This is a genomic window from Arthrobacter sp. FW306-1B-G06A, from assembly GCF_058781765.1.
Genome location: NZ_JBYSXB010000001.1, coordinates 124,065 through 179,671, shown reverse-complemented (window position 1 = coordinate 179,671; position 55,607 = coordinate 124,065). Strand labels below are relative to the sequence as shown.

Annotated in this window: 63 protein-coding genes (2 of these 63 cut by a window edge); 48 read left to right on the top strand and 15 right to left on the bottom strand. The window is 64.0% G+C overall.

The genetic code is table 11. The annotated features are described in order from the left end of the window. Positions 1-371, bottom strand: the 5' portion of a protein-coding gene (locus AC3WJM_RS00910; protein ID WP_284989426.1) for a PadR family transcriptional regulator. Its footprint begins 253 nt before the window's first position; the window shows 371 of its 624 coding nt (coding positions 1-371); it begins with the start codon at positions 369-371; the stop codon falls past the left edge of the window. A 206-nt stretch (positions 372-577) separates the two neighbouring features. On the opposite strand from AC3WJM_RS00910, the gene AC3WJM_RS00905 reads away from it, so the two are divergent. Then, a complete protein-coding gene (locus AC3WJM_RS00905; RefSeq protein ID WP_492271008.1) occupies positions 578-1,057 on the top strand; it encodes an SRPBCC family protein in 480 nt (159 codons plus the stop codon). A gap of 173 nt (positions 1,058-1,230) precedes the next feature. Here AC3WJM_RS00905 and AC3WJM_RS00900 read toward each other — a convergent pair whose 3' ends face one another. From AC3WJM_RS00900 to AC3WJM_RS00870, 7 genes are all read right to left on the bottom strand, one after another. Next, entirely contained in the window at positions 1,231-1,455 is a 225-nt protein-coding gene (locus tag AC3WJM_RS00900; protein WP_492271007.1) for a hypothetical protein, read from the bottom strand. 193 nt (positions 1,456-1,648) lie between these two features. Further along, positions 1,649-2,533, bottom strand: a complete 885-nt coding sequence (locus AC3WJM_RS00895) for a helix-turn-helix transcriptional regulator (RefSeq protein WP_492271006.1) — start codon at positions 2,531-2,533, stop codon at positions 1,649-1,651. A gap of 119 nt (positions 2,534-2,652) precedes the next feature. Continuing rightward, complete coding sequence (locus AC3WJM_RS00890) at positions 2,653-3,027, bottom strand: hypothetical protein (RefSeq protein ID WP_492259627.1); 375 nt, start codon at positions 3,025-3,027, stop codon at positions 2,653-2,655. Between the two features lie 153 nt (positions 3,028-3,180). Then, positions 3,181-4,179 (bottom strand): aldo/keto reductase, encoded by a 999-nt coding sequence (locus tag AC3WJM_RS00885; protein WP_492271005.1) that lies wholly within the window; start codon positions 4,177-4,179, stop codon positions 3,181-3,183. A gap of 173 nt (positions 4,180-4,352) precedes the next feature. Then, positions 4,353-5,777: a dihydroorotase gene (locus tag AC3WJM_RS00880; protein WP_492271004.1), complete on the bottom strand. Its 1,425-nt coding sequence runs from the start codon at positions 5,775-5,777 to the stop codon at positions 4,353-4,355. 16 nt (positions 5,778-5,793) lie between these two features. After that, positions 5,794-6,699: an acetamidase/formamidase family protein gene (locus AC3WJM_RS00875; RefSeq protein ID WP_492271003.1), complete on the bottom strand. Its 906-nt coding sequence runs from the start codon at positions 6,697-6,699 to the stop codon at positions 5,794-5,796. Positions 6,700-6,732: 33 nt separating this feature from the next. Further along, entirely contained in the window at positions 6,733-7,710 is a 978-nt protein-coding gene (locus AC3WJM_RS00870) for a branched-chain amino acid transaminase (RefSeq protein ID WP_307052695.1), read from the bottom strand. Positions 7,711-7,982: 272 nt separating this feature from the next. Between AC3WJM_RS00870 and AC3WJM_RS00865 the strand changes: the two genes are divergently transcribed. The 15 genes from AC3WJM_RS00865 (at position 7,983) to AC3WJM_RS00795 (ending at position 21,067) form a co-directional block, all read left to right on the top strand. Continuing rightward, positions 7,983-8,885, top strand: a complete 903-nt coding sequence (locus AC3WJM_RS00865; RefSeq protein ID WP_148667466.1) for an ABC transporter permease — start codon at positions 7,983-7,985, stop codon at positions 8,883-8,885. Continuing rightward, a complete protein-coding gene (locus AC3WJM_RS00860) occupies positions 8,882-9,772 on the top strand; it encodes an ABC transporter ATP-binding protein (RefSeq protein WP_284989434.1) in 891 nt (296 codons plus the stop codon). Before AC3WJM_RS00865 ends, AC3WJM_RS00860 begins: the two co-directional genes overlap by 4 nt. A 2-nt stretch (positions 9,773-9,774) precedes the next feature. Continuing rightward, complete coding sequence (locus tag AC3WJM_RS00855; RefSeq protein WP_284989435.1) at positions 9,775-10,587, top strand: ATP-binding cassette domain-containing protein; 813 nt, start codon at positions 9,775-9,777, stop codon at positions 10,585-10,587. Next, positions 10,584-11,645, top strand: a complete 1,062-nt coding sequence (locus AC3WJM_RS00850) for an ABC transporter permease (protein WP_059388288.1) — start codon at positions 10,584-10,586, stop codon at positions 11,643-11,645. Before AC3WJM_RS00855 ends, AC3WJM_RS00850 begins: the two co-directional genes overlap by 4 nt. Before the next feature lie 63 nt (positions 11,646-11,708). After that, on the top strand, positions 11,709-12,533 hold the full coding sequence (locus AC3WJM_RS00845; RefSeq protein ID WP_059388287.1) for an MBL fold metallo-hydrolase: 825 nt from the start codon (positions 11,709-11,711) through the stop codon (positions 12,531-12,533). Between the two features lie 10 nt (positions 12,534-12,543). Next, entirely contained in the window at positions 12,544-13,359 is an 816-nt protein-coding gene (locus AC3WJM_RS00840; protein ID WP_269994770.1) for an MBL fold metallo-hydrolase, read from the top strand. A 73-nt stretch (positions 13,360-13,432) separates the two neighbouring features. Beyond that, the gene (locus AC3WJM_RS00835) at positions 13,433-15,025 is read left to right on the top strand and encodes an ABC transporter substrate-binding protein (protein ID WP_284989437.1); all 1,593 of its coding nucleotides are present in this window, start codon (positions 13,433-13,435) and stop codon (positions 15,023-15,025) included. 105 nt (positions 15,026-15,130) lie between these two features. After that, complete coding sequence (locus AC3WJM_RS00830; protein ID WP_059388284.1) at positions 15,131-15,805, top strand: cysteine hydrolase family protein; 675 nt, start codon at positions 15,131-15,133, stop codon at positions 15,803-15,805. A 29-nt stretch (positions 15,806-15,834) separates the two neighbouring features. Beyond that, on the top strand, positions 15,835-16,575 hold the full coding sequence (locus tag AC3WJM_RS00825; protein ID WP_307052701.1) for an MBL fold metallo-hydrolase: 741 nt from the start codon (positions 15,835-15,837) through the stop codon (positions 16,573-16,575). Continuing rightward, positions 16,572-17,396 carry an MBL fold metallo-hydrolase gene (locus AC3WJM_RS00820; RefSeq protein ID WP_059388282.1) on the top strand — a complete coding sequence of 275 codons (825 nt, stop codon included), beginning with the start codon at positions 16,572-16,574 and terminating at the stop codon, positions 17,394-17,396. Before AC3WJM_RS00825 ends, AC3WJM_RS00820 begins: the two co-directional genes overlap by 4 nt. An 84-nt stretch (positions 17,397-17,480) precedes the next feature. After that, positions 17,481-18,404, top strand: a complete 924-nt coding sequence (locus AC3WJM_RS00815; RefSeq protein ID WP_492271002.1) for a polysaccharide deacetylase family protein — start codon at positions 17,481-17,483, stop codon at positions 18,402-18,404. Next, positions 18,401-18,835, top strand: coding sequence for a cupin domain-containing protein (locus tag AC3WJM_RS00810; RefSeq protein WP_492271001.1), 435 nt, complete (start codon positions 18,401-18,403; stop codon positions 18,833-18,835). The genes AC3WJM_RS00815 and AC3WJM_RS00810 overlap by 4 nt, the downstream gene beginning before the upstream one ends. Next, entirely contained in the window at positions 18,835-19,575 is a 741-nt protein-coding gene (locus AC3WJM_RS00805; protein WP_492271000.1) for an aldolase/citrate lyase family protein, read from the top strand. The genes AC3WJM_RS00810 and AC3WJM_RS00805 overlap by 1 nt, the downstream gene beginning before the upstream one ends. A 152-nt stretch (positions 19,576-19,727) precedes the next feature. Further along, entirely contained in the window at positions 19,728-20,345 is a 618-nt protein-coding gene (locus tag AC3WJM_RS00800) for a helix-turn-helix domain-containing protein (protein WP_059388278.1), read from the top strand. Between the two features lie 41 nt (positions 20,346-20,386). Beyond that, a complete protein-coding gene (locus AC3WJM_RS00795; protein WP_492270999.1) occupies positions 20,387-21,067 on the top strand; it encodes a maleate cis-trans isomerase family protein in 681 nt (226 codons plus the stop codon). Here AC3WJM_RS00795 and AC3WJM_RS00790 read toward each other — a convergent pair. After that, the gene (locus AC3WJM_RS00790; protein ID WP_284989446.1) at positions 21,057-21,977 is read right to left on the bottom strand and encodes a polysaccharide deacetylase family protein; all 921 of its coding nucleotides are present in this window, start codon (positions 21,975-21,977) and stop codon (positions 21,057-21,059) included. The two genes, AC3WJM_RS00795 and AC3WJM_RS00790, sit on opposite strands and share 11 nt — an antisense overlap. Before the next feature lie 81 nt (positions 21,978-22,058). Between AC3WJM_RS00790 and AC3WJM_RS00785 the strand changes: the two genes are divergently transcribed. From AC3WJM_RS00785 to AC3WJM_RS00750, 8 genes are all read left to right on the top strand, one after another. After that, positions 22,059-23,447 (top strand): amidohydrolase family protein, encoded by a 1,389-nt coding sequence (locus AC3WJM_RS00785; protein ID WP_492270998.1) that lies wholly within the window; start codon positions 22,059-22,061, stop codon positions 23,445-23,447. Between the two features lie 8 nt (positions 23,448-23,455). Next, complete coding sequence (locus AC3WJM_RS00780) at positions 23,456-23,632, top strand: hypothetical protein (protein WP_284989448.1); 177 nt, start codon at positions 23,456-23,458, stop codon at positions 23,630-23,632. Then, on the top strand, positions 23,625-25,007 hold the full coding sequence (locus tag AC3WJM_RS00775; RefSeq protein ID WP_492270997.1) for an amidase: 1,383 nt from the start codon (positions 23,625-23,627) through the stop codon (positions 25,005-25,007). The genes AC3WJM_RS00780 and AC3WJM_RS00775 overlap by 8 nt, the downstream gene beginning before the upstream one ends. Before the next feature lie 59 nt (positions 25,008-25,066). Next, positions 25,067-26,716 (top strand): ATP-binding protein, encoded by a 1,650-nt coding sequence (locus AC3WJM_RS00770; protein WP_492271023.1) that lies wholly within the window; start codon positions 25,067-25,069, stop codon positions 26,714-26,716. Further along, positions 26,713-27,384 carry a response regulator gene (locus AC3WJM_RS00765; RefSeq protein ID WP_059388273.1) on the top strand — a complete coding sequence of 224 codons (672 nt, stop codon included), beginning with the start codon at positions 26,713-26,715 and terminating at the stop codon, positions 27,382-27,384. The genes AC3WJM_RS00770 and AC3WJM_RS00765 overlap by 4 nt, the downstream gene beginning before the upstream one ends. A gap of 88 nt (positions 27,385-27,472) precedes the next feature. Further along, positions 27,473-28,666 carry a virginiamycin B lyase family protein gene (locus tag AC3WJM_RS00760; protein WP_492270996.1) on the top strand — a complete coding sequence of 398 codons (1,194 nt, stop codon included), beginning with the start codon at positions 27,473-27,475 and terminating at the stop codon, positions 28,664-28,666. A gap of 66 nt (positions 28,667-28,732) precedes the next feature. After that, a complete protein-coding gene (locus AC3WJM_RS00755) occupies positions 28,733-29,215 on the top strand; it encodes an SRPBCC family protein (RefSeq protein ID WP_059388271.1) in 483 nt (160 codons plus the stop codon). Beyond that, positions 29,212-29,529 (top strand): ArsR/SmtB family transcription factor, encoded by a 318-nt coding sequence (locus AC3WJM_RS00750; RefSeq protein ID WP_492270995.1) that lies wholly within the window; start codon positions 29,212-29,214, stop codon positions 29,527-29,529. The genes AC3WJM_RS00755 and AC3WJM_RS00750 overlap by 4 nt, the downstream gene beginning before the upstream one ends. Positions 29,530-29,549: 20 nt before the next feature. Here the strand turns inward: AC3WJM_RS00750 and AC3WJM_RS00745 are convergent, their stop codons facing one another. Further along, positions 29,550-29,864, bottom strand: a complete 315-nt coding sequence (locus AC3WJM_RS00745; RefSeq protein WP_441432708.1) for a hypothetical protein — start codon at positions 29,862-29,864, stop codon at positions 29,550-29,552. Positions 29,865-29,982: 118 nt separating this feature from the next. Between AC3WJM_RS00745 and AC3WJM_RS00740 the strand changes: the two genes are divergently transcribed. The 10 genes from AC3WJM_RS00740 (at position 29,983) to AC3WJM_RS00695 (ending at position 39,037) form a co-directional block, all read left to right on the top strand. Continuing rightward, on the top strand, positions 29,983-30,801 hold the full coding sequence (locus AC3WJM_RS00740; protein WP_492270994.1) for a COG4705 family protein: 819 nt from the start codon (positions 29,983-29,985) through the stop codon (positions 30,799-30,801). 172 nt (positions 30,802-30,973) lie between these two features. Further along, positions 30,974-32,134 carry an extracellular solute-binding protein gene (locus AC3WJM_RS00735; RefSeq protein WP_492270993.1) on the top strand — a complete coding sequence of 387 codons (1,161 nt, stop codon included), beginning with the start codon at positions 30,974-30,976 and terminating at the stop codon, positions 32,132-32,134. Next, positions 32,131-33,093, top strand: coding sequence for an ABC transporter permease (locus AC3WJM_RS00730; protein ID WP_253257217.1), 963 nt, complete (start codon positions 32,131-32,133; stop codon positions 33,091-33,093). Before AC3WJM_RS00735 ends, AC3WJM_RS00730 begins: the two co-directional genes overlap by 4 nt. Further along, positions 33,093-33,956, top strand: a complete 864-nt coding sequence (locus AC3WJM_RS00725; protein WP_284989462.1) for an ABC transporter permease — start codon at positions 33,093-33,095, stop codon at positions 33,954-33,956. The genes AC3WJM_RS00730 and AC3WJM_RS00725 overlap by 1 nt, the downstream gene beginning before the upstream one ends. A 32-nt stretch (positions 33,957-33,988) precedes the next feature. After that, on the top strand, positions 33,989-35,068 hold the full coding sequence (locus tag AC3WJM_RS00720; RefSeq protein WP_059388265.1) for an ABC transporter ATP-binding protein: 1,080 nt from the start codon (positions 33,989-33,991) through the stop codon (positions 35,066-35,068). Beyond that, on the top strand, positions 35,065-36,612 hold the full coding sequence (locus tag AC3WJM_RS00715; RefSeq protein ID WP_492270992.1) for an inositol monophosphatase family protein: 1,548 nt from the start codon (positions 35,065-35,067) through the stop codon (positions 36,610-36,612). The genes AC3WJM_RS00720 and AC3WJM_RS00715 overlap by 4 nt, the downstream gene beginning before the upstream one ends. Next, positions 36,593-37,441, top strand: coding sequence for a DUF6454 family protein (locus AC3WJM_RS00710; protein ID WP_492270991.1), 849 nt, complete (start codon positions 36,593-36,595; stop codon positions 37,439-37,441). The genes AC3WJM_RS00715 and AC3WJM_RS00710 overlap by 20 nt, the downstream gene beginning before the upstream one ends. Positions 37,442-37,497: 56 nt before the next feature. Continuing rightward, positions 37,498-37,674, top strand: coding sequence for a hypothetical protein (locus AC3WJM_RS00705; RefSeq protein ID WP_172465532.1), 177 nt, complete (start codon positions 37,498-37,500; stop codon positions 37,672-37,674). Between the two features lie 143 nt (positions 37,675-37,817). Beyond that, positions 37,818-38,120, top strand: coding sequence for a DUF4193 domain-containing protein (locus AC3WJM_RS00700; RefSeq protein ID WP_059388261.1), 303 nt, complete (start codon positions 37,818-37,820; stop codon positions 38,118-38,120). 371 nt (positions 38,121-38,491) lie between these two features. Further along, positions 38,492-39,037 (top strand): AMIN-like domain-containing (lipo)protein, encoded by a 546-nt coding sequence (locus tag AC3WJM_RS00695; RefSeq protein ID WP_284989467.1) that lies wholly within the window; start codon positions 38,492-38,494, stop codon positions 39,035-39,037. A 71-nt stretch (positions 39,038-39,108) separates the two neighbouring features. On the opposite strand, the gene AC3WJM_RS00690 is transcribed toward AC3WJM_RS00695, so the two are convergent. From AC3WJM_RS00690 to AC3WJM_RS00670, 5 genes are all read right to left on the bottom strand, one after another. After that, entirely contained in the window at positions 39,109-40,674 is a 1,566-nt protein-coding gene (locus AC3WJM_RS00690; protein WP_492270990.1) for an APC family permease, read from the bottom strand. 501 nt (positions 40,675-41,175) lie between these two features. Continuing rightward, the gene (locus tag AC3WJM_RS00685) at positions 41,176-41,562 is read right to left on the bottom strand and encodes a flagellar assembly protein FliW (RefSeq protein WP_492270989.1); all 387 of its coding nucleotides are present in this window, start codon (positions 41,560-41,562) and stop codon (positions 41,176-41,178) included. Further along, the gene (flgL, locus tag AC3WJM_RS00680) at positions 41,559-42,446 is read right to left on the bottom strand and encodes a flagellar hook-associated protein FlgL (RefSeq protein WP_441437426.1); all 888 of its coding nucleotides are present in this window, start codon (positions 42,444-42,446) and stop codon (positions 41,559-41,561) included. Before flgL ends, AC3WJM_RS00685 begins: the two co-directional genes overlap by 4 nt. Positions 42,447-42,449: 3 nt before the next feature. Beyond that, positions 42,450-43,889 (bottom strand): flagellar hook-associated protein FlgK, encoded by a 1,440-nt coding sequence (flgK, locus tag AC3WJM_RS00675; RefSeq protein ID WP_307052717.1) that lies wholly within the window; start codon positions 43,887-43,889, stop codon positions 42,450-42,452. A 76-nt stretch (positions 43,890-43,965) separates the two neighbouring features. Further along, positions 43,966-44,466, bottom strand: a complete 501-nt coding sequence (locus AC3WJM_RS00670; RefSeq protein ID WP_284989472.1) for a flagellar protein FlgN — start codon at positions 44,464-44,466, stop codon at positions 43,966-43,968. Between the two features lie 300 nt (positions 44,467-44,766). Here AC3WJM_RS00670 and AC3WJM_RS00665 point away from each other — a divergent pair, with 300 nt between their 5' ends. The 14 genes from AC3WJM_RS00665 to AC3WJM_RS00600 form a co-directional block, all read left to right on the top strand. Further along, a complete protein-coding gene (locus AC3WJM_RS00665; protein ID WP_284989473.1) occupies positions 44,767-45,633 on the top strand; it encodes a flagellin N-terminal helical domain-containing protein in 867 nt (288 codons plus the stop codon). Between the two features lie 117 nt (positions 45,634-45,750). After that, the gene (gene fliD / locus AC3WJM_RS00660; protein ID WP_492270988.1) at positions 45,751-47,127 is read left to right on the top strand and encodes a flagellar filament capping protein FliD; all 1,377 of its coding nucleotides are present in this window, start codon (positions 45,751-45,753) and stop codon (positions 47,125-47,127) included. A 12-nt stretch (positions 47,128-47,139) separates the two neighbouring features. After that, a complete protein-coding gene (locus tag AC3WJM_RS00655; protein WP_307052719.1) occupies positions 47,140-47,580 on the top strand; it encodes a flagellar export chaperone FliS in 441 nt (146 codons plus the stop codon). Further along, entirely contained in the window at positions 47,570-47,866 is a 297-nt protein-coding gene (locus AC3WJM_RS00650; RefSeq protein ID WP_284989476.1) for a hypothetical protein, read from the top strand. Before AC3WJM_RS00655 ends, AC3WJM_RS00650 begins: the two co-directional genes overlap by 11 nt. A 134-nt stretch (positions 47,867-48,000) precedes the next feature. After that, the gene (locus AC3WJM_RS00645) at positions 48,001-48,342 is read left to right on the top strand and encodes a flagellar basal body rod protein FlgB (protein WP_059388253.1); all 342 of its coding nucleotides are present in this window, start codon (positions 48,001-48,003) and stop codon (positions 48,340-48,342) included. Continuing rightward, a complete protein-coding gene (locus AC3WJM_RS00640) occupies positions 48,342-48,734 on the top strand; it encodes a flagellar basal body rod protein FlgC (protein ID WP_059388252.1) in 393 nt (130 codons plus the stop codon). Before AC3WJM_RS00645 ends, AC3WJM_RS00640 begins: the two co-directional genes overlap by 1 nt. Continuing rightward, on the top strand, positions 48,734-49,075 hold the full coding sequence (gene fliE / locus AC3WJM_RS00635; RefSeq protein ID WP_059388251.1) for a flagellar hook-basal body complex protein FliE: 342 nt from the start codon (positions 48,734-48,736) through the stop codon (positions 49,073-49,075). The genes AC3WJM_RS00640 and fliE overlap by 1 nt, the downstream gene beginning before the upstream one ends. After that, a complete protein-coding gene (fliF, locus tag AC3WJM_RS00630) occupies positions 49,075-50,694 on the top strand; it encodes a flagellar basal-body MS-ring/collar protein FliF (protein ID WP_492270987.1) in 1,620 nt (539 codons plus the stop codon). Before fliE ends, fliF begins: the two co-directional genes overlap by 1 nt. Next, positions 50,691-51,719 (top strand): flagellar motor switch protein FliG, encoded by a 1,029-nt coding sequence (gene fliG, locus AC3WJM_RS00625; RefSeq protein ID WP_492270986.1) that lies wholly within the window; start codon positions 50,691-50,693, stop codon positions 51,717-51,719. Before fliF ends, fliG begins: the two co-directional genes overlap by 4 nt. Continuing rightward, a complete protein-coding gene (locus AC3WJM_RS00620; protein WP_492270985.1) occupies positions 51,709-52,323 on the top strand; it encodes a FliH/SctL family protein in 615 nt (204 codons plus the stop codon). The genes fliG and AC3WJM_RS00620 overlap by 11 nt, the downstream gene beginning before the upstream one ends. Further along, positions 52,320-53,651, top strand: coding sequence for a FliI/YscN family ATPase (locus AC3WJM_RS00615; RefSeq protein ID WP_492270984.1), 1,332 nt, complete (start codon positions 52,320-52,322; stop codon positions 53,649-53,651). Before AC3WJM_RS00620 ends, AC3WJM_RS00615 begins: the two co-directional genes overlap by 4 nt. Beyond that, positions 53,648-54,073: a flagellar FliJ family protein gene (locus AC3WJM_RS00610; RefSeq protein ID WP_284989482.1), complete on the top strand. Its 426-nt coding sequence runs from the start codon at positions 53,648-53,650 to the stop codon at positions 54,071-54,073. Before AC3WJM_RS00615 ends, AC3WJM_RS00610 begins: the two co-directional genes overlap by 4 nt. 2 nt (positions 54,074-54,075) lie before the next feature. After that, positions 54,076-54,738 (top strand): C40 family peptidase, encoded by a 663-nt coding sequence (locus AC3WJM_RS00605; protein WP_306963884.1) that lies wholly within the window; start codon positions 54,076-54,078, stop codon positions 54,736-54,738. Further along, a protein-coding gene (locus tag AC3WJM_RS00600; RefSeq protein ID WP_492270983.1) for a flagellar hook-length control protein FliK crosses the window boundary here: on the top strand, positions 54,738-55,607 show its 5' portion. Its footprint extends 585 nt past the window's final position; only the first 870 of its 1,455 coding nucleotides appear in the window; its start codon is at positions 54,738-54,740; the stop codon falls past the right edge of the window. Before AC3WJM_RS00605 ends, AC3WJM_RS00600 begins: the two co-directional genes overlap by 1 nt.

Here is a 55,607-nt window from a genome sequence, read left to right as displayed (position 1 = left end):
ACGGGCGCAATGAGTTCCTCGTCAACGAGCTGCTGCAGGGTCGGATAGACGGAACCCGGGCTTGGGCGCCACGATCCCGACGTCTTCTCGGCGATTGTCTTGATGAGCCCGTATCCATTGGATGGCGCTTCAGCCAGCAGGGAGAGGATCGCGAAACGAACGTCGCCCTTGTTGGCCCGACGCGGGCCCCCGGGACCAAAGCCGGGACCAAATCCTGGTCCGAAACCCGGTCCGAAACCGCGGCCCGGCCCAAATCCGCGGCCCGGCCCGAATCCGCCGTGTCCGTGGGGACCGCGACGGCTGCGGCCGCGTCCGAAACGTTCCATATCCGGACCGCAATCTGTGTGTTTATTGTCGTGAATGCCTTTCATAACGGCATCGTCCTTTCAGTGTTTTGTGGGTTGCCCTCAGGCTCGCAGTTGTTCTGCGATACTTAACGATATATCGCTGACTGTCGTTAAACAAGAGCTGGATTTTGTTCGAACTTGGTCTGCGACGCAGGCCGGGGATACCCGATCGCTCTGCCGATTGCCCACTCGGAACTTAGGATGGTCGCTAACGAGATTGAGGACAACAGATGAGCGAACAACTGACGACCATCGAGGTCGAAGAATTCCTGCCGCATTCGCCCGCCAAGGTTTGGCGTGCGCTGACGGAACCCAGGCTGATCGCCCGCTGGTTGATGGAAAACGACTTCCAAGCGATCGTCGGGCATCAGTTCCAGATGCGCGGGATTCCCGTTCCGGCAGTTGGCTTCAGCGGTTTGGTGGCCAGCGAAGTCCTTGACGTGGAAACGGAGAAGCTACTGCGTATTTCGTGGCGGGACGCGAACTCCGGAAACAGCCTCAACAGCACCGTGACGTGGTCGATCGCCGCGGAAGACACCGGCACCCGGCTGTCGCTTGTCCACGACGGGTTCAATCCCGACGAGCCGACGCACGTGGCATCGCACCGCATCATGAGTGGCGGATGGCGAAACCATGTGCTTCCGCGGCTCGGCCAGACCCTGGCCGAAGTCGACAGCACTGAATCCGACAGCGCCGAACTCGACAGCTAAGGCAAACAATGCAATTCGTCGTTTTCTACAGCTCGGATCCTTCGGCCCTTCCTGGGCTACAGGCGGTCTACCCGCTGGCGATCCTTTCGTCCTGGAAGGACTGGCCGTGCCCGGCGAGATCCGGGAATGGAACGCAGTAATGTTCAGCCCACAGGATCCCGCCTGACGTTCGGTCAATCCGCGCAACTCACCCGCGCGGGCTCCACGAACGCCGGCACTTTAGGCTCGATTCCCCACGCCACCCGGTGGAGTGCGGTTGCGAGCCAACCCCGGAGCCGAGCCAGCCGCAGGCGCCTTGCCGGGCGTGCCGGAACAACCGGTGCCCCCGGCAAGGCACTGCGGCTGTCATTGTTCACGAGGCCAATGACCGCGCAGGCCATCATCAACGAAAAATCCATAGTCATCTTCTTCTCATCTAAAACGTGGAGCCTTGGACTGTAATCAGTAGCGGCTGGAAAAAACCCGAATACTCAAGGCGGAACCGCCGTCGTTCAGGGTCCTGTTAAAGACGCTAAGCGCTCCGGAAGACGATGTCAGCAGCTGCGCCGCTCCCTGCTTTTCCTAGGATTGACGGTCCTACCCACACCGGGCTCAGTCCGAGATCGACGCCGGCGCCGCCAGTTCGCTTGCGGTGGTGGCCGCCCAGCTCGCGAGCAGTTTCAGGCGTTCGTCGCTCGCCGACCCTGGTTCCGCCGTATAGGCAAACATCGTCCACCCGGGGTTGGCCGGCAGTTCCATTGCCTCGTAGCTGAGTTCGAGATCCCCGACCACCGGGTGGTGCATGCGCTTGATGCCGGTCCGGTGGAAGCGGACGTTGTGGGCGGCCCAGCGTGTGCGGAATTCCTCGCTCCGGGTAGCGAGCTCGCCGACCAGATCACTCAGGCCCTTGTTGTGTGGCTGCCGTCCGGCGTAACTGCGGAGGGTGGCCACAATGTCGTTCGCGCCTTGCTCCCAATCGATGTAGAAGTTGCGCGACTCGGGGTTGAGGAACACGAACCTGGCGTTGTTCACGGGCCGGACGGGATCGGCGAAAAGAGGCGAGAAAAGGGCTCGGCCGAGTGGATTCGCAGTGATGAGATCCATACGCTCGTTCCGCACCCACGTCGGGGCTCCCGTGATCGCGTCCATGAACCGCTGGAGGCTCGGGCGGATCTGCTGCGCGGGTGCGACTGCCCGACGGCGGCGGGCCGGCCCGGGCTGCGCGGCCCGGGCAAGATCGAACAAGTGGGCGGTTTCGGCGTCGTCGAGCTTGAGGGCGTGGGCAATCGATTCGAGCACTTCGTCCGAGACACCTGTGAGGTTGCCGCGTTCCAGCCGCGCGTAGTAGTCCACGCTGACTGAAGCCAAGGTTGCGACTTCTTCCCGCCGTAACCCAGGCACCCGGCGGTTGGCACCCACAATGAGATTCACTTGCTCGGGTGTCACTTTGGCGCGGCGCGAGCGCAGGAACTCACTCACATCGTTTCGACTGTCCATGGATTCAGGCTACTTCCGGCAGGGGAAGTGTGGGAGGTCCTGTCAGTACACCGTTTAAGCGCCGTGGGCGGATACGGCTGGGTGCCGTATCCGCCCACAGTGCTTGGTTGCCTTGGGGGTTAGTGACCGGGGCCGCCGGTTTCGGTTGCGGTGACCTTGAAGCTCGCATCGAGCTTGACGGTGGCGTGGGTGCCGTCCGACTTGGTGATGTGGGCTTCGTAGGCGGCGCTGCCGTCGTCTTCGGTAGTCATGTTCTCCACCGTGGCGCCGGAGTTGGCGGCAAGTACAGCGGCCTTCACCTTTGTTGCGGTGTCACCGGTGAGGTCGGTTTCGTTCCCATGGTTGCCGCCGTTCGTGGCGGGGGCGGATGGGCTGGCGGTCGAGGTGTCAGTAGTTGCGGCGTTAGCGGGCAGGGCCATGGCGGTGAGGGCTCCGCCGCCTGCGACGGCGCCAATCAAGGCGGCGCCTACGGCGATTTTCCGGACTTTGTTCACGATGTTGCTCCTTAGAGGTTCAACTCCGAGGGGTTCGAAGCTGTATCCCATCCTCGAATCCCACGCTTTGGCCCCTGTATACCTATGCTGTGCCTGGACTGTGACATTTTTGTCCGGCTCACAGCATCCGGAAGCGTGGCACCATGCGTACGCCTAGAGGTTGGTCATCCGTTCCGCGGCGTCGTTGTAGCGCCCGCCCTGCACCTGGATCCTGGAGGCGGCGTCCTCGATTTCGCCCAGTTCCGCGGCTGACAATTCGACGGCGGCGGCACCGATGTTTTCCTCCAAGCGGTGCAGCTTGCGCGTTCCGGGGATCGGGACGATCCAGGGCTTCTGTGCCAGGAGCCAGGCCAAGGCGATCTGACCGGGCGTGGCACCGTTGCGTTGTGCGATGTTCGCGAGCAACTCGACGACGGCGGCGTTGTGCTGGAGCGCATCCGGCGCGAACCGGGGGATGGTGCTGCGGATGTCGTTGCCGGCGTCGAAACTGGTGTCCGCGGTAATGGTTCCCGTCAGGAAGCCCTTGCCGAGCGGGCTGTAGGGCACAAAGCCGATGCCCAGTTCCTCGCACGCGGCCAGCACTTCTTCCTCGGGGCGGCGCCACCAGAGGGAGTATTCGCTTTGGACGGCGCTCAGGGGCTGGACGGCATGCGCCCGGCGGATGGTTCCGGCAGACGCTTCGGACATGCCGAAGTGCTTCACCTTGCCGGCCTCGATTAGTTCCTTGACCGCACCTGCCACGTCTTCGATAGGAACGTCGGGATCCACCCGGTGCTGGTAGTAGAGGTCGATTGCGTCGACGCCCAGCCGGCGCAAAGAGCCGTCCACGACCTCCTTGATCACCTCCGGGCGGCTGCTCACGCGCCCGCTCGGCTTGCGTTCTGCGGGATCGATGTCCCACCCGAACTTGGTGGCGATCACCACTTGGCCCTTGTACGGAGCGAGCGCTTCGCCCACGAGCTCCTCGTTGGCGTACGGGCCATAGATTTCGGCAGTGTCGAAGAATGTCACGCCCCGGTCCACGGCGGCACGGATCAGCGAGATCATTTCCTGCCGGTCCGGCTTGTCGCTGTATCCACCTGTCATGCTCATGCAGCCCAGTCCGACGGCGGAGACCTCCAAACCGTGGGTGCCCAGTGTGCGCTTTTCCATCGTTCGTCCTCCTGTGTCGTGAACAAGATCCAGCCTTGCCGTCAACACTAAGGACGCGTCGGTACTGTCAGGGAGTCCCTGTCAGTACCTCTCTCAGCGCGGAGCTCCCGACCGCGGCGGCGGTCCGCCGCCGTCGGGGGCCCAAGTGAGCCGCCGCAGTCGGGGGCTGCTTGTCAGCAGGCCGGCCGGTTCCGGACGTCGCTCGAGACATGCTGCTTGAGCAGCGAGCCACCGGCTTCTGCCTTCAATTCCCGGTTTTCAACCATGACCTGCCCGCGCAGGACCGTCATGCTCGGCCACGCCGCTACCTCGTAGCCGTCCCACGGGGTGTAGTCGGCTTCGTGCAGGTCCTCGGCGTGGATGGCCTTCTTCACTGTGGTGTCCAGGACCGCCAGATCGGCGTCGCTGCCCACCGCGATCACGCCCTTCTGCGGGTACAGGCCGAGGATCTTCGCCGCGTTGGCCGAGCTGATGTCAACAAAGCGGGTCAGGTCAAGACCGCGTTTGGCCACCCCTTCGGTGTACGCGACGGCCATGCGCATTTCGACGCCGGCATGACCGCCCGTGGCGTCAAGAATGGTCTTGCCGCGGGTCTTCACCTCAAGGTCGGTGCATACGCCGTCGGTTGCGAGGGTGCTGAGTGAGCCTTCGAGCAGCGATTCCCACATGGAGTCGCGGTCCGTTTCCGACTTCAAGGAAGGGTAGGTGTGATAAATTGCGCCGTTCTTCTGTTTGTAGTCTTCCGCCGTGAAGTACGCGTAGTGGGGGAGGATCTCGCCGTAGACCGCTTGGCCGCGCCCCCGTGCCTCGCGGATGGCGTCAACGCCTTCGCGGGCGCTGACGTGCATGAGGTAGATGGGCGCACCAACGTGCTCTGCGAGCGTAATGACCCGCTGGAAGGACAGCTTTTCCGAGAGGTTGTTGTGGGCGTGGTGCATGTTCTCCAGCCCGATCCTGCCTTCGCGCTGCAATTGCTTGTAGGCGTACATGACAATGTCGTCGTCCTCGGCGTGCACCGCGAGCATTGCCCCGGCCTGGGCTGTTTGTTGCATGAGCCCCCACATGTTGCCGAGGTCTGTCTTCTGCTTGGGGCGCGTCGGGGTGGTGTTGGTCATCCAGACCTTGTAGCTGCCATGGCCGGCCGCGACGGCGTCGGGGATCTGTTCGAGTACCTCGAATGGAATCTCCGGCTCCTTGAACGTGCCGTGCAAGGCGTAGTCGGTGTAGCTTGACCCGGCCCATTCGGCCGATTTGCGGGCAAAGGACTCCGAGAGCTCATCGCCGGGTTGCCAATGCGCGAAGTCCACCAGGGTGGTGGTGCCGCCATAGATGGCGCCCTCGCTCACCCGGTCGGGGCCAAAACACTTGATTCCGCTTTCGGCCGCCGTCGGGAGGACGGAATTGGTGTGGACATGCGGGTCTACGCCGCCGGGGACAACCAGTTGGCCGCGGAGATCGACCGTACGTGTCGCTTCCTCCGTGGGTCCGAGGCCGGTCTCGCGGAGGGACACAATCTTGCCTCCCGCGATGCCGACGTCCAGGGTTTTGGCGCCGGACGGGGTAACGACCAAGCCGTTGGTGAGAACGAGATCAAGCATCAGGGGGTCGCGCCTTTCAGTGTTGGTGAGGTTCAAGGGAAAACGGTGCGGAGGTGAAGTAGCGGGCGGCAAGGGAGACTTTGACCGAGGCACGGGCGTTGACGAGCTGGGACACGGAAACGTCTGCGGCCGCGCTCATTAGCATCGCTGTCTTCTCGCGGGTCCACTTCCGGTCCGCCTGCAGGAGTTCGAGCATGTCGTCGAGCGCCAGCCGCGCGGCGTCGTCGAGCGTCTCGCCGTCGCCGATCGTGATGACGGAACCCCCGGACAAGACCACCGGCCGTTTGACGGTGACCCCGGGCAAGACGTGGCAGGAGAGGACAACGCTGCCCTCGACCTCGACGGCGGTAAGGGAGCACTCCCCGTCGCCCTGTACCGCATGAAGGTCGCCGGCGTAGAGCAAGGCGTTCGCGCTCTGCACGGGCAGGATGACGGCGGAACCGGCGGTGACGTCCTTGCAGTCCATGTTGCCGCCGTGCGACCCGACGGTGCTGGAGTTGGGATTCCCATCGGCCGGGGCCACGCCGATTTTCCCGATCATGGGCCGGATGGGAATCCGGATGTCGTCGTCGAACCGGACGCTCCCGTCCACAATGTCGACCACCCGGCCGGACCGCCCCAGTCCGCCGGTGAAACCGCCGCGCCCGGGAAGTGTCACCATGGCGCCCCGGTCCGCTATCCGGATCTCGTGGACGTCTATACGGAGCGTGTCCCCGGGATTGGTGCCGCGCACTGCCACCGGCCCGGTCACGGGGATCGACAACTTCTCGTACTCCCCGGTGCTTTCGAACAGGCCGCCTGTCAGTAGGCTCCGGGCGCCAAGGGAGAACTGCTCGCCCTGGCTTACTTCGATCACGGGGGTGGCGTCGCGGTCAAAGGATCCCGACGCCGATTCATGGCTTGCGTGGAGCATGTTCAGCATGCTGCCCCTTTCGTTTGAGTCGGCGGGGTGAAGCTATGCGGTGGGGTAGACGGGCTGTGCCCACTGTTGATCGGCGGCGACCCGTCCGACGACGGCCTGCCGGTACGCGTGCTGCAGCTGGCGGGTGAGTTCACCCGCAGTACCGTCGCCGATGGGCGTGCGGTCCACGGAAGAGACGTGGTTGATTTCGGCGGCGCTGCCGCACACGAAGATTTCGTCGGCCGAGTAGAGTTCCGTGCGGTCGATCGGGCGGATGTCGACCTCGACGCCGAGGACGTTGCGTGCCAGATGCAGGACGCTGTCGCGGGTGATCCCCTCGAGGATGCTGTCCGTTGCCGGGGGAGTGCACAACCGGCCCTGGCGGACCATGAACACGTTGTAGCCGGCACCTTCGGCAACATGGCCGTCCTCGGTCAACAGAAGAGCTGCGTCGTAGCCGTTGCGCCGGGCCTCCAGCATGGCAAGGCGCCCGTTTTGGTAGTTGGCGATCGATTTGACGCGGGGCGGCATGGAGCGGTCGGACAAGCGGGCCCAACTGCTGATCTGCACGTCAAGTCCGCTGGCACCGAAATAGTTGCCCATGGGGATGGCCGCCATGAATACGGAGACAGGGCCGGTGTCCTCCGGCTTGCCGTCGCTCGAGTCGACGAATACTTGTGCGCGCATGTGGAGGTTCCCGCGTAGCTCGTTCGCCCGCACCAGGCCGAGCAATTGTTCACTCAAGACGCCGATGTCGCGCGGCCCGTCGATTTCCACCACCCGCATCGAGTCAATCAAGCGGCGCATGTGGTCGGCCACCCGGAAGGCGTAGAGCTGCTGGTCCTCATCGCTCCAGTAGGCGCGGAACCCTTCGAAGACGCCGACGCCGTACTTCAACGTGGTGCTCAGGACATGGAGCTTGGCATCCGCGTATTCCACCAGTTCACCGTCACGGAGCAGGTAGCGAACGCTGGGCTCGAATGCGGGCTCTTTGGTGTCGGTCACAGTTGCCGATTTACTCAGATTGGTCATTGTTGTCTCCAAATCGTCTTCGGAAAACAGATCAGGGCTCGGCTTCACACCAAGGTTGACATCCGTCTTCATCTTACTGTTGGTGTTGTCACCATAATGAAGACGCTTGATGGTCCTGTCAACAGTGACCATTGACACACAATCATAGACTTCAATAAAGTGATGAAACTTCGATATGCAAATTCTCGGCAGGATGTCGAGTGGCTGGAGCCCCGCATGCGCCAGTCAAAAGAAGGCTTTCACCTACACCCGTCAACCGGATCGAGTGCCAATTGAGTGAAACTACGACAGCCGAGTCCCGGACTCCAGTGAGGTCCCTGGGCGGACGTGCGTCGGGCTGGGCCAAGCAAGGCAGGGCCTGGGCGTACAAGCGATCAGGGGCGGTCCTTGCCGTCGTCGCCGCCGCCTTCATTGTGGGACTCCCGCTCGCGGCGATTTTTCTCCACCTTCCCCAAAACCCCCTCCAGCCGGACGTGGAATCCATGGCCCTGGCCCCCAACTCCGTTCATTGGTTCGGCACGGACGGCAACGGCATGGATGTGTTCTCCCGGACGATTGAATCGGCGAGGCTCGACCTTCCCATATCCCTCGCGGCGACGGCCATTGCCCTTGTCATCGGCGTTCCCTTGGGCCTCTTCGCTACCACCGGCGTGGCCGGCGAGGCGATCATGCGCGTAGTCGATGCCTTCGCCGCCCTCCCCATCATCGTGATAGCCGTGGTGTCCATCCAGCTCATGGGCGGCGGTGCCACCGATGTCATCCTCGCCATCGCCCTGGTTGCGGCTCCGCGCTTCGTACGCTTGTCCCGTGCGGCGGCGATTTCGCTCCGCTCGTCACGGTACGTCGAGGCGGCGGTGGCCATCGGATGCTCGCCCATCCGCGTGGCCTTCAACCACATCTTCAGGAACGCCTACGGTGTGATCCTCGTGCAGGCCACGCTGACCACTGCCGGCGCCCTGAGCACGATTGCCGCCTTGAACTTCCTCGGCGTCGGGGTCAAACCGCCCCAGCCAAGCTGGGGCGCGATGATCGACGACGGCGTGAGCATGCTCATCCGGGGCCAATGGTGGGCCGTGGCTTTTCCGGCGCTCGCCCTCCTCCTGGTCATCGGTTCTCTCAACATCATCGCCGGTGCCATTGAGGACAAGATGGAACGAGTGGAGCACACCCGATGAACAAGACCCTCCAAGTCCGGGAACTCGAAACCGAGTTCCACACTCCCCGGGGTGTGGTCCGGGCGCTGCATGGCGTCTCCTTTGAGGTGCAGGACAACGAGATTGTCGGGATCGTCGGTGAGTCCGGCTCGGGCAAATCGACCGTGGTCCGCTCCATCACGAAGCTGTTGATGCCGCCGGGCAAGGTGTCTGCCGGCAACGTCAACTTCGCCGGACGCAACCTCCTAGACCTGCCCGAGCGGGAAATGCGCCAAATCAGGGGCAAGGAGATCGGATTCATCGCCCAGAATCCGTTCAGCGCCTTGAACCCGGTGACCCGCATCGAAAAGCAGTTCGCCAATATCGCCAAGGCGCACGGAGTGAAGGTTGATGCCTCCGAGCGCAGCCGTGCACTACAGCTCTTGGAGTCGACGGGAGTCCGCGATCCGGAACGCGTGATGCGCGGTTACGCGCACGAACTCAGCGGCGGCATGGCCCAGCGCGTCGTCATCGCCATGGCGCTTTACCTCAACCCTCAGCTGGTGATCGCCGATGAGCCGACGACGGCGCTGGACCTCACCGTCCAGCGCCAGGTCCTGGACACCCTTCGCCGGCTGACGGTCGAGAGCGGCCGTTCGATGCTGATCGTGACCCATGACCTCGGGGTGGTGGCCTCCTACTGCAACCGCGTCCTTGTCATGTATCGCGGAAATATCGTGGAACAAGGACTCGTTGAGGACGTTTTTGTCCGTCCGCGGCATCCTTACACGATCTCCCTGCTCAACTCGGTGGTGCGTCCCGAAGATGAGACGCAATTCGTTCCAGGGGACGCCGAAGCTCCGGATACCGCGGAGCCGGAAGCGCCTAACCCCTCCACGGTCCAATTGTCCGAAGCCCGGAGGTCTTGAGAATGCCGCTCCTTGAACTCGTGGATGTCACGAAGATCTTCCGTACTCCCCATGGGGAAGCACGCGCCGTAGATGGAATCACGCTGTCCGTGGAAGCCGGCGAGACGCTCGGCGTCATCGGCGAAAGCGGTTCTGGCAAGTCGACCCTGGGCCGCTTGATCCTGAGGCTCGCCGAGCCGGATTCCGGATCCGTCGTTATCGAGGGGCAGGACGTGTTGGCCCTTGGCCGTGGCGAACTCCGCCGGAAGCGCCGCCATTGGCAGATCGTCTTCCAGGAACCCTTCGCGTCATTGAACCCGCGCCTGACGATCCGGCAGATCGTCGAGGAGCCGCTCATCGTCGCCCGGATGGGCGACCGTGCCGAGCGGCGGCTGCGCGTCCTGGCAACCTTGGAAGAGGTGGGCCTCTCGGCCGATTTCATGGACCGGCGCCCGGCGAACCTCAGCGGGGGACAGCAGCAGCGCGTGGGCATCGCACGCGCCCTGGTCACGAATCCCAGCCTGGTGGTCCTGGATGAGCCAACGTCCTCGTTGGACCTGACTATCCGCGCCTCTATCCTGCGCACCCTCGCGCGCCTCAGGGCTTCGCGCGGCCTCACGTACGTCTTCATTTCCCACGACATCGAAACGGTCCGGCACTTCTGTTCCACGGTGGCTGTCATGCACCGCGGAAAAATCGTCGAAACTGGTCCCACCCGAGATGTCTTGATGGCTCCGCAGCACCCTTATACCCAATCGCTGATTTCCGCTGCGTTGCCGGTAGTTCCCTATTCCGCCGTCGTTGGCTCTACGAATTCCCGGGGGCAGATTTCATGATCCGCTACATCATCTCAAGGCTCCTTGTTGCTGCCTTATTGCTGTGTGGCCTCATCACCCTCAGCTTTGGCCTCGTGTCCCTTCTTCCCGGCGACCCCGCGGTGGCCCTTCTGGGTGAATACGCAACCCCGGCAGACGTCGCCCGTATCCACGCGGAACTTGGCCTGGACCTGCCTTTCTGGGAACGCTACCTCGGGTACATGTCCAGGACCCTGAGCGGGGACCTTGGCCATTCCCTCTTCACGGGCAGTTCGGTGTCCAGCGAAATCCTGACCCGGCTCCCGAATACCTTGATCTATATGGTGCCGGGGCTCGCCTTGGCCCTCATCATCGGCATGGCGAGTGGAACTTTCGCGGCTTATCGCTACCGGCGTTTTGCCGATAAAGCCTTCACGTTCTGGATATCCATCCTCATGGCCATGCCGGAATTCGTGCTGGCCCTCGTGTTGCTGTTTGTCTTCTATCAACAACTGCGCATCGCGCCCGCACCGATCGGCATGCTCTCCAGTGCGCAGATCACTCCGCCGCGCGTCACGGGATCAATTCCCCTCGACGCCATAGTTGCCGGCCAATGGGGTACGTTTTCGTCAATCCTCGGCCGCGCTGTCCTTCCTATCGTGACGATGGGTTTGTTCTTTGCTGCCCCGTTTGGAAAGACGGTGCGCTCGGGACTCTTGCAGGTGCTCCAATCACCACAAATCGAGTTCGCGAGGGCCTGCGGACTGCGTCCCACCCAGGTCTTCCGATATGCCCTCAGTGACATCCGCGGGTCACTCATGACCTACTTGGTACTTCTCTTTGCCGCGTCCCTCAGCGGAGCGGCCATTGTGGAAAGTGTCTTTTCCTGGCCAGGAGTGGGTGGTTGGTCGCTCGACGGCGTACTCAAAGGCGATGTGCCCGTCATTCAAGGTTTTGTCCTCATCATGGGAACCACAAGCTTGCTCGGCTACGTCGTTCTCGACGCCTTGATCACCCTTCTGGACCCCCGTACGCGCAGCAAAGCCGTGGCAGGACGCCGTCAGAAGCGCCTGCGCGCAAACCCGGCAACCATCTCCTAAGAAGCCCTCAGCCGCCTCCGAGAAGTCTTGACAGACGTCTCCCGACTTCAATAGATTGAAGACATGTTCACTAAAGTTCATGAAGATAAAGTTATTGCCCTCGGTGGAACCATTCCGCTCGATGGCCGCGTGAGCTGGGTACCGGCCGGGGCAACCGGCTTCCAGCCGTCGAATTGCTATCTCCTCAGCGAAGGGTCCGGCCGACTGTTGGTCGACACCGGGCTCGCAGTCCACAGCCAGGAAATCCTCGATGACCTGGTTGAACTGCTCGACGACGACGGCCGGCTCTCCATGTTCTTCACGCGGAGCGAGATGGACTGCGTTTCGAACCTGGAACCCATTGCCGGGAAGTTCGACATCGAACGCCTCTTCACCGGCGGCGCCATCAACCCCTTCGATGCCTTCGATGACCTCAGCCGGCTTGCGCTCCGAGGACGCCGGCAGCAGATCGACCAGAAGGGAGAGGGCGGAGATTCCATGGCCCGCACCCCAGAGATCGAGGTGGCGCCGGGCCGTCACTTGACCATCGAGTCGCCGCTCCTGCGGCTCCTCCCGACCTTCTGGGGCTGGGACGCGAATACCGGAACCATCTTCACCTCCGACACCTTCACCCACGGCACCATGACGAGCCCGGACGGTTCCCGCATCATCGACTCGATCGCCCAGGACACCACCACGGCCAAGCAGGTCGCCGAGCACCTCTACGCGAAATACGAGTGGATCCCGCGGGCCACGTGCGAGCCGCTCCGGGAATGGCTCTCGGACAAGTTCGAGACCCTGGCCCCAGAGACCATCGCCCCTTCCCGCGGTTGCGTGATCCGCGGGCGCGAGCTCGTCCGCCGGCACCTTGATTTCATGCTCGCCGCGCTGACACCGGAAAAGGCATAGGAGAATCCCGATGGAAGAACTAGTAGAAACCATGAGCCGCGACCTTCCGCGCGAGGTAGCCGACGGCGTCACCTGGATGAGTTCGTGCCTGCCGTTCCACCTCCAGGACCGCGTTATCCACGGGCACACCTCCACGTACCTGGCACAAGGGACCGAGTCGTCCATCCTCATTGATACGGGCAACCCCTCCAGCTGGAACATCATTTCGGAAACCCTTGACGGATTGCTCGGGGACAAACCGCTGAGCTACGTCTTCCCGACGCATCCGGAGCTTCCGCACACGGGAAACCTTCCGCGCCTCGTGGAGAAGTACCCCGATATCAAGGTTGTCGGCGACATCCGGGACTACCACCTCTTCTACCCGCAGATCGTGCCCAACCTGCACGCCCGGGTTCCCGGGGACAAAGTGGATCTCGGCGGCGGGTATGAATTCGTGATCGTCGAGGCCATGATCAGGGACCTGCCAAATACCCAATGGGGCTTCGTACCGAAGTCGGGCGTGCTTTTCACGGCCGACGGTTTTTGCTACATGCACCGCCCGGAACTCGATGATGAGGATCCGGTGCACCTCCCCGGCGAATGTGGCCTGACAACAGATGAACTCTCGGCACCCATCGCGGTCGAGAACGCAGCCTTCTTTACCGGCAGCGCGTTGTACTGGGCCAGATTCGCCAACGACGCCGACCAGGTTTACGACCGGGTCGGCAAGCTGATGGATGACCTTGGGGTCAAGATCGTAGCGCCCACCCACGGCAACGTGATCACCAATATTCCGGAGGTGGCGCCCATCATCCGGGCCGGCCACAAGCACGCCTACCGTTACTAATCCACTGCCCCCATCAGCAGCGCACTACTCGTAACACGTCCTTTCCCTCTGTACAGAAATTGGAACCAGGCTTATGAAGAATTCGCGTTTATTGCTCGGCTGGGTCGCAGCAGCGGCAGCTGTGTCGCTCACCGGATGCGGGGGAGCCACTCCCACCGCGGCGGTGGCCAAGCCGGAGTCGGTCGTCATTGCGGTCGGCGCCCTCCCGGACAGCCTCACCCCCGCCCCGTGGGGCGGCAGTGCATCACACGTTGTGCTCAGCGGACTCGGTTCCCAGTTGCTGGAGTACAAGACCGGCGCAACTGATGACCAATCATGCTCGACGCCGTCTACTGCGGTGACCGGCCGGCTCGCCGAAAGTGCGGTTGCCGCCCCGGACGGCAAGGGGGTCATCGTCAAGCTGCGGAAGCTGACGAGCCAGTTTGGAAACACCCTCTCGGCCGAGGACGTGAAATGGAGCCTCGCGATCGGGATGGTGCGGCAGCCCGTCATGAAGGGGACGCTCAAGAGCAGCGGATTCAATGTGGACAACCTCGTCACGGTGATCGATGACCGCACTGTTGAACTCAACACCCTCGGCATGACGTCATACACGCTCGAGTCACTGCAGAACAATCTCTTCTACATCCACGACAGCAAGGAAGCGAAACTTCACGTCACGCCGGATGACCCCACGGCCAACAAGTGGCTCTCGAAGAACCTGGCCGATTACAGCGGGTGGAAGCTCGAGGAGTTTACTCCCGGGACGTCCCTGACGGTGACCGCGGACCCGAACTGGGGAGGCGATCGAGGCTCGGTAAAGCGGGTTGTGGTCAAGGCCGTTCCCGACACCGCGACCCGGACCCAATTGGTGAAGACCGGCGAGGCCCAGATTGCCAACGGCTTCGAATATGACCAATACAGCTCCATGACCGGTGTCAGTGGGGTAAGTGTCCTCAAGTGCACCAGCCAGACACGCGACACCATGATGTTCAACACGAAGACCGGTCCGCTGGCAGACGAGAAGGTTCGCCAGGCAGTCTCCATGGCGATCGACCGGGCCGCCCTGGCCAAGGGTGCCTACGCCGGCCTCGCGGACCCGGCGGGCTCGATCTTTCCCGCGGTGAAGGATTCGCCCACCTACAAATATGACCCCGACGGGGCCAAGAAGCTGCTGGCACAGACCCAGTACGCGAACGGATTCCCCCTGACACTCAGCTACAGCGTGAGCCGCCCGGGTCCCGTCGCGAAGAGTTCAGCCGTCCTCATCCAATCCATGCTGGCGAAGGTGGGCATCACGGTGCAGCTGTTGAACGTTGCGAGCCCGACCGACTTCTCCTCGGCGCTCATCGACGGACGCTTCCAGGCCGTCCTGTACTCCGAGCCGATCGTCATCGCAGACCCCGCGTTCTACACCTACGCGTTCTACTCCACGGGAGCTCCGAGCAACAGCACCGGATGGTCCAATCCTGAATTCGATGCCGCCCGGACCCAGCTGGCCGCCACCCCGAGCACGAACACGGACCAGCGGACGGCCCTGCTCAAGAAGATGGCCGGACTGGTGGACCAGGGCGCCCCGATCCTCTCCCTGGTGGAGGTCCGGAACCTGATCGTCAAGCAAGACACCTTGACGGGTGCGGTACCGCTCACCAACGACCAGGTCTATTTCGCCGGTCTGGGCAAGTAGCAAATCCCAAGAAGCACATGGTTCTGGCCGGCGGGGCGACCGCCGGCCAGGACTCACCCGACCCCATATCCGCTGTGACCCCGGATCCGCTTGAAGGAAGAAACCATGATTGAAATCTGCGGCAAACCCGTCCGCGACACCCTCGAGGAACTGCTCGATCCCGCCACTACTGCACTGGTTGTCATCGACATGCAGGTGGGAGCTGTTTCGCACGGTGGCGCAATAGGGGATTCCGGACATGACATGAGCATGATGCCGTCCGTTGTCGAAAAATGCGGGCGGGCCATCACCGCGGCCCGTGCCAATGGGGTGCCGGTTTTCCACATACGCGTCGAGAACCTTCCCGACGGCGCAAGCTCGCCGGCGGCCTGGCTGCGTGCCCTCTATACCGCAGCGAACGGCCGCCCCATTGACCTCGGCAAGCTCAGTGCCAAAGGCGACCCCGCGACCGAATTCTGCGAACCCTGCACGCCCGAAGACGGGGAAGTCGTGATCACCAAGCGACGCCCCAGCGCATTCATCGCCACCGAACTCGCCCTGCTGTTGCGCAGCCAGGGGATTGAGTCGGTAGCGCTCGTGGGCGTTTCCACCGGTGGCTGCGTCGAAGCGACCCTGCGCGACGCCGTGCACAACGACTTCTATGCCGTGCTGCTCGAGGATGCGGTGGGAGCCTACGACACGGTGGTGCACGACGCCGCGTTGACCGTCATGCGGGCCCGGCACGACGTCTGCACCCTCGACGAAGCCATTGCTGTCTGGGAGACAGCCAGCGCCTCCTGAACCATCCGGATCCAAGGGAAGGAGTGAAAATGGGCGGTTTGCTGAGCGGCCGGATCTACCGGCTCGGCGGGGACATCGAACTGGATGAGCGCGTGAGCTGGTGCCCGCCTGGCGTACAGCGTGCGCAAGCGGTGAACTGCTACTTGATCAAGGGGCCGTCCGGTTCAGTGCTGGTGGACACCGGGATTCGCCTTCACCAGGAAGGCATCATCGAACAGCTCGACCGGCTGCTGTCACCCGGAGAGCCACTATCCATTGTCCTCACCAGGACAGAAATGGAATGCTGCCTCAACATCCCGGCCATCGAGGAACACTTTGCGGTTGGCGCGGTCTGGTACACGGGCGGAATCACCGTGCCCCGTTCGAAGGCCGAATCCAAGCGGATTGCCGTGGATCCGGGGACGTCGATGCGCGTAGAAGTGCAGGACGGCGTCGTCGTCGAACTCGTGTCGCCGCTCCTCCGGCTCCTGCCGACCCTCTGGGTGTTCGATCCGGAATCGGGCGCGCTGCTGACCTCGGATGCGTTCACGCACGGCGGGAGTGCGAAGCCGGAGACCCGCGAGGGGCTCCGGAAATTCCGCTGGTTCACAGGGGCAGATACCGGGCCGATCGCCAGGAACGTTGCCGACATCTTCCGGGACCGCGATGTCCGCGCCGTCGGGCCCGGCTACGGGACACCCTTTGTGGGCAGGGACCTGTGCCTTGAGCAGGCACAGCAGCTGGCGCGGGCAATCGAGGAAGTGGGGATCCAGAGAGTGAGAGTCCAGTGAAGCACGATGCAGTCGAACTCCGATGGCTTGCCGACGGAACCTATTGGCTGGGTGGCTGCCTGTCGGCCAACGCCCAGGGGCAGGAAGTCCACTATCACGTCTCCTCCTACCTGGTGGTGGGCTCCAAAGCGACGCTCTTGGTGGACACGGGGGATCCGGCTCACCGCGCCCTCCTTCTCGCCCAGCTTGAATTGGTTCTCGGTGAACGTCCCCTGGATTATGTGTTCCCGACCCATCCCGAGATCCCGCACGCCGGCAACCTGCCTGCCCTGCTGGACAAGTATCCCGGGGCGCTCGTAGTGGGGGATGTCCGTGACTACCACCTGCATTTCCCCGAATACCGCTCCAGGTTCCGGACACAGGCGGCCGGAAGCCGGATCGATCTTGGCAATCGGGAGTTCCGCTTCCTTCCGGCCTTCATCCGGGACCTGGAGAACACTCTCTGGGGCCACGACGACGGCGCCCGGATGATGTTCGTTTCGGACGGCTTCTCCTTTATCCACGATGTCCCCGCAGCGCGCGGAGACGGGGAAGCAGAGGACGACGACGAACCGGTCCACCTTCCCGGCCAATGCCGCCTGTTGTCGGGCGAGATGCCGGAACCTCCCACCGTGGACCAAGCGGCGTATGGCACCGGGAGGGCGCTCTACTGGACGAAGTTCGTGGACGTCAGTGATGCCTTCGAGGCGATCGAAGCGGTACTGGACACGCTTCCCACGAAACTGATCGGGCCGGCCCACGGCAACGTGATCGACGATGTCGACGGAATGCTCAGGACGTCATTGGCCGCGCACAGAAGGGTCTATGCGGAAGGCCGCTGATTGCATAGTGAAGTTCAGTTCAATATAATGAATTCTAGAATTCGACGCTTCGATTGATAGCGACGAACGGCAAGGAGTGAGTCAATGCGAGACCTCATTGGATACGGGGAAAACCCCCCGGTCGTGACGTGGCCGAATGGTGCCAAGGTGGCCATCTCCATGGTCATCAACTACGAGGAAGGCGCGGAGAGCTCTATAGAAGCCGGTGATGAAAGCGATGAAGACGTCACGATTTTCGGTGGATGGTCTTCGGACCCGGGCCGGCGGAGCCTGATGAAGGAATCCTTCTTCGAGTACGGCAGCAGGGTAGGCATCTGGCGCTTTCTGGCTTTGCTCCGGGACTACAACGTGCCCGCGACATTCATGGCGTGCGGTGTAGCCCTGGAACGAAACCCGGAGGCCGCCCAGGCGATCGTGCGCGATGGACACGAGATTTGCGCGCACGGCTACAAATGGCGGGGGACCGTTGGAATGACTCCGGCCGAGGAACTGGCCGAAATCCGGGCCTGCGTCGCGGCGATCGAGGGAGTCTCGGGTGTCCGGCCGGTGGGTTGGTACGTCCGCGAAGGAATCACGGAGAACACCCGTGCGATCCTCAAGGACGAGGGCTTCCTCTATGACTCCAATTCCTACGCGGATGACCTGCCGTATTTTGTCTCCGCCGGGGAATCCCGCCACCTGGTGGTCCCTTACTCAGGCGACACGAACGACGCGAGGTTTTGGGGTCCCGGAAGCCTCGGGACAGCGGATGACTTCTTCAATGTACTGAAGGACAGCCTCGACTGCCTTCTGATCGAAGGGGAAACCGTGCCCAGGATGATGTCCGTGGGAGTGCACTTGCGCATCGGTGGGCGGCCCAGCGTGGCCTTGGGCGTCAGGCGCTTCCTGGAGTATGCCCGTGCCCGGAACGACGTTTGGTTCGCCACTAGGGAGGAAATTGCCCGGTGGTGGGTCGCCAACCCGCCTGCCGCCGGCCGGCTCGAAGCGGCGTACGAAGGCCGCGCGTGACGACGTCGATGCCGGGAGGACGGACTCCAGTGGCCACGGACATTTCGCGCTTGGTCCACAACGTGGATGAGCAAGGCTTCACGGCGTTGGAGAAGACGGGATTGCGCGGACAAAGGGACCAGGGGCTCGTCTCTACGCTCATCTCGCGTGACCTGAGCGGCTCCGACGACCTCTGCGTCAGTTGGGGCAGGATCCTCCCCGGGCAACATCACCTGTGCCATCACCACCCCGATGCCTCCGAGTTCTACGTGGTCATCTCGGGCGAACCTCTCGTCCATCTGGGCGACACCGAGTACCGGGCCAAGCCTGGCGATGGCATCTACATTCCCCGCGGCACCACCCACGGCATAACCAACGACGGCGACGAAGACGTCAACCTTGTTGTCGGCGTCAGCAAGCCCGCCGACTGGCAGTTCGTGGCGGACGAGTGATGGCGGCGTCGCTGGTCCGGCAGGTCGGACTCATCACGGCCGAGCCGACCCCCACGCTGTTGTCCGTGGTTGCCTACCGAAACCTGGATTTCGTGGTCCTCGACGCAGAGCAGACAACATTGACCTTGCAGCACTGCGCGGATGCGGTCCAGCGACTGTCGGGCGCCAATACCCGGGTGGCCGTCCGTGTCCCCGACCTCGACGACATGACCTTGGTGGCGTTCGCGAACACGGGCGTGGACGAGATTGTGCTCCCCAGGGTGCGGCATCCAAAGGAACTTGAAAGGGCCTATCGGGCGACGAGGTTCAGCCCTTATGGGTTCCGGCCGAAACAGGCTTCGTTCGCCTCGGCGTTTGGTGCGGACTATTCGCTGGAGCCCCGGCTGACGGTCCTTTTTGAGACGGTGGAAGCCGTCGACGCCGTCGAAGACTTCGTCGCGTTGGAGTGTTTCGACGGCGGCTGGGTTGGCCCCACGGACCTGGCCGGCGAACTGATGAAACAGGGGAGGCCCGGGGCGGTCGCTCTTGAGGAATCCGTCCAGCGCGTCGTCGACGTCCTCGGCGCTGCCGGCCAAAGCGTGGGCCTTCCTGCCGCGGACATTGCCAGTGCCGGCGATGTCCACGCCCGGGGCGCCGATCGCGCCGCGGTGTACTGGGAGCGTGAGCTCGCCTCGATGATCGCGCAGCTGGCTGATGCCGTCGCTCCGGAGACCCGGGTGACGAGGTGTGACTCCCTGTGAAAATGAACCGCGTGGTTCTTCTGCAGCGATGCCGATGCTGGCATGCTGTGACGATGAAGAAGGGCTCGACGCCGGAGGATCCAGCCAGGATCCTTCGTTTAGTTGACGAGTCTTCGATATACTGATGAGTGCTGGAACACTGAGGAGCCGTATTGGGAAGCACGGAAGTTGTTAAAGTCGACGACGATGACACTCTGCACCGCAACCTGTGGATCACCCACTTGGGGGCCATGCTCAAGGAACAGCGTGCGGGGCGATTCACAGTCGAGGAATTGGCGGACCGGGCCGGCGTCAGCGCCGGACTGATCAGCCAGATCGAGCGCGGCATCGGTAATCCGTCATTCGCCACGCTCCTTCGCCTCGCCAATTCCCTCGGTGTGCCGTTGGCGAGCATGTTTACCGACCCCAGCGAGACGCAGAACCACATGCTGGTGCGCCGGGCCGATCGCCGCCGCATCGAGATTCCTTCGCAGGGAATCGTCATGGAACTGATCGTGCCGGATGCGGACCGGAAGCTTGGCGTCATCAACATGACCATCCCCGCGCATTTCGACGGCGCGGAGGTTCCGCATTCGCACGAGGGTGAGGAGTGCGTCGTGGTCCAGACCGGCACGCTCGTGGCGAGTGTTGGCGGGCAGGAGTTCACCTTGGGCGAGGGCGACAGCCTGACCTATGATGCCACGCTGCCGCATTGGTGGAGCAACCTCACGGACACCGCGGCCGTCATGGTGGCGATCTCGACGCCGCCGTCGCTGGGCAAATCGCATTGACCAGCCGCCCGCCCGGCCCGTCGTCCCGTTTGGGAATGCTCGTGCCGTCGTCGAACTCTAACGCGGAGTCCCTGACAGCCGACATCCTGGCCGGATCGCCCGACGTCGGCGTCCACTACAGCCGCTTCCGGCTCCCGGCGGACCTCGATGACCGCATCGATGCGACGGTTCTCGGCGACGCGCCGTCACTGCTCAGCGATGCTGAGATGGATGCCATCGCGTTCCATGGAACGTCGGGATCCTGGACCGGCCTCGAAGGCGACCGGGCACTCGCCGAATCATTGACGCAGGCCACCGGCGCGCCAGCCACCACGGCGTCCCTCGCGCTCGTGGCCGCCCTGGAAGCGCTCGACGCCGGCCGGGTCGCCGTCGTTTTTCCCGGCCCCGCGGGCATCGTGGCACTCATTGAACGTGAGTACGCAGCCAGCGGCCTGGAAGTAGTCCGTTCCTCGGTGCCCGCGACGTCGATGTCCAATCCGGAGATCTCGCGGATGTCCAGCACCGAAATCGGCGCGCTCATGAAGCCCGCCTTTGGTTCCGACGTCGACGCGGTGGTCTGTATCGGGACGAACCTTCGCTCCGCCTATCTTGCGGCCGGCTTCGAATCCGAATTCGGCGTGCCCGTGGTCGACAGCGCAACAGCCACGCTGTGGCATCTCCTCCGGCTGGCCGGAACTGCGCGCCCGATCCCTGGTTGGGGCGCGCTGCTCGCTAGGGCCTAGGGCTCGTCTTCAGCAGCCAGGCCTGGATGATCTGCGATCGCGTCGCAATCCACGCTTGGTTTTTGCCCGCGTGGGACAAGAACGCATCCAGGGCGGCGGCGTAGGCAGGCCGGCCAATGAGGCGCGGGTGCAAGCCCACGTTCATGACGGACGGGCCGTGCCGGCTGTCAGTGAGCATCATGTCGAGCGTGCCGCACAAGTGGCGCGCGAACGCGGTGGCCGTGGGGAACTGCCTGAAGAGGCCCGAGTCGTTGGTGTCACCGGCGTAGGGCAGCACGGGCAACCCTGTTCCGTCCTTCCCCGCCTTGTCCATCCCGGTTCCGGAGTGCGGCAAGTCATCGTTGAAGCTATTGGACTCGTACATGAATCCAGCGGCGGCGAGAATGTCCCGCGTGCCAGGGTTGAGTCCGTCGCGGGAGTACCAGCTGGTCGGCGGAACGCCGGTGCTTCGGGCGATGGAGTCGCGGGAAGCGGTAATGAGCGCGCGCTCCTCCTCGGGAGCGAGCCCGGCGTGGGTATCCCAGTTGTAACCGTGGTCGGCAATTTCGTGGCCGTCCCTGACGAGCGCAGCAGCGATCTGCGGGTTTTGCTCAAGCGCCGTGGCGCAGCAGAAAGCCGTTGCCCTCGCGTCGTGGCGCCTCAGAATGCGCAACACGCGCCAGATGCCTGCCCGTGATCCGTATTCGAAAGCGGATTCCAGCGTGAGGTTCCGGACCGTGGGGTGGGCGGGGTGCTTGATCCAGTGGGCTCCAAGATCGTCCGCTGGGCCCCCGCGGGCGATGCTGCGCTCCGCTCCATCTTCGACATTGATCACCAGGGACACGGCAACGCGTGCATCCCCAGGCCAGCGGAACTCCGGTGGATGCTCGCCGTAGCCCACGAAATCCCGGGAGGTGGAGGGGACTGGCACTGTGGAATCTCCTCTGCGCTTTTTCTCTGTGGTTATAGTGAAGATACTTCGATATCATGAACGTAATCGATAGGGAGTCGAATGTCTACGCTCATCCACGGTGGCACCGTAGTGCCAGGCACAGGCAGTACGGTGCTCGAATCAAGAGCAGTGATCCTGCGCCGCGGTCGCGTCGCCGACGTTCTCGAGCGTTGGGATCGCGATCAAGCGTTCGACGGCGAGGTGATCGATGCGGGCGGATGCGTCGTGATGCCTGGTCTCATCAATAGCCACGTCCATGGGGTGACTCCCGGGCCGCTCATGCCCAGCGGCGCCCCCGCGCTGCCCGACGACGAGTGGCTCGCGAATCTTGACCGCCACCTTCTTGCGGGAACTACCACAGTGCTGAACCTTTGCGGTTTCTGCACCATGGACCATGTCCGGGAAGCCGACCGCCGCCATGCGGTCCAGGTCCGTGGAGCAACGACATACTTGCCCGAGGCTGAGCGGGCCGCACGAATGGCTGACGGCAGGGGACTGCCCGCCCAGTCCGGCCACCGTACGGTGGAGAGGATGCTCGAGGACGGCGCGATCGCGATCGGGGAGCTCGGCGGCGGACAAACCCTCGGCGGGGGAGGGCAGGACCTGAGCTACATCCCCCGCGCCATCGAAAAGGCGAGCGGCGTGCGCGTGCACTCGGCGCAGGCCCGGCGGATGAAGGAAGCCGTCCTTGGCCGCTTCATCGATCCCGAGGCTTGCGACATGGCCGAACTGCGCGCCGCGGCCGCCGAAGCCGGCTTGGAAGGACAGATCGGCCTCGTCGCATTGCGGAAAATCATCGCGGATTCCGTGTTGCCTTCCATCGAGCCAGCACTCAACGGCATCCGGGAGGGCGTCCAGGCCGCGGCTCGGTTCGGCGTCCCGGCGATTGTGCACAGTGCAGCCGCGACAGCCCGGGTCATGCGCGAACTCATGGACGGGACACCACGGGCCACGGCAGGCGGGTCGAAGGCGAGCGTCATTGCCTCCCACGCCAACCACCCCTCGCACACTCCCGCGGAGGCGCTTGCGCTGGCCAAGCTCGGCAGGGACCACGGTTGGCCGGCCGAAGTCTCGGTTTTCGACCTCCTGCACCGCAAACAGACCGTGACCACGCGGGAGCACTGGGATGTTCTGCTGCAGGAGCCCGGGCTGGTGGATGTCCTCGCAACGGACTACGGCCACGAGGGCCACCACGATGAATTGATCTCGGCCGTGCAGGATGTGGCCGAGCATGGCTACAGAACCTTGGCCGGAGCAGTGGCCATGGCAACATCCTCTGTGACCGGGTTGATTCCGGGGATTGCGCCGAACGGCGGGCGGATTGAAACGGGACGGGATGCCGACGTCGTCGTCGCCAGCGCCGAAGACTTCCGCGACGTACGGTTCGTCTTCGTCGGCGGCGTCTGCGTGGTGCGGGACGGTCGGCTGACTCCGGCGGCGCACCGGTGAACGGGCTCTTGACTCCAGAGCAGTCCGCGCGACTCATCGAGCTGGTTGGCGAGGCCATCCAGCGGGAGGACGCGGCCGCCGTCGAACGCTCATTCAATGACTTTCAGCGCGGCATGGCCGCGTTGAGGGCCGATTTCGACCCCCGACGTTTGCCGGAAGCCCGGGGAGGTGGCGCGAATGACTGAAGCATGGGAACTGGGAATCACGGAGGCGTCCGGGCTCCTGCGCCGCGGCGAACTTTCGGCGGCCGAACTCGTGGAATCCGTCATCGGGCGGCTCGAGGCCACCGAAGATTCAGTGCATGCGTGGGTCCACGTCGACCGGCTAGGCGCCCGAAACGCGGCCCGCGCCGCGGACAATAGCGCGGCGCGCGGAGAGTTTCTCGGACCGCTCCACGGGATTCCGCTTGGCGTGAAGGACGTCATCGACGTGCGCGGGATGCCGGCTGAAGGCGGCTCCCTGGCGCTCAGGGGCCGAGTTGCTTCCGACGACGCCGGTGTGGTGAGGCACTTGCGGCGGAACGGGGCAGTGATCCTGGGCAAGACGGTGACCCATGAGTTCGCCTTCGGACAAGGGACCCCGCCGTCGAAAAATCCCTGGGGGGCGGAGCGCTACGCCGGCGGGTCCAGCATCGGTTCGGGAGTGGCCGTGGCCGTCGGGAGCGCACCGGGCGCCCTGGGCACGGATACCGGTGGATCGGTGCGGAATCCGGCGTCGGTCAACGGGCTGGTGGGCCTCAAAGCCACGGCCGGACTGGTGGACGGTTCGGGCGTTCTCAACGTCAGCCATACCCTCGACCACATCGGTCCGATCACTCGAAGCGTGTCGGATTGTGCGGTGCTGCTCCAAGGCATGCTGGAGCCCGCGACGGCGGCACGCCTTCAGGAGATGGTGCTCCCCGAGGCGATGCCGGCCCCGACCCGGGTGGCGGTGGATCGTGGCGCTTGGGCCGAGTGGGAGGTCACGCCGGAAGTGGCTGCGGTCCTTGAGCAGGCTCTGATGGTTTTGCAAGGACTCGGGGTGGAGCTTGTTGAGGTGTCCCTCCCGGAACTGAAGATGGCCCTGCCGGCGAGCTTGGCGATTTCGCTGTCCGAATCGGTTGAACACCATCGCGAACTATTGGCCGGAAGCGCTGACAAGTATCTCCGCGGAACCCGCGTGATGATCGAAACCGGCGCCTTGGTGCCGCGAGAAGACGTCCAGTTGGCGCATCAAGTGCGCTCGTATCTTCGCGCCTCCCTGCGGACTGCCATGGACAACGCAGGAGTCCAGGCTTTGGTGTCCCCGACGCTGCCGTCCATCGCGCCGATCGAAGCTGACATGTCCCATTCGCTCACCGGCTCAACGGGGAAGGATTCCCTCTCCAGCGCGCTCATGATGCTCTCGCCGGCCAACCTCACCGGAATGCCCGGACTCAGCATCCCGTGCGGATTTGCCGGAGGACAGCCGGTGGGGATGCATTTCCTGGGACGGGAATTCGCGGAGGCAGACCTCTTGGGCATCGCGCACGTCTATGAGAAACACACCTCGTGGCATGCCAAGGTGCCGGTACGTCGCTGAGCCGTAGTAGCCGTGAACTTTGTCACATAAGCTACTAGGAGAGTAGGAAGAGGTTGGCAGTGCATCCAGAGTCGCGTGGCTTGCGATTTTTCGGCGCGCGCTGGAAGGCCCGGCCCCTTGCCTCCCAGATTCTGGTGTGGTTGCTCTGCATCCTCTTTGTGACAGTCACTCTGGGCGCGCTTCTTTACACCCAGATCAGCAACCAGACACTCGAAGACCAGTACAGGCTCCGGGCGCTGGGAATCGCCACGACGGTGGCGCAAATGCCGGAAATCGTGACGTCGCTGGGGAACGGAGATCCCACGCACTCGATTCAGGCGATCGCCAGCAAGGTCCAGTCCCAGGCACAGCCGGACTACGTCGTGGTCACTGATCGGAAAGGTGTCCGGTACTCCCACCCGAATCCAAACCTCATCGGGCAGACCCTGGAAGAACCCGTCGCCGTCCTTGACGGGCAGACCCACGTCGGAATCGACAAAGGCAGCCTCGGCGACTCAGTCAACGCCAAGGCGCCGGTGCGCGCAGCGGACGGGACCGTCGTCGGGCAGGTCTCGGTGGGAATCTTGGAGACCACGGAAAGCAGCGAACTCACCAAGCAGGTGTTGCTGATCGCCGGCTATTCAGCCGTGGTGCTCGTGATCAGTGCCATGGGTTCGGCCCTTCTCGCGCGCCGAATCAAGCGGGTCACCTTCGATCTCGAACCGGTGGAGATTGCGTCCCTCCTGCAAGAGCGCGAAGCCTTGCTGCACGGCATCCGCGAGGCGATGATCGGCTTCGACGACGACGGCCGGGTCACCGTCATCAACTCCGAGGCACGCTCCCTGCTGCATCTCGAAGAAAACGTGCTGGGAGAGAAGATCGAGGATCTTCTGCCGCCCGGACGGCTTCGTTCCCTCCTGACGGGTGAGATCAGCGGAATCGACCAGATCGTGATCACCGAGGACGCCTTGCTGGTGGTCAACCGGATGTCCGTTGCCCTGGCTGGAAGGAGCATCGGCTCGGTGGTCACATTGCGTGATCGTACCGAGGTTGAGGGCCTCGTCCGCGACCTTCGCTCGGTCGAAGGCCTGATGGAAGCCTTGCGCGCACAGGAGCATGAGTACGCCAACCGTCTCCACGTGGTGGACGGACTCTTGGAGCTTGGAGATGTGGACCAGGCGCGGAATTTCGTATCGCGGATTTCGGACACCTCGCGCTCACTTGGCGAAGGACTGCGCTCGCGGATCGAGCCGCCGGAGCTCGCGGCGCTGCTGCTCGCGAAAATCACCGTGGCTGCCGAGCAGGATGTGGAAATCTCGGTGACCGACGACTCCCAGCTGCGCCAACCGTTCCTTGAAACGCAAGCACTGCTGACGATCGTCGGGAACCTCCTGGACAACGCCGTCGAGATCCTCGCGGAGCAACCCACACCCCGTGAGGTGACCATCCAACTGGACGACTCCTCGGGCATTTTCATTTGCGTGACCGACAATGGGCCCGGTGTTCCTGCAGAATTGGTGGGCACGATCACCGCTGACGGATTCACCACGAAAGAACCGCGGCCGGGAATGCGTCGCGGGATAGGCCTTGCGCTGGTGAGCCGGATCGTTCACCGTGCGGGAGGAACCATGGATGTTTTCCCCGGACCCGGGGGACGCTTTGAAATCTGGTTACCGGAACCGCGTTTGGAATCCGAAACCCCGGTCATGACAGGAAAATCGATCGAATGATCCGCACCTTGGTGGTCGACGACGACTTCCGCGTAGCGCGCATCCACGCCAGCCGCGTGGCCAAAATCGAGGGATACGAATGCGTCGGCGAGGCACACACCGCGGCGGAGGCCAGGGAAGCCGTGCAGCGGCTCAAACCGGACCTTCTTCTGCTGGATGTCTACCTCCCCGATGAAGACGGCATCAGTTTACTTCGGTCCCTTCAGGGAGCCGGCGAAAAGCTCGACGCCGTCATGATCACCGCCGCCCGGGACCTTGAGACCGTGCGGGCCGCCATGCGCGGGGGAGCGGTGTACTATCTCGTCAAACCGTTCGGCTTCGAGCAGCTGCAAACCCAACTCGAGGCCTATCGGCGCTGGCGGCAGGAAGCGGAGTCCCGGACCGTGGCCGACCAGGCGACCGTGGACCAGCTCTTCAGCCTGCGCCGGACGGCTCCCCCTGCGAAAGCACCCCGGCGCCTGCCGCCCACCATGCAAAAAGTCCTCGACATGGTGGTTCACTCCACGGAGCCTTTGGGTGCCTCGGAGATTGCCGGCAGCGTCGGCATCAGCCGCCCGACGGCCCAGCGCTATCTCAGCGAACTGGAACGCAAAGGACTAGTTGACCTGCATTTGGCCTACGGTTCGACCGGCCGCCCGGTCAACACGTATCTGCCGCGCAAGGGGTGAGGACCGGCGGCGGGATATGCTGCAGACGCGGAGCACGCTCCGCTGAGCCGGCGTCCAGCGCCGTTGTGGGCATTTTGGGGGAAGAAGAGTGAAAATTTGGAGCCTGGCCGTCGTGGCCGCGACGGCGTTCGCCTATCTGGGCGCTGTGCCTGCGATGGCGGCACCTTCGGAAGTTCTGGACGTGAGCGGGGTGCCCGTTGGCGTGGTGGTTGGTTCCGACGGCACTGCGTATGTCGGCAACTATGGAGCGGCCGGCGGCATCAGTGTGATACCGCCCGGAGACGCTAAGCCTTCCCGGACTATCACCACGGGAGGATATACCTCCGGCCTGGCATTGGCCCCGGACGGCACCCTGTACGTCGCGGAACGGGACAGCGCCAGCAATCAGTACGACGTGGGCGTTATTCCTGCTGGCGCGAGCGGCGTGGCCCGGAGAATTCCGGTTTCCCCCGGAAGCCATCTGATCGCCGCAGGACCTGATGGGACGATCTATGTTCCGAACCACTCGGAGCACACCGTGTCGGTCATTGCACCGAACGGATCGACCGTGGGCCGGACAGTACCCGTCGGAGCAGGGCCGGTGGAGGTCGCAGTCACGAAGGACGGCACCGCGTTCGTCGCGAACCAAATCGCAGGGACGGTCTCGGTCATTCCTTACGGAGCCAGCGCCGTCTCACGGACCATTCAGGTTAGTTCGACACCCGGCAACACCGAGAACCCCCACGGGATCGCCGCCGGGCCCGACGGAACAATTTACGTCACCAACATCAGTTCCGATCGGGTAGCTGTCATCAAACCGGACACTGACACGGTCGCGTACCGTATCTTCGTCCCGGGAGGCCCCCAAGAGGCAGCCGTCGGGCAGGACGGAACCCTGTACGTGACCGCTGTCCAGGACCGCGTGCTGTCCGTCGTCCCGCCGGGCGCAACAGCTGTGGGATCCTCCATTCCCACTGATAAGAACTCCGGCCATCTGGCGGTGGCTCCGGACGGGACGCTCATCGTGACGAGCCCGGGCAAGGGTACCGGCGACGGCTCGGTATCCCGTTACGCCGCGGTTGCCGCGGGCGCAACAACCTCTGCAGCCTCGAAGCCCGCGTCTGCGGCCACCACTACCGGAACGCAATCCGACGACGGGACTGTCAGCCCCTGGAGCATCATCACTGCAATCGGCGGCGCCGCCGCGATAGTGGCAATCGCCGTCGCAGTCTTCATCGTGGCCTCGGGACGCCGCAAGAGATCCGCCCTTGGCGACGGCGGCAAGCCTCGATCTGCAACCTAGGGGTTGCTCTTTCGGAACCTTAATGCAACCCTGTAGTTGCAGTAACTGACTGAAAGGAACAGAATCATGACTATGACTGCAAACCAGGCCTCCGTCGTCGACGCCGGCGAATTCACCGTGAGGCGCACCATCACCATCGCAGCACCAATCGAGAAGGTTTGGGCCGCGATCACCGAAGCCGAGCACATCGCGCGGTGGTTTGGACAGACCGCCGTCCTCGACGACGTCGCCGTCGGCGCCGGCGGTGTCTTCTCTTTCGAAGGATACGGCGCCTTCCCGGTGCGGATCGAGGAGCTCGACCCACCCCGAATGATTGCCTACCGCTGGAGCAACGACGACGCGCGCGGCACCCAGCCCACCGAGGTCGATCCTGACCGTTCGACCGTTTTCCGCTTCACGCTTGAAGCGCTCGACGGCGGAACGCAGCTCACCGTCGTCGAGACCGGTTTCGACACGACGAGCGATCCGGCGTTCAACATGGAGAGCCACCGCCAGGGCTGGGACTCGGAACTCGACGAACTGGCCGCTTATGTCGAGGGTGGGTCGTGACCACGAGCACCCTGGTTCCAGTGTTCGCCGCACTCGGCGACGAGACGAGGTGGAGCATCCTGGCTGCCCTCGGCGAGGGCGACGCATCGGCGTCGGCCCTCGCCGGGCGGCTCCCGGTCACCCGGCAAGCGATCGCCAAGCACCTCGCCGTGCTGCAGGACGCCGGACTCGTTGAATCGCTGCGCGTCGGCCGCGAACTGCGCTACAGGGTGCTCGGCTCGCAGCTGAGCGAAACTGCGCGCAGCCTTGACCGCATCGGCGCAGAGTGGGACCGCCGCCTGGCCGCGATCAAGCGGATCGCGGAGGGGCTGTAATTCTTCGACAACGGGCGCGCCTAAGTTGAGCGTCGGTTGCGCGCTTGGTGCGCCAGTTGGATGAATCCGTAGATGAAGGCGGCCTCGATGAGCACCATCAGTCCGAGCCACAGCAACTCGCCGGTGCCGATGAAGTCGATGATTCCGACGAGGACCAGAACGGTTCCGAGGACCAGCGTGTAGACGGCGAAACCAAAGGCCACCCTTGCGCTCCGCACGCCCGTCTGGAAGCCAAAACCCAAGGGTTCTCCTCCCGGATAGCCCTGGGCGCGATCGTGTCCCGCGGGCTTGAGCCTGTCGAACTCATCCCAAGGATCCTGATCCTGATCGGCCATGGTTCCATTATCCCGCGAATGGCGCGGGGTGGCTTGGGGGCTTCGTCACCGTGTCAGGGCGAGGGCCCCACGCGTCACATTCGGGAAACGCTCGGGAAAGCCCTGAACAATGGGGGCCATGATGCCCGAAGAACTCACCGCTAGCCCGCGGGCCAAGGACACCGTAGCTGCTGGCGATCGACTGCAGAAAGCCGTCGCCCGAGCTTCCGTCTCGAAAGTACCCGAGGTGACCGTCTTGTTCTGGGTAGTGAAGATCCTCACTACCGGGATGGGCGAAACCATGTCCGATTTCCTGGTGCACAGCTTTGAGCCCGAGATCGCTCTGGGCCTCGGATTTGCGGCGTTGGTAATTTCGCTGGTCCTCCAGTTCCGCGTCCGCCGCTACATCCCTTGGGTGTACTGGACCGCCGTCGCGATGGTCAGTGTGTTTGGGACCATGGCTGCGGACGCTGTCCACGTCGGACTTGGCGTCCCCTATCTGGCGTCGACCCTCTTCTTCACCGTGGCTCTCGCTGTTGTCTTCCTGCTCTGGCACCGGAACGAGAAGACCCTTTCCATCCATAGCATCACCACCCGGCGTCGGGAGGCTTTCTACTGGGCCGCTGTGCTGACAACCTTCGCCCTCGGCACGGCTACCGGGGACCTGGCCGCCTACTCGCTGGGCCTCGGTTACCTCGCCTCGGGCATCATGTTCGCGGTTGTCATCGCTGTCCCGGCACTGGCCCACTGGCGTCGCCTGCTGGCGGCGATCCCGGCCTTCTGGTTCGCGTACATCCTGACCCGGCCATTGGGGGCGTCCTTCTCCGACTGGACCGCTGTTTCTCCTGACCGAGGGGGACTCAACTGGGGTACCGGCCCGGTCAGCCTGGCCCTGGCCGCGGCGATCGCCGTCCTGGTCACGTTCCTGACGATCGGTTGGAAGCGAGCCCGCAAGTAGGGCGATCCACTGCAAAACGTTTCGTGCTGTTGTTCGTATGTCCTGACATATTTGCGTTAATTCTTCCTCGGGTTAACCCCGGATTCATGGGCCATGACCCACTCCTTCACCTTGCCCTTGGATGGTAGTTCCTGCCCTTGGGGGACTTTTCGGTTCAAGATGAAGGAACACCATGACCAACCGCTTTCTAGCAGCGGCCGCCGTCGCCGTTGTTGCAGCCACCGCTGTGACCGGCTGCGCTCAAAGCAGCACCGCAACGGCCCAGAACAATGGCGCCAGCGCATCCCCGGACAAGACGATCACCGTTTTCATCAGCGGGGACACGAACGTCCAGAACCTGTGGGAAAAGAGCCTTGTTCCCGCCTTCCAAAAGGCCAACCCCGGCTACAACGTGAAGGTCACCCTCGATCTGCACGGCGAGCACGATTCCCAGACCCTGGCGAAACTGACCAGCGCCACGGAGCAGAACAAGGAACCTGATTTCGACCTCGTCGATGGCGGCTTCGTTTCCAAGGCTTCCGCAGCCAATCTGCTGACCTCCGTGAGTTCCCAGACCATTCCGGCATTGAACGATGTCCCGCAGGACGTCATCAAGGCCGGCGGCACCGGTGGCATCCCGTACCGCGGCTCCGCGGTGCTCCTCGCATATGACACCAAGACGGTTGCCACTCCGCCGAAGACCCTCGACGATTTGCTCGCCTGGATCAAGGCAAACCCGGGCAAGTTCACCTACAACTCGCCCAAGTCCGGTGGGTCCGGCGGTGCATTCGTTGCCACCGTTTTGGACAAGTTCGTTCCGGCCGACGCCCGCGCCAAGATGACGGTGGGCTACGAGAAGGATCTCGAGAAGTACTGGGACCAGGGCTTCGCGACGTTGAAGGACCTCAACTCGTCCGTTTTCCAGGGCGGCGTCTACCCCAACGGCAACCAGCAGACCCTTGACCTGCTCGCCAAGGGACAGATCTCCATGGCTCCGGTGTGGTCTGACCAGTTCATCACCGGCTTGACCAACGGCCAGATCCCGTCCACCGTGAAGGCCACCCAGATCAGCAACCCGTCCTTCACCGGCGGTGCCGCCTACCTCGGCATTCCCAAGTCCTCGCCCCGCCAGGAAGCGGCGCTGAAGCTTGCCAACTTCGTCCTCTCGCCGGAGGCACAGACCATGATCATCAAGGAAATGTCCGGTTTCCCGGCCATCAGCCTGGACAAACTTCCGGGTGATGTGAAAGACAAGTTCAAGGACGCAGACACCAACAACCTGCGTAAGGGCTACTTCGACCAGATGGGCAAAGACCTGAACAACCTCTGGGACCAGAAGGTTCCCGGCCAGTGACAACCACGCTTCACAAGCCGGCGGAACTGCAGCAAACAGTTCCGCCGGCTCGTACCACGCGCCCCAAGCGCCTGGGCCAGCGCGCCGTCGGGTTCTTCATGGCACTGCCGCCGATCCTGTTGATCGCGATCTTCGTCGGCTTCCCGATCATTCTCGCGTTCGGCTTCAGCATTGGCTTGACCGGCGGGTTGAACCACACCATCGCCACCATTGGCCAGAACGTGCACGAGGCGGACGCCTGGTGGGGAACGCTGGCCGCGTACCAGGAGATGTTCACCAACAAGCGTTTCCTCGGGGACCTCCTGGTCACCGTCATCGTGACGCTGGTCAGCACGGCAACGGTCATCTTCCTGGCCTTGGGCATTGGGCTCTACCTCAAGCTGAAAGGCGGTCGAATGGCCCGCCTCCTTTCCGGACTGGCGATCGTGCCGCTCTTCATCCCGGTGGTCATCGCCTCGTGGGCGATCCTGACCTTCTACTCCGGCACCGGTTTCCTCCGGAGCGTCTTTGCCCTCTTCGGGCTTGACTTCCCCGTGTGGGCCTTCACCATGGTCACGGTCATCATCGGCTCGGTCTGGACTTCCCTGCCTTTCGCGGTGCTCATGGTCTCCTCCGGACTGCAGTCCGTGCCGAACGCCATGATCGAAGCAGCCCGCGACGCCGGTGCCGGGTCCTTGCGCACGATCGTCTCGGTAATCGTTCCCATGGCCGCTGTTCCCATCATCATCGCGACGACGTTTACGGCCATTGGAATTGTTGGATCGTTCACGGTCCCGTACTTCACCGGGCCCAATTCACCGAACATGCTCGGAGTGGACATGTCCAACTACTTCTCTGCCTTCAACCAGCCACAGCAGTCCGCGGTCATGGCTTTCACTGTCTTCCTGATTGCCTCCGGAATCGCCGCGCTCTACGTGTGGGCGAACTTCCGTTCCGCCAAGGAACAGGGGAAAGTCTGATGGCTCTCCCTACCGGATCCCCGGCTGGGTCCCGCACCCGCCGGCCGCTCACGCTGGACTCGATTGTCCGCAGTGCGCTGGTGGGCCTGTTCGTGGTCCTCATGATCGTTTTCATCCTTGGCCCGCTGCTCTGGCTCGGCGTTCGTGCTTTCGCCGGCAACTGGACCTTCCCCAACCTCCTTCCCGATGACTGGACATTGCGCTGGTGGCAGGTGGTGGTCAACGACGGCGCGCTCGGAATCGCGGTGCAGAACTCCTTGTTCTTCGCCCCGCTGACGGTCCTTGTGTCTGCGATCATCTGCTTGCCCGCCGCCTACGCCTTCGCCCGCTTTGATTTTCCCGGACGCCGTTTCTTCCTGATCAGCCTGTTCGCGACCAACGCCTTCCCCAAGATGGGCTTGTTCGTCACCCTCGCTGCGCTCTTCTACGCCTTGAACCTGATGAACACGGTGCTGGGAATCCTCGTGGTGCACGTGCTGGGCACCGTGGTGTTCATGACGTGGATTCCGGCGGCAGCGTTCGCTGCCGTGCCGCGGAACCTTGAGGAAGCAGCGCGCGACGCCGGAGCCTCCACATTGCGCGTGTTCACTTCCGTGACCCTCCCCATGGCCCTGCCCGGGATTATCGTCGCGGCCGTGATGTCCTTCCTGGCGTCCTTCGACGAAGCACAAGGAACGTACTTGGTGGGTGCACCGGCCTTCATGACCATGCCCACCCAGATGTACAGCCTGGTGCTGAACTACCCCACCCAGGTGGCTGCCGTCTTCTCGATCCTGCTGGCCATTCCCTCCGTGGCCCTCATGCTCGCGGCGCACAAGCACATCCTCGGCGGCCAGCTCGCCGAAGGCTTCCAGATCAAATAGCGCACCGCGCTCAATGTTCAGACAGAGAACCCATGACAATCCATGAACCGTTGACTGAATCACCCGCCAGCCCCACGAAGCCGGGCACTCCGGCGTCGGGCGGTGGCCTGACCATCCGCGGCCTCCACAAGATCCTCGGCGGCCGCACCATCATCGACAACCTCGATCTGTCGGTAAAGGAGGGCGAGCTGGTGTCCTTGTTGGGGCCCTCCGGCTGCGGCAAGACAACGACGCTGCGCATGATCGCCGGGTTCCTGGAGCCGGACTCTGGTTCCATTGAGGTGGAAGGCCAGGAGGTCTCGCACCTCGGCGCGGAGAACCGCCCCAGCGCCATGGTGTTCCAGAACTACGCGCTGTGGCCCCACATGACCGTGGCCAAGAACGTCGGCTTCCCGCTGAAGCTCCGCAAATTGTCCAAGGCTGAGATCAAGGGCAGGGTGGAAGCCGTCCTGGAGTTGGTCAGCCTTTTGCACCACACGGATTCCAAACCGGCACGCATCTCCGGCGGCGAGCAGCAACGCGTGGCATTGGCCAGGGCACTCGTCCAGGAGCCGAAGCTCCTGCTCCTTGACGAACCCTTGAGCAACCTGGACGCGAAACTACGTGTCAAAGTGCGCGAAGACATCCGCAAGATCCAGCAGGAACTGGGCATCACCACGGTCATCGTCACGCACGACCAGGAAGAGGCGATGTCCATGTCGGACCGCATCGCCGTCATGAATGCGGGCCGGATCGAGCAATACAGCACCCCGGAAGCGCTCTATGCCCGCCCGGAAACCGAGTTTGTCGCTACCTTCATCGGAAGCATGAATCGCTTGGAAGGCTCGCTCGACGGCGGACTCATCACTGCGGGCCCGGACATTCTCGGGATCCGGCCCGAGGACGTCATCCTGGCAGACGCCCCCTTCGCAGGTGCTGTGCCGGCGACCGTCGAGAGGGTGGTCCCGCGCGGACACTTCCAGGAAGTGTACGTGCGCAGGGCCGACGCCCGGCTCCGCAGCTTTGTCAGCGGAGAGCTCATGCAGCCCGGCCAACAGACATATGCGGGGATCCGCAAGGCCATGACCTTCCGGGACGGACGCCTGGTAGGAGAGGCAGGTGCCGCACTGTGAGCAACACGATCGACACCAAAAGGACCCGGGCCGCGGCCCATCGGGGCGACTCCAGCAAGTATCTGGAGAACACCTTGCCCGCCATAGCGTCAGCCATCGACGCGGGTGCGGACCTCGTGGAAGTGGACGTCCGGGTAACGAAGGACGGGCAGGTGATCCTGCTCCACGATGCCTCGCTGCTCAGGATCTGGAGCCTCGATGCGGACGTTGCAGACGTCGACTATGACCGCATCAGGCAACTGGGCGCCGGTGAGGAACGTATTCCCCTGCTATCCGAAGTCCTTGAGCTCTTTCGCGACAGCCGGTCAACCGTGCTCATCGACATGGACGAGCCCGGCCCCGCGAAGGCGACTGCCGCCGTCGTACGCGAAAGCGGCATCGAAGTGGCCTGGTGCGGGAACCTGGACGGGATGCGGATCATCCGCGCCCTCGATAAGGATGCCCGGATCTGGCTGCCTTGGAGCAAGAGGACTGCCCCGCCGGAGGAGTTGCTGGCCGAACTGGGTCCCGAGTTCGTCAATTCCGAGCACGTGGTCCTCAGCAAGGGCATGGTGGAACAGATCCACGCCGCGGGAGCCAAAGTAGCGTGCTGGACCGTGGACAACCTGGAAACCATGCGCTGGGCATTGGGACTCGGCGTGGACTCGATCACGAGCAACCAACTGGACCTGTTGCAAAGCGCCATCGCCGAAGACCCACAGGCATGGACTTCGGCCCAGGCTCCCGGGGGACTGGCCGGAGACGAGGTCCTTGAGTCCCGGAAAGTCGCGTTGGAGCTGGCCGAATGGGCCGTCGGGTACATGCGCGACGCCGATCGCGGCCTGGTCTCAACCAAGGCGCACCCTGCCGACCTGGTCACGGAAGTCGATGTCGCCGTCGAGCGCCACGTCCGCGAAGTGATTGCGGCCCGCCTTCCCGGCCACACGGTGGTTGGCGAGGAAATGGGCGGAGTCGCCGTGCCCGGCGCACCGTGTTGGTACCTTGATCCCGTCGACGGGACCACCAATTACGTAAACCAGATTCCGTGGACGGCGTTCTCGCTTGCCTTGGCCGTGGACCGCAAGCCCGCGGTCGCCGTCGTCGCAGATCCCTGGCGTGGCGAGATTTTCGAGGGGTGGGCCGGTCACGGTGCGTGGCTCAACGGAAAGCCGCTATCGCTGGCTTCCGCGGGAGTTCCGACGTCGGCCCTGGCCGGAACCGTGGTGGCGACCGAACTCGCGGGGCACTTGCCGTGGCCCGGGATGCTGGAACTGCTCGCGGAGCTGGGCGAGCGGCACAGCATCATGCGGATCATGGGTTCAGCGACCATGACGGTGGTGGGCGTAGCTGCCGGGCGTGGTGCCGGGGCGATCATCGGGTGCTTCAGCCCGATCGACCACCTGGCGGCGACGCTCATTGTTCAGGAGGCCGGTGGCGTCGTCCTCAATTCCGAAGGCGAGATGGACACGTTCCCGGAAACCGGCGGGGTCCTTGCGGCCCGTCCGGAATACGCCGCCGAGCTTTACGAGCTGTGGAGGCAGGCCCATGCCGATGCGGGGGACTGAGCTTCTCGCCGCTCTTTCCGCACTCGACCGGCGGAGCCGCTTCAAGCTGGTTGGGGAGATCAGCCTCGACTTTCCGACGCACCACCCGCAGGGCATGGCGTTCGCCAAGGGGCTGACGTTCTTGTCCTCCGTTGAGATCCTCGATGCGCCGCGCCCCGCGGCGGATCCGGCACTACGGACTCCGGGGCGGGGGAACGGGCACGTGTTCGTCCTCGGGCCGGACGGTGGGCTGCTTCGCGATATTCCTGTAGGCGAGGACGCGGCGTATCACCCAGGGGGTATCGATTTCGACGGCGACCACGTCTGGGTTTCCGTCGCCGAGTACCGGGCCGCGAGCAGAAGCACCATCTATACGATCGATCCGGGCACCTTCGAGGTCCGCGAGCGGTTCCGGGTGGAGGACCACATCGGTTGGATCGTGCGCGATCCCGGACTGGACCTGGTGTTCGGCGGAAGCTGGGGTTCCCGGCAGCTCTACATCTGGGACACGGAAGGCCGCCTGGTGGATCAGTGGGAGAACCCTGGCCACTTCGTCGACTACCAGGATGCCCAGCTCCTCGGTCCGGGACTTCTGCTGTGCAGCGGGATTTCCCTGTTGCCGCAGGTTGATGGTGGTGTCCTTGAACTCGGAGGGCTGGCCCTGGTGGAACCGCTGCGGCAAAGAATCACGTGGGACGTGCCCATCGGCGTGTTCAGCGGCGCCGGTCACGTCATCACCCGCAACCCTGTCACCGTCACTGCGGATGAATCCGGGCTGCTGATTCACGCGGCGCCCGACGACGGCGACGACGACGGCGGCACGCGGTTACTGAGCTACAGGATCATTTAACACGGCTGTGACAGAGCGGAAACGGGTCTTGAACCGGGCCTCGATAGCGTGGCCGCATGATCGTCTCCATCATGTCCAAGGTGAGCGCCTGGATCGAAGCTGCCTACTTCTACGACGCTGCCGAGCTGGGGGCCTCCGGAGCCACTGAAACCACCCGCTACGGTTGGCTCCCGGCGCTCAGCGGTGTGGCCATTGCCGACGCCCAAGCGCGGAAAATCCGCGTCGTGGAGTAGCGAAACCCCCGGGATTCCGGGGTTCTTACGTGGCCAAATGTCTTGTTGAACACACTATTCGTTGACGGCGTGTACTATGCCCTAAACTGCTTCACTGAGGTGCCTGAAATGGCACTATGCAGCAACGAAAGTGAACCACACCAATGGCTACCGATTACGACGCCCCACGCAAGACCGAAGAAGAGTCTCCCGCCGAATCGCTCGAGGCCCTTCAGGCATCGCGCGGCTCCGGTGCCCAGACTGCTGTCATCGACATCGACGAGAACGACACAGCCGAGGGCATCGATCTTCCGGGCGCCGATCTGTCCGGCGAAGAACTAACCGTCATCGTTGTCCCGGAGCAGTCCGATGAATTTACGTGTTCATCGTGCTTCCTGGTCCGTCACCGCTCGCAGATCGCGCTGGAAAAGAACGGTCTCAAGTACTGCCGCGACTGCGAAGGCTAAACCCCGCACGCAAATCAGCCCCGCCCGACTGGAATCCAGCATCCCCAAACCAGTCGGGCGGGGCTTTTGCATGCGTAGGCCCATCGATTGCTCCGTAACTGTCGTTCTGAGCGTTCAAAACGACAGTTACGGAGCAATCGATGCCGGCAAGCGCTCCGACGTCGTTATCCGTGATAACGAACAGAGGCGCGAGACGGCGCCGAAACCCCGGAAAACCGCGGGAAGCAGACCGTTGAATTACGTCCTCGTGACCCTTCGCGAAGCCTGTTAACAGTTGGGCGCCGAAGCGGATACGAAGCTCTCTCAAGGGGCCGGACGCTCCTACGCTTGAGGTATCGGATCGCTCAAGAATTCAAGGGGAGTGGGCCCAAGTGAGAAGGTTTTACGCGTGGTTGGCAGCTTTGGTAGTGGCCGCCGGGCTTGGTCTAGTGGTTCCAGGGGAAGCGTCGGCAGCCCCGTATTGCGGGATCGCGTGGGGATCGTTGGCGAAGTCAAACCCCGCGCTGACCCAAGCGCAAGTGGTGAATGTCCGGACGGGGCAGCAACCGTGCTTTGACCGCCTGGTGATCGACCTGAATGGCGCCGTTGCCGGCTATTCTATCCGCTACGTTCCACAAGTACTCCACGATGGCTCGGGACTTCCCGTCGAGCTGAGGGGCAATGCGTTCCTGCAAGTCACGGTCAACGCCCCCGCCTATAGTTCCAGCGGCAATGCCACGTACAACCCGGCCGACAAGAACGAGCTCACGAACGTCTCGGACTACAAGACTTTCCGGCAAGTGGCCTTCGCGGGCAGCTTCGAGGGATACACGAGCCTTGGCCTGGGTGTCCGCGCCCGGCTCCCCTTCAGGGTCTTCACGCTGGCCGGTCCGGGAACGGGATCGCGGCTGGTGATCGACGTCGCGCACATGTGGTGAAGCAACTACAACAGAAGCCCTGCTCCGGGTGATGCCGGAACAGGGCTTCTGCCACGCTGAGAGTTGCTGGCTTATTCGGGAACCACGAGGGCCGGTGTGTCCTTGCGAAGGGTTTCGCCGCGGAAGAAGCCGGGACGGACGCGGGCCATGATCACCATGACCACCGCTCCGAGGGCCAGGATGCCCACGCCGATGATGAATACGAGGCCGACGCCGAAAATCTCGGAACCGCTGCCGAAGTCGGGGGACCAGCTGTCCACCGCCGTCTGGATGAAGACGAGGGTCAGAACCACGCCGCCGATCACCGGGAAAAGCAGCCGCATGAAGAAGTTGCGGACGCTGCTGAATACGCTGTGCCGGAAGTACCAAGCGCAGGCAAAGGCGGTCATTCCATAGTAGAAGCAGATCATCAAGCCCAGAGCCAGGATGGTGTCGTTGAGGACATTCTCGCTGACAACCTTCATGATCGCGTAGAACCCGCCGGAGATAGCCCCGGCCATGATGGTTGCGAATCCGGGGGAACCGAAGCGCTTGCTCACGGAGGAGAACTTCTGCGGAAGGGCGCCGTAGTGACCCATGGCGAGAAGGCTTCGGGCGGGGGAGGCCATAGTGGACTGCAGGGACGACGCTGTGCCTGCGAGTACGGCCAAAGACATGAGGATGGCCAAAGGACCCATCACAGGGGACGCCAACGCGGCGAAGATATTGGACTGGTTGTCCGGGTTGTTGAGCCCGATGCCGTCCCCACTAACGCCAGCCACCATCATGGTTGCGACGATTACGGCGACGTAGAGACCCAGCACCGCGATCGCCGTCGTGGTGCCCGCCTTGCCGGCAGTACCCTTGCCGCCCTTGGTCTCTTCGTTGACCGTCAGGCAGACGTCCCAGCCCCAGTAGACGAAGACCGCGAGGGACATGCCGGCAGCGAACTGCTCAAAGCTGCTGATCTTCGTGGGGTCGAACCAGTCCCAACTGAAGGCGATAGCCGTCGGGGTGTCGCCGGAGGAGGCATGGGTGAGGGCCATGACGATGAACACGCCCAAGACCACTACCTGGAATCCCACCATGGCGTACTGCACGAGTTTGGTAGCGTGAAGTCCCCGGTAGCTGACCCAGACAGCCAGTGCCACGAAGGCCAGGCACGTGGCGATGTTCAAGGCTTTGTTGGAGGTGAGGTCGGCAAGATCGGGGTTGCCGAAAACCTGGGCGAGAAAGAGGTAGAAGAAGTCCACCGCGACGCCTGCCAGGTTGGAAAGGACGATGATGTTCGCGGCAAGCAGCCCCCAGCCGCCCATCCATCCGATGAAGGGGCCGAAAGCCTTGGTTGCCCATGTGAAGGTGGTGCCGCTGTCCGGCGAGTCTGCGTTGAGCTCCCGGTAGGCGAACGCCACGAGGATCATCGGGATGAAGGCGACGATGAAAATCGCGGGGAGTTGCAGGCCTACCGCGTTGACCGCCGGGCCCAGTGAGCTGGTCAGGCTGTACGCGGGCGCCACGGAAGAAATACCAAGGACGACGACGGCGAGGAGCCCCAGCTGCCCCGTCTTGAGTCCTTTGCCGCTGATGCCGTGCTCGGTGCCGGCGGGATCGTGGGCCTCCACGGTTTTCCTGGCGCTTGGGCGGGTTATTTGAGTCATGTGCTTGGCTCTTTCTAGATGGGCCGAAGGTTGTTGCTGGGTGTTGCAGTGAAAGCCGTCTGCGGGGTCATCGAAGCTGATGGCGGGCGGGGGAGGTTGGGGCGCCCGGGTAGGTGGTGCAGATCATGATGGCTGTTTTCCGGTGAGACGGGAGTCACTAAATGAATGACGTTCATTTAGTATGGACGGGGAGAAGCCCTGGCGCAAGTGGTTTGACCAAACAATTTTGGTTCGGAGTGGAACTTCTGAGCGAGCGTCGGCCGGAAACGGCCCAAAAATGAGCGAGCGTCGGCCGGAAACGGCCTAAAAGTGAGCGAGCGTCGGGGGAGGCCAAGCGGGTTTAGCGATCCGCGATCCTGCGATCCTGGGATCCCCGCGGCTCAAGAAGGGACGCTCGCTCACATATGGGGCCAAAAGCGGTGACGCCCGCTCAGATCATCTGAGCGAGCGTCGGCCGGAAGGGACCCAAAAGTGAGCGAGCGTCCGGGGGAGGCGTGCTGCTTAGGCGCTCAGCTCGGCCCGGAGGGGGTATTCCTTGCTATCGAGGAGAAGCTGCGTGCAGCGTCCGGTTTCCGGGTTCAGCACGATCGGGGCCGCGAGATTTACCGTGGTCTTCTCCGGGCTCGGGTTGACCACCACCAAGGTGGTTGCCAGCTCAGCCCGGTCCAGGCCGAGATCGTCCAGTGTCGAGCGGGGGATGGCGGGCGCGTAGTCCGGAACGTACACGACGGCCTCGGCCAGGAACATCCGGATCCGCGGGCTCGCCGACTCCATCGCGTAGAGCCCGGGGGCGCCGTCGATTCCCCGCAAGGCGAAGCCGTCAGACGCTTCAAGCCCGGGCATGGGCGCGGTGAAGTTCAACGCCCGGGAAGCCTGTGCGGTGCTCATTTCAGGAAATCCATGAGCGTGGGCTGGAGCGTCTTGGCGGTGACCGCGAGGGCAACCTGGTAGTTGGTTTCCTGCAGCTTCAAGTCCATGACGACCTTTCCGATGTCTGCGTCTTCAATTCCGGAGCGCTGTGCGTCCAGCGAGGCCTTTAGTCCGTCGACGGAGTCCTGGGCGCGCATGAGCTTAGTCTGCCTGGCACCGACGTCCGCGCGTCCGTTGACAACCGACTTGATCTTGTCGCCGATCGCCGTCAAGCGCCCGCTGACATCCGCGCCGGAGCGGATATCGGCGACGACGTTGCTCACCAAAGCGAAGACGGAGCCGGCGCCGTCACCGAAGATCGCACCGCCGTCGGCGTCTACCCGCACCGTCTGCGTTGCGTCAATCCGCCGTTCCACCGTGCTGCCTGGCGTTCCGTTGAAGACCGGTGGCGTGGCATTGCTGAACGCGCCGGCTGAATCGGAACTCCCGGCGAAGACATTGCGGCCCAGGTACTGCGTGTTCGCCTGGGCCAGGAGGTCCTTGTTGAGGCCTTCGATTTCGACGGCGATCGCCTCCTTGGCGTTGCTGTTCAGGGAACCGTTGGCAGCCTGGACCGTGAGGTCACGGACCCGGTTGAGGATGTTGGTGGCCTGCCCGAGGGCGGAATCGGCGGTGGTCAGCCAGCCATTGCCGTCGTCGATGTTGTTCGAATACTGTCCGGCGGCGCTGAGCTGGCTTTTCGTGGCGAGCAGGTTCGCCGTGGCCGCGGGATCGTCGGAGGGCCTGGTGATGTTCTTGAGGTTGCTGGCCTTGTCCTGCAGCGCGGCGAGCTTGGCCTGCCCGGCCTGCAGGTTCAGTTGCGCGGCCGCGGACATCGTTTGGTTCGTTACACGGTTCAGCATGGCTTACCTTCCCACCAATCCGGTGTGGTTGATCAGGACGTCGAGGGCTTCATCCACGGCCGTCATGGCCCGGGCAGCCGCCTGGTAGGCGTGCTGGTTGCTCAGGAGGCTGATGTTCTCCTCGTCGAGGCTGACGGACGCACCGGAGGAACGCTGCCCGACGGCGGCTGTGCTCGCCGCATCGGCGAGCTGCTGATGCTGCTGTGCCGATTGGGACGTCGTGCCGATCCCTGTGACGATTCCGGACCACAAGGCATCAGGGGATCCTTGCCCGGTGCCGATTTGGGCAACGGCGTCGGCGATTTTGCCATCGAGGGCGCCGGAGCCGGGGCTGCCGGTGGCGATTCCCGCGGCGCTCGTCGGGACAACGCTGAGGGACAGGGCCGCCGGGGCGCCAGGGGTGGTTGCGAAGAAATCGAGATTTGAGGTGCCGGTGGTGGACTGCCCGGTGCGGTGCACGGCGTTGACGTCGTTCATGAGTTTGGTGGCGAAGGCGTTGTAGGAAGCGGCGGCCTCGGAGATGGCCCCTCCCGCACCTCCCGCCGTGGCGGGGGCAAGGAGGGAGACGGCGCCGGCGAGTTTTCCGCCGTCGAGGGAAACCGCCACACCGGGGCGATCGGCCCATTCCAACTGGACGGGTCCTCCCAGCGCCAATGTCGAGCCCGGTGCGCCCATGCTCGCCTGGCCGCCCAGCGTGATCTCGCGGTGCGACGTGTCCGAGACGATGGCGTTGCCGCCCACGAAGACATCCACCGTGCCGTCGGCGTTGTCCCGGGCAGTTCCGCCAGCCAAGGAAGCAATGGTTTCAACCACCTTGTTTCGGGCATCGATGATCTCGTTGGCTGAGCCGCCCGAGGCTGTGACGGAACGGATCGTCGCGTTGAAGCCGGCCACCTGGGCTGCGGCATCGTTCAGGGTTGCGACGGTACTTTGGGCTTCTCCTCGTATCCGGGTCCACTGGGAATCCAAGGCCTTGTATCCCGCCGACACCGCATTGGCAACGGTGGTGCCGGCTTGCAGCAGCACGCCGGCCGGGGCTGCTTCGCCTGGGTGGTTGGAGACTCCCTGCCACGAGGACCAGAAGGTCTGCAACGCCGTCGATATTCCGGCGGGACCGGGCTCGTTCAGCGAGCCTTCGAGTTGCTGGAGTTGGGTGGACCGATAGCCGGCGTAACCGGCCTGGGCCGCGCTGGAGCGAACCCCGGCATCGAGGAAGCTGTTGCCCAGGCGGGCGATTCCGTCCACCGACACGCCCTGACCGGCCTGGGCACCCGCCGTGAAGGGGCCTGTGCGCGCGGGTGCGCCGACGGCGGATTGCTCGATCCGCTGCCTGGTGTACCCGTCAGTGCCGGCGTTGGCGATGTTCTGTCCGGCAACGTTGATGCCCTGCTGCGCCGCGGTGAGGCCCAGGTAGGCCGTATTGAGTCCGCCGAATGTGCTCACTGCTGTGTCCTTTGGGTGATCCGGGCCTTGAGGTGATCCGGCCTTTGCATGTCCGTCTACGTTTGATGAGTTTCGGTCAGAATTGCTGGTCGAAAAGGCGGGACGGGGTTGAGTCTGCTGTCCCGCTTTGGGAACCGGTCCGCCCGTGGGAGTCGTACGTCCCGGCCGCCGGTTTCAGGTCCGCCATGGTTTCCTGGGTGGAGCGGACGGCGGCGCGAAGGAACTGCTCGTTCGAATCACGCAGCTCCTTGATGGCCGCGGTTTGCTGCTGCATCGCGTTCAGGTGCGCGGACAGGACATCAGCCCAGGCCTCTTCCGGGGCCGCTGTGACCAGCTCGCCCAGTGAAGACTCGGCAGGCAACCCCCATTGCTCTGCCACGGCCGCCACTTCCACCGCCCTTGCAAGCCCGGCCTTGGACAGGTGCCCCAGGACCTGCTCCACTTCCCGGGTGCCATGCGGCAACCAACGGGATTTGCCCGCCGTGAGGAGCAGTTGCTCTTCCTCCAGCTTGAATGTCAGCAGATCCAGTAGCTCACGTTCTCGCCACAGCAGGGCCGACAGTTCATGGATGGCCATGTCGGGTCAACTCCAGTTCCGGGTTGGTTTTTCGGGTGCGTTGCCGCGGGAAAACACTTCCCCTGTGCCTTCGCCGCGCTGAAAACAACTATCGGCTGCCGCGGCCCATGCGTTAGGCGTTGTTTATGCATGATTTATTCGCTTTGTCCAGTCAAGCGACGCGCGGCGGATCTTGAGGCCTGTGGCAAATTTTCCTGTGGCGTTTTGCTAACCAAAGGGGACCGCCGTTCCGATAACCAGAAGTGACAGGCCACGGACGGCCTGGAAGTACCAGCAGACCCAATCATGGAGGAATACATCATGGGCATGGCAATCAACACAAACCTGATGGCGAACAACGCTTACGGCAACCTCAACCGCACGCAGAACGACGTGTCCAAGTCGATGGAGAAGCTTTCCAGCGGCCTGCGCATCAACCGTGCAGCTGACGACGCAGCAGGCCTGGCAATTTCGGAAGGCCTCAAGTCCCAGGTCAGCGGCTCGGCAGTCGCCGCCCGCAACGCCCAGGACGGCATCTCGGTCATCCAGACCACTGAAGGTGCACTGACCGAAGTCCACTCGATCCTCCAGCGCATGCGTGACCTCGCTGTCCAGGGCTCGAACGACACCAACAACACCGCTTCCCGTGCGGCGATCAAGGGTGAAGGCGACTCGCTCGGCAAGGAACTGGACCGCCTCACGCAGTCCACTCAGTTCAACGGCATCGATCTGCTTAAGGGTGCGGCTGGAAACAGCGGCGCGTCCCTGAACATCCAGGTCGGCACCGGCGGCAGCGCCAACGACAAGATCGCCGTCAACCTCGGCGACGTCGCAACCGCCGTCGGAACCGGCGCTACCGGCCTCTCCGGCGCCGCGGGTGCTGCAGGCTTCAAAGTGGACACGAGCGCCAACGCCCAGCTGACCATCGCTGCCGTTGACACGGCCATCGCGGCCGTTTCCGCCCAGCGCGCCGACCTGGGTGCAACCCAGAACCGTCTGGAGCACGCCACGAAGACCCTCCAGGTCTCCGGCGAAAACCTGCAGGCAGCCGAGTCCCGCATCACGGACACGGACATGGCTTCGGAAATGGTCAAGTACACCAAGGCCAACATCATGTCCCAGGCCGGCACCGCAATGCTGGCCCAGGCCAACCAGTCCGGCCAGGGCGTTCTCTCGCTCCTGCGCTAAGACCTTCCGGTAGCTGACCGGTAATCAGCGAATGGCGGCCAGGACGGGAACACACCCCTGGCCGCCATTCGCGTCCGGACCCCGCCGACGTAACCAACACATCCGGAAGGACCAAACGTGGCAAGCTCGATCGACGGCCTCGCCAGCGGCTTGAACACCACCTCCATCATTGATTCGCTCATGGCGGTGGAAGCACAACCGCAGACACTTCTGAAGACGAAGCTTGCGTCGGACCAGACAATGATTTCGACGCTTCAATCGCTGAACTCGAAGCTGTCGTCACTGAAAGACCTCGCAAGCGGCGACTCGGCCGTGAACGCCTTGAACCTGTTTAGCGCCACCACGACTTCCCCGTCGATCACTGCGACGGCGACCACCTCCGCGACCGCGGGCTCAATCGACGTCACCGTCACCCAGCTGGCCCAGAGCCAAGTGGACGTCACCGCGGCCATGAGCAACTGGCCCACGGACGGCTCGGGTGCACCGGCACACCTGACGCTCGTCGACTCCACGGGAAAACAGACTGAGATCACGCCTGCATCTACCTCCCTTGACGACGTCGTGACGGCGATCAACGCGGCGTCCGGCCCGGCCCGGGCCGTCAAGGTCCCGGCAGGCAACGGAACCTATCGCCTTCAACTGACCGCGGCCACTTCAGGTGCGGCTGGAGCGTACAGCGTCTACCAGGGCACGGCAGCGCAAGTGAGCGCGGGCACCACCGACCTGATGGCTGACCCCTCCGCCGCCGTCGTCAAGGCCGCCCAGGATGCCAAAGCGACGCTGTATGCGGGGACTCCGGCAGCGCAGACAATCACGTCCGGAACCAACACCTTCACTGATTTGCTTCCCGGTGTGTCAGTGGCGGCCTCCGCCGTCACTGCCGGACCGGTGACCGTGAACATTGCCAGTGACTCCGCGGGGATCACCAAAAAGGCCGGGGATCTGGTGAACGCCGTCAATGACGTCCTCGGCTTCGTCTCCATTTACAGCGCCGTGACCCAGACGACCGACGCCAACGGCGCCTCCGCAGCCAGTGGCGGCATCTTCAGCGGCAACAGCGGCGTCCGCTCGGTCAACGACCAAGTCTTCTCCGCCGTGTCCATGCCCGTGAACGGGAAGTCTCCCTCCGAATACGGAATCAACGTCACCAGGGATGGAAACTTCACGTTTGACGCGGCCAAGCTCCAATCGTCCTTGGCTTCGGATCCCGCCGGGACGCAGGCAGCGCTCCAGACCATTGCATCCCGCGTGTCCGACGCAGCAACCAGCGCTACCGATCCGTTCAGTGGTTCGGTAACCGCCCTGATCAAGGGGCAACAATCCGAAGTGACCGACCTCGGGAGCCAGATCTCCGACTGGGACCAGCGTTTGGCCTCCAGGCGGCAGACCCTGCAAACGACGTACAACGCCATGGAAGTTGCCCTTGGCCAACTCAACGCCCAGCAATCATGGCTCACCGGCCAGATTGCCGGCCTCTCGAGCTCGACGAAGTAAGGAGCGTAACGCATGACCTCCACAGCCCTCCGCGCCAGCCAGCTTTCCCGGTACAACGACGACGCCGTCCTGTCGGCTCCGCCGGCCAGGCTCCTCACGATGCTTTATGACCGGCTGCTCCTGGACCTGAACCGCGCCCAGTTCGCCCAGGAGAATGCCAACTGGGGTGTCGCAAGCGAGAACCTGTTGCATGCCCAGTCGATCGTCACCGAGCTGTCCTCCACCCTGAAGACCGATGTGTGGGACGGGGCACCCGGGCTGCTGAGCATCTACCAGTACGCGATGGAAGCGATGATCGGCGCAAACATCTACCGCGACGTCAACCGGACCAAAGAATGCATTGTGCTCCTGGAACCGCTCCGGCAAGGCTGGCACGACGCCGCTTCGCAGCTGCCTGTCCGGGCGACGGTATCCGGGACGGCACGGACGAACGGCACACTCGGTGTCGGCTGACGCTGTCCAGGCATGGTCCGGAATCCTGGACCGGCTTGAAGCGGACATCGCCTTGGCCGTCTCCGGCGGCGAGCCCGAGGCATGGAATCCGCCCGCCGCGGACGAGGCCGGGCCGCTGCCTGAGGAGCTGGCGGACAAAGCACGCCGGATACTGGACGCGCAGTTGGAGTCGATGGCGATGCTCGGCAAGGTCCGCAACGACGCCCTCGCACACTTGGACGCGCTCAGCACGGTCCCGGACAGCCAAAGTTCCGCGCGCCCGCTGTTCCTGGATGTGCAGGGCTGAAGAGAAAGTGTTGAAAACAATCCCTCATCGGCTAACGGATGCCACATGCTTGCCGATGGTGGAAGTTGAGCAGGGATTGCTCGATGCACGGCCACGGATCGGCCTCTTCATACTATTCGCGAAGGTAGGCCGTCGTGTTCGAGTCAGTGACTTCCGTTGCCCTTGGTAGCGCCCTGGACGGGCTCTCATTGCGCCAGCGCACCATCGCCAACAACATCGCCAACGTCAACACACCGAACTACCACGCTAAAAGGGTCCAGTTCGAAGACGCGCTTGCGGCCTCGGTGAGCGCCGGAGACGGGCAGGCCACGGCTTCCGTCACTACGTCCCAGGAACCCACCCAGCTCAACGGCAACAACGTCAACCTGGACACCGAAACCCTCTCGAACGTAGACACCGTCCTGCGCTACCAGTTCGCCTCCCGTGCCATCGGCGAACAATTCACCGCCCTACGCACGGCCCTGAGGACCAGCTGATGACTTTCGACGCGATCGGGATTGCCGGCTCCGCCCTGACTGTCCACCGCAAATGGCTCGATGCAGTCTCGGACAACCTGGCCAACATTAATACCGCCACCCGCACCAGCGGCAAGGCGTTCCAAGCCCGCTACATCGAAGCCGCCGAGGGCAGCGATGGAACCGGCGTGTACGTCAAGAGCACTCCGCAAGGCAGTGCGACCGGCAGGCTCGTGTATCAACCGGACCATCCGCTTGCCGATGCCCAAGGCTATGTCCGTTACCCGGACATCGACCTCGCCGAACAGATGGGTGCCCTGATTGTGGCGCAACGCGGCTACCAGGCCAACGCCCAAGTGGTGGACCGGGCCCGTGAGACGTACCAGGCAGCGCTTGAGATAGGAAAATCCTGATGGCTTTGGACCCGATCGGCGCAATTCAAGGCGGCGGGGGACTTTCCGTGCAGGGCGTCACCGGCACCGGCTACCTGGGCGGCGCCGGCAACGTAACCGGAGTCGCGGGAACTTCGGACGGCAACGGCTTTGCGACGGCGCTGACTGGTGCCGTGGACAACCTCCAGTCACTGCAGTCGACGTCGAACCAGCTGGCCGTGTCCGCGGTAACGGGCAACCTTGACGATATCCACAAGGCGACAATCGCTGCCACCCGCGCCCAGATCACCATGGAGCTTGTCTCCACGGTGCGGAACAAGGGCGTTGACGCGTTCAACGAGATCATGAGGATGCAGGCCTGATGCCTCCACAGATTGCCGCCTTCTTCCGCAAGATGGGCGATGGATTCAAGGGGTTCACGGCAGGGCAGCGCACCATCGCCATCATCGGCATCGCCGTCCTGGTGCTCGGCGGAGTGGCCCTGTCAGCATGGTTGGGCAAGCCGTCCTACTCGCCGTTGTTCTCCGGTTTGAAGGACACGGATGCCAACGGGATCGTGGAGCAGCTGCGGAAGGACAATGTCCCGTACGAGCTCAGCAACGGCGGTTCCACCATCCTCGTCCCCGATGACAAGGTCAACGACGAACGGCTGAAAGCCGCCGCGGCCGGTCTTCCGGCGGCCGCGGCCACCGGCTATTCGCTGCTCGACAAGCTCGGCGTAACCTCGTCCGAATTCCAGCAATCGGTTACCTACAAACGCGCGCTCGAGGGTGAACTCGCCACCACCATCCAGGCCATGGACGGCGTGAAGACAGCCGCCGTGCAGTTGGCCCTTCCGGCCAAAACGGTGTTCGTTGACAAGGCTCCGGACGCGACGGCATCAGTGTTCGTGGAAACACAGCCGGGCATCACCCTGTCCGCCGATAAGGTCCAGGCGATCGTGCACTTGACGTCCGCCGCGATCGAAAACCTGAAGCCGACGAACGTGACCGTGGTGGATTCCCAGGGCAACGTCCTCTCCACGGTGGGAGGCGGAGCCACGGGCTCCTCCTCCAAGCAAGCCGCCGACTACCAACAGCGCACCTCCGATTCGGTGAAGGCTGTACTCGATAGGGTTGTGGGACCGGGCAACGCCACCGTCGCCGTCGCGGCCGACGTGACCGCCGAGTCCGCGCAGCAGCGCAGCGAGACGTTCTCCACCGCCAAGGATGCCGCTCCGCTCAGCGAGACCACCAAGACCGAGAAGTACACGGGAACCGGCGGCGGCGCCTCCGGTGTCCTTGGCCCGGACAACATTGCCGTGCCGGGCGGCACCAACGGCAACGGAACGTTCGATTCCAGCGACACCACCAAGAACAACGCCGTCAACAAAGTCACCGAAGACCGCACCATTCCGCAAGGCGCCGTGAAACGCCAGACCATCTCGGTGGCCATCAACCAGTCGGCGGCGGCCGGACTCAACGTCAACTCGGTCAAGGCCCTCGTTACTTCCGCGGCCGGCGTCGATCCCGCCCGCGGCGACGTGGTGACAGTCGAAGTGCTGCCCTTCAGTACCTCGGCCGCAGACGCGGCGGCCCAGGCACTGGGCGCGGCCAAATCGCAAGCCGACGCCAAGCAACAGTCGGATTTGATGAACACGCTCATTCTCGCGGGCAGCATCCTGCTGGCAGTCGTAGCGCTGATCGTGCTCGTGCTGATCCTCCTGCGGCGCCGGCAGCACCGCGAACCGGTTGACCTTGGCGAACGCCTTGATTACGAGATGCTGCCTCAAGCGGTCTCGACCCCGGCGCTCGAAGGACCGCCCGCCACCTCGGCGATCGAACTACCGCCGGTGCATCCGGTCCCGGCGTTGCCGATGCCAGGCGCTGAGGCTCTCGACGGCGAACGGCGGCGGGCACAGATTGAAGCCATGGTCGCCGAGAACCCCGCCCGGACCGCCGATTACCTGCGCGGGCTCATGGATGAAAGGCAGTCCGTATGAGGGCGGGGGAGTTGGACGTAGGCGGCTTGACCGGCGCCCAGAAGGTGGCGGTGGTGCTCATGCAGATGAGCCCTGCGAGCGCAGCGTCCGTCATGACCCAGTTCTCCGAATCCGAGGCCGAGGACATCGCCGCCGAGATCGTACGCTTGCGCCGCGTTTCCTCATCCGTGGCAGACCACGTCATGACGGAATTCCACGACCTTGCGGTCAGCGGACGCCGGACGGCCCGCGGCGGCCAGGAATTCGCCGTCGGGCTCCTGGAAGCGTCCTTCGGTGCGGACAAAGCGGCCGGCTTCATGGACCGTCTCGCCTCCACGATGGCCGGGAAGTCCTTCGAATTCCTGGAAATGATGGATTCCGGCCAGCTACTGGCCCTCATCGACGGCGAGATGCCGCAGACCATCGCCTTGATCCTGGCGCATTTGCGGCCGGGCAAGGCTTCCGCGGTCATGGCCGGCTTGGGCGACGTGCAACGCAGTGAGGTGGCCCGCTGCATAGCCACGATGGGATTGGCTTCGCCGGAGGCCGTGGGCATCGTGGCCGAGACGCTCAAGGTTCGTGCCGGAGCCGTCATGTCGCAAAGGAAGTCGAGCGAGATTGTCGGCGGCATCCAGCCACTCGTCGACATCATCAACCGTTCCGACGTCAACACCGAACGTTCCGTGCTGGAAGGCCTGGAAACCCTCGATCCGGAACTGGCCACGGAAGTGCGCGCCCGGATGCTGACCTTCGTGGACATCGTGAAATTGGAACGGCGCGACATCCAGCAGATCCTTCGTGGCGTCAATGCCGAAGTGCTCGCTGTCGCCATGAAGGGTGCCCCTGCCGTGGTTCTCGACGCCGTGCGCACCAACGTGTCCGGCCGCAACCTCGAAATCCTGGAAGCCGAAATGGCTTCCGCCGGGCCGGTGCGCGCCTCCCAGGTTGAAGAAGCCCGGGCAGAGATTGTCCGTTCCATCCGTGAGCTTGAAGCCGAAGGCGCCATCGTGGTCCGGCGCGGCGAGGAAGACGACTATGTCTACTGAGGCTGAATTCCAGAGGGTGGTTTTCCCGGACATCCAACCGGCCGCGAGGTCGCGCAAAGAGGACCGGGGATACACCCAGGGACACGCGGCGGGCTACGCGGCCGGGATCCAGGCTGCGGCCGCGGAACAGCGCCGCCTTCGCGAACAATTCGAGGCCGAACACCGCGCAATGCTCGACGCCGGGCAGCTGGCTGTGGAGCAAGCTGTCCGAGCGCTCGAGGCGGCGGCCGCAGTGTCCCGGCAGCACCGCGGTGCCGTGTTGGAGGAAGCGCAGGACGTGTTGGCGGCCAGCGCGATGGAGCTTGCGGAAGCCATTCTGGGTTACGAACTCAACGCCGGCGATAATACCGCCCGCGCCGCGTTGGCCCGGGCTCTGGCAACGGTTTCAGACGTGCAAGCGGTGACCACGGTCCGCCTCCACCCGGCGGACCTGGCCGCGCTGTCCGCCGTCGACGTCGGGAACGTGGCCGGCGTCGAACTCAAGGCCGATCCCGCCCTGGACCCGGGCGATGCGATCGCGGAATATCCGCAGGGTTGGCTCGACGCCCGGCTCAGCACCGCAGTGGACAGGGCCAAGGCAGCCCTGCTGGGGAAAGACGCATGAGCGGCATCAACTACCGGCCGCACGCAGGCCGTTTCCGCTCTGCCCTCGCCGCCGCGGCGCCGCAGCGCGTGGGTACCGTGACGTCCGTCCTCGGCCTTGGCCTGGAGGTCTCCGGACTGGACTGCGCGGTGGGGGACCTGGTGACCGTGGGCGAGGCGCCCGGGCTCGACGCCGAAGTGGTCGCCTCGGTCAGTGGCGCTGTCCGCTGCATGCCGCTGGGACGGTTGACCGGAGTGGCCGCGGGAGACCCGGCCCGTTCCAAGGGCGCTCCGATCCTGGTCCCCACCGGCCGTGGCCTCTTCGGACGGGTACTCGATGGGCTCGGGCGTCCGATCGATGGCAAAGGCCCGATGCCCGCGAGTCCTATGGTCCCTTTGGACAACGAAGCCCCGTCGGCCATGCACCGTGCCCGGGTGGACACTCCGCTCCAGACCGGCGTCCGCGTCCTGGACACCATGGCCACTCTTGGCCGAGGCCAGCGCATGGGGCTGTTCGCGGGCTCGGGGGTCGGCAAGTCCTCGCTGTTGTCCATGATCGCCCGCGGAACGGATGCCGAAGTGTCCGTCATTGCCTTGGTGGGGGAGCGCGGACGTGAAGTTCGCGAGTTCCTGGAAGACGACCTCGGCCCCGAAGGCCTGGCCCGTTCCGTGGTGGTCGTTGCCACGTCCGACGAGCCTGCCCTGATGCGCCTGCGCGCCGCCGTCACTGCCACCCGGATTGCCGAATCCTTCCGCGAAGCCGGCAAGGACGTCGTCCTCATGATGGATTCACTGACCCGCGTGGCCATGGCCCAGCGCGAAATCGGCCTCTCCGCCGGTGAGCCCCCCGCTACCCGCGGCTACCCGCCGTCGACCTTCTCCGTTCTGGCCCGGCTCCTGGAACGCGCCGGCACCGCCGAAACCGGATCCGTGACCGGTATCTACACAGTGCTGGTGGACGGCGACGACCACAACGAACCGATCGCCGACGCCGCCCGCTCGATCCTCGACGGACACGTGGTCCTGGACCGGAAGCTCGCCGTCACGGGGCACTTTCCCTCGGTGGACGTCCTTGGCTCGGTGTCCCGCGTGGCCTCCAAGGTCAACTCGGCCGATCGCACGGCGCTCGCGGCATCCCTTCGCAGGGTCCTCGCCGCGCGGCGCAGCGCCCAGGACCTGATCGACGTCGGCGCCTACCACCCTGGCAGCAATCCCTTGGTTGACGCGGCCCTGGACCACGAAGCTGCCATCAACGGGTTCCTGCAGCAAAGCATGGACGAATCCACCCCGTACAGCGAGTCCTGGCCGGAACTCTTCCGCCTCTCAGCAAGCCTCGAAGGAGCCGCGTGAACCGTCAATTCTCCCTGGCCGGGTTGTTGCGTTTGCGCCAGACGCAGCAGGATGCCGCCGCCAGTGGACTGGCCCGTGCCAACTCCCGGTCTGCGTCCCTGCGATCCCGCCGAGCCACCGCCCGGGAGGAACTGGCAGAGTCCGCCGGAGGCGCCGGAAGCTCCGCGTCTCTCCTGGCCATCGCGGCCGCCCGGGCGTCCGCGCAAAGCATGTTGGCCGAGCTTGACGCCTTGTCCGCCAGCGCCGAGGCTGAAGCCGCCGCGGCCCGCGCGGAATATACCGAAGCCAAGCGCCGCGCAGTAGGACTCGAGAAGCTCGAAACCCGGCACGGCGCCGCATTTGAGGCTTCGGCGCTGCGCGCTGAGCAAGGCGTGCTGGACGAGATCGCGTCCTCCGCGTGGCACCGGAAGGCCACCTCGTGAGCATGACCGAGGCCATCGGGCGCATTCAGAGCATCGAGTCGATGTTGCAGCAACTCAGCCAAGGCATCCGCCCTCAGGCAACTGCCGCGAGCACCACCGCTTCCACTGCCGCGGGCGCGGCCACTTCCACCGACTCGGCGTCCTTCGCGCAAGCGCTGAGCTCCGCCGTCGGGGGATCGGCGACGCCGGACGTGAGCCAGCTCTCTTCTTCCTTGGGGCTCGGCGGCAGTGCCGCCCTCTCCGGCATCGCGGGCGCGCTTTCGAGTGCCGGTACAGGCACGGCCACCGGCGCTGTCACGGGCGATGCCGTGGTGGCCGACGCCAAGAAATACGTCGGTGTGCCCTACGTCTGGGGCGGCACCAACCCGGCGGTGGGCATGGATTGCTCAGGCTTCGTGCAGCGCGTCTTCAAGGACCTCGGCGTTGATCTGCCGCGCGTCGTCAGCGACCAGATGCGGCAAGGCACTCCCGTGGCATCCTTGGCCCAAGCCAAGCCCGGCGACCTGTTGGTGAGTTTCGGCGGCGAACACATTTCCATCTACCTCGGCAACGGCAAAGCGATCGACGCGCCCGTCCCCGGCCAGACCATCCAGATCCGCGATGCGTGGGAACAGCAGTCCAATCTGACTGCGATCCGCCGGATTGTCCCCGCGGGAGGCTCGTGATGCCGTTGCCACTCTCTGTTGCGGCAGTTCCGCGTCAGGCTGTTCCCGGCTCTTCGCCCGTGCAGCAGTCCGGCGGGGCTGCCGGGTTTGATGCCGTGATGAACGGCGTGCTGGCGTCCGACGCGAAGACCTCGCTCGGGACCGCACAACAGACCCCCGACGGCGGCGCCCAGGAAGAGCCTGCCGGCGACGGTTCCGGGCCGGTCGCCCGAGCCGCCAAACCGGAAGCGTCGAAGGTCGCCAAGGACAGGGTTGATGCTGTGGGTGTGGTTGAGGCGGCTGGCGTGGCGGGTGCTGTTGTGGTGGGTGCTGTTGCGGCCGCCGTGGTGGGTGCTGTTGATGCGGCCGCCGCCGCTGTTGCTGGTGGACTCGCGGCCGGGACCGCTGCTCCGCAGGCGGGCGGCACTGGCGTTACTGTGTCGGCCAAAGACAGTGCCGTTGACAGTACGGTCCCGGCCAAAGCCATTGCAGGCACGTCGGCAGCGGCAAGACTGCCAGTCAGGATGCCCGCGGGCAACGCTCAGGCGACGCCGGCTGGAACGGAGGTGGGCGCATCTGTGCCGGCTGCGCTGCCGCTCGGGAGCCTTGGTCAGAGCCCAGCCCAGCCTGGTCCGATCCCGGCCAGCCCGTTGCCGGCCAGCCCGTTGCCGGCCGCTGCACCTGCCAGCCAGATGCCCGGCGCCCTGCCCAGTAGCCCGCCGCCAACCGTCGCGCTACCCGCCGGCCCGCTCCGCGGTAACTCGCTGCCCATCAACCCGCTGACCGCCGGCCTCGCGACCGGGGTCACCGCGACCGCAGCCCAAGCAGGCGAGCCGGGCACCGCCGTCGTACTTCCCGTCGGGAAAGCCGGGACGCAGCGGGACTCGCCA

Coding starts and splice junctions, on each gene's coding strand:
- AC3WJM_RS00655 (WP_307052719.1), top strand. CDS start 47,140: ATGACCTCCACAGCCCTCCGCGCCAGCCAGCTTTCCCGGTACAACGAC.
- AC3WJM_RS00735 (WP_492270993.1), top strand. CDS start 30,974: ATGACCAACCGCTTTCTAGCAGCGGCCGCCGTCGCCGTTGTTGCAGCC.
- AC3WJM_RS00605 (WP_306963884.1), top strand. CDS start 54,076: ATGACCGAGGCCATCGGGCGCATTCAGAGCATCGAGTCGATGTTGCAG.
- AC3WJM_RS00840 (WP_269994770.1), top strand. CDS start 12,544: ATGGAAGAACTAGTAGAAACCATGAGCCGCGACCTTCCGCGCGAGGTA.
- AC3WJM_RS00885 (WP_492271005.1), bottom strand. CDS start 4,179: ATGGAAAAGCGCACACTGGGCACCCACGGTTTGGAGGTCTCCGCCGTC.
- AC3WJM_RS00640 (WP_059388252.1), top strand. CDS start 48,342: ATGACTTTCGACGCGATCGGGATTGCCGGCTCCGCCCTGACTGTCCAC.
- AC3WJM_RS00875 (WP_492271003.1), bottom strand. CDS start 6,699: ATGCTGAACATGCTCCACGCAAGCCATGAATCGGCGTCGGGATCCTTT.
- AC3WJM_RS00765 (WP_059388273.1), top strand. CDS start 26,713: ATGATCCGCACCTTGGTGGTCGACGACGACTTCCGCGTAGCGCGCATC.
- AC3WJM_RS00845 (WP_059388287.1), top strand. CDS start 11,709: ATGTTCACTAAAGTTCATGAAGATAAAGTTATTGCCCTCGGTGGAACC.
- fliE (WP_059388251.1), top strand. CDS start 48,734: ATGGCTTTGGACCCGATCGGCGCAATTCAAGGCGGCGGGGGACTTTCC.
- AC3WJM_RS00725 (WP_284989462.1), top strand. CDS start 33,093: ATGGCTCTCCCTACCGGATCCCCGGCTGGGTCCCGCACCCGCCGGCCG.
- AC3WJM_RS00870 (WP_307052695.1), bottom strand. CDS start 7,710: ATGACCAATCTGAGTAAATCGGCAACTGTGACCGACACCAAAGAGCCC.
- AC3WJM_RS00785 (WP_492270998.1), top strand. CDS start 22,059: ATGTCTACGCTCATCCACGGTGGCACCGTAGTGCCAGGCACAGGCAGT.
- AC3WJM_RS00755 (WP_059388271.1), top strand. CDS start 28,733: ATGACTATGACTGCAAACCAGGCCTCCGTCGTCGACGCCGGCGAATTC.
- AC3WJM_RS00880 (WP_492271004.1), bottom strand. CDS start 5,777: ATGCTTGATCTCGTTCTCACCAACGGCTTGGTCGTTACCCCGTCCGGC.
- AC3WJM_RS00850 (WP_059388288.1), top strand. CDS start 10,584: ATGATCCGCTACATCATCTCAAGGCTCCTTGTTGCTGCCTTATTGCTG.
- AC3WJM_RS00665 (WP_284989473.1), top strand. CDS start 44,767: ATGGGCATGGCAATCAACACAAACCTGATGGCGAACAACGCTTACGGC.
- AC3WJM_RS00895 (WP_492271006.1), bottom strand. CDS start 2,533: ATGGACAGTCGAAACGATGTGAGTGAGTTCCTGCGCTCGCGCCGCGCC.
- AC3WJM_RS00815 (WP_492271002.1), top strand. CDS start 17,481: ATGCGAGACCTCATTGGATACGGGGAAAACCCCCCGGTCGTGACGTGG.
- AC3WJM_RS00620 (WP_492270985.1), top strand. CDS start 51,709: ATGTCTACTGAGGCTGAATTCCAGAGGGTGGTTTTCCCGGACATCCAA.
- AC3WJM_RS00685 (WP_492270989.1), bottom strand. CDS start 41,562: ATGAGCACCGCACAGGCTTCCCGGGCGTTGAACTTCACCGCGCCCATG.
- fliG (WP_492270986.1), top strand. CDS start 50,691: ATGAGGGCGGGGGAGTTGGACGTAGGCGGCTTGACCGGCGCCCAGAAG.
- AC3WJM_RS00825 (WP_307052701.1), top strand. CDS start 15,835: ATGGGCGGTTTGCTGAGCGGCCGGATCTACCGGCTCGGCGGGGACATC.
- AC3WJM_RS00745 (WP_441432708.1), bottom strand. CDS start 29,864: ATGGCCGATCAGGATCAGGATCCTTGGGATGAGTTCGACAGGCTCAAG.
- AC3WJM_RS00775 (WP_492270997.1), top strand. CDS start 23,625: ATGACTGAAGCATGGGAACTGGGAATCACGGAGGCGTCCGGGCTCCTG.
- AC3WJM_RS00700 (WP_059388261.1), top strand. CDS start 37,818: ATGGCTACCGATTACGACGCCCCACGCAAGACCGAAGAAGAGTCTCCC.
- AC3WJM_RS00830 (WP_059388284.1), top strand. CDS start 15,131: ATGATTGAAATCTGCGGCAAACCCGTCCGCGACACCCTCGAGGAACTG.
- AC3WJM_RS00710 (WP_492270991.1), top strand. CDS start 36,593: ATGCCGATGCGGGGGACTGAGCTTCTCGCCGCTCTTTCCGCACTCGAC.
- AC3WJM_RS00670 (WP_284989472.1), bottom strand. CDS start 44,466: ATGGCCATCCATGAACTGTCGGCCCTGCTGTGGCGAGAACGTGAGCTA.
- AC3WJM_RS00905 (WP_492271008.1), top strand. CDS start 578: ATGAGCGAACAACTGACGACCATCGAGGTCGAAGAATTCCTGCCGCAT.
- AC3WJM_RS00705 (WP_172465532.1), top strand. CDS start 37,498: ATGATCGTCTCCATCATGTCCAAGGTGAGCGCCTGGATCGAAGCTGCC.
- AC3WJM_RS00740 (WP_492270994.1), top strand. CDS start 29,983: ATGATGCCCGAAGAACTCACCGCTAGCCCGCGGGCCAAGGACACCGTA.
- AC3WJM_RS00690 (WP_492270990.1), bottom strand. CDS start 40,674: ATGACTCAAATAACCCGCCCAAGCGCCAGGAAAACCGTGGAGGCCCAC.
- AC3WJM_RS00900 (WP_492271007.1), bottom strand. CDS start 1,455: ATGGATTTTTCGTTGATGATGGCCTGCGCGGTCATTGGCCTCGTGAAC.
- AC3WJM_RS00805 (WP_492271000.1), top strand. CDS start 18,835: ATGGCGGCGTCGCTGGTCCGGCAGGTCGGACTCATCACGGCCGAGCCG.
- AC3WJM_RS00855 (WP_284989435.1), top strand. CDS start 9,775: ATGCCGCTCCTTGAACTCGTGGATGTCACGAAGATCTTCCGTACTCCC.
- fliF (WP_492270987.1), top strand. CDS start 49,075: ATGCCTCCACAGATTGCCGCCTTCTTCCGCAAGATGGGCGATGGATTC.
- AC3WJM_RS00615 (WP_492270984.1), top strand. CDS start 52,320: ATGAGCGGCATCAACTACCGGCCGCACGCAGGCCGTTTCCGCTCTGCC.
- AC3WJM_RS00835 (WP_284989437.1), top strand. CDS start 13,433: ATGAAGAATTCGCGTTTATTGCTCGGCTGGGTCGCAGCAGCGGCAGCT.
- AC3WJM_RS00860 (WP_284989434.1), top strand. CDS start 8,882: ATGAACAAGACCCTCCAAGTCCGGGAACTCGAAACCGAGTTCCACACT.
- AC3WJM_RS00720 (WP_059388265.1), top strand. CDS start 33,989: ATGACAATCCATGAACCGTTGACTGAATCACCCGCCAGCCCCACGAAG.
- flgL (WP_441437426.1), bottom strand. CDS start 42,446: ATGCTGAACCGTGTAACGAACCAAACGATGTCCGCGGCCGCGCAACTG.